53 protein-coding genes (2 of these 53 cut by a window edge) are annotated in these 57,056 nt (G+C 55.4%); 30 read left to right on the forward strand and 23 right to left on the reverse strand.

The features are described 5' to 3' along the window. Positions 1-155 carry the beginning of a mechanosensitive ion channel family protein gene (locus tag E5C26_RS05240; protein ID WP_135315364.1) on the reverse strand. The gene continues 1,111 nt to the left of window position 1, outside the view, so the window shows 155 of its 1,266 coding nt (coding positions 1-155); the start codon lies at positions 153-155; its stop codon lies off the left edge, out of view. Between the two features lie 249 nt (positions 156-404). Between E5C26_RS05240 and malZ the strand changes: the two genes are divergently transcribed. Beyond that, positions 405-2,228, forward strand: a complete 1,824-nt coding sequence (gene malZ / locus E5C26_RS05245) for a maltodextrin glucosidase (protein WP_135315365.1) — start codon at positions 405-407, stop codon at positions 2,226-2,228. Between the two features lie 65 nt (positions 2,229-2,293). Here the strand turns inward: malZ and ggt are convergent, their stop codons facing one another. The 3 genes from ggt to E5C26_RS05260 all read right to left on the reverse strand — a co-directional run bounded on the left by ggt (position 2,294) and on the right by E5C26_RS05260 (position 5,700). After that, on the reverse strand, positions 2,294-4,057 hold the full coding sequence (gene ggt, locus E5C26_RS05250) for a gamma-glutamyltransferase (protein WP_135315366.1): 1,764 nt from the start codon (positions 4,055-4,057) through the stop codon (positions 2,294-2,296). Positions 4,058-4,286: 229 nt separating this feature from the next. Beyond that, a complete protein-coding gene (locus E5C26_RS05255; protein ID WP_012005499.1) occupies positions 4,287-4,889 on the reverse strand; it encodes a peroxiredoxin C in 603 nt (200 codons plus the stop codon). A 229-nt stretch (positions 4,890-5,118) separates the two neighbouring features. Beyond that, positions 5,119-5,700 (reverse strand): ACP phosphodiesterase, encoded by a 582-nt coding sequence (locus E5C26_RS05260; protein ID WP_135315367.1) that lies wholly within the window; start codon positions 5,698-5,700, stop codon positions 5,119-5,121. A 120-nt stretch (positions 5,701-5,820) separates the two neighbouring features. On the opposite strand from E5C26_RS05260, the gene queA reads away from it, so the two are divergent. From queA to secF, 5 genes are all read left to right on the forward strand, one after another. Next, positions 5,821-6,891: a tRNA preQ1(34) S-adenosylmethionine ribosyltransferase-isomerase QueA gene (gene queA / locus E5C26_RS05265; RefSeq protein WP_135315368.1), complete on the forward strand. Its 1,071-nt coding sequence runs from the start codon at positions 5,821-5,823 to the stop codon at positions 6,889-6,891. 77 nt (positions 6,892-6,968) lie between these two features. Then, positions 6,969-8,093: a tRNA guanosine(34) transglycosylase Tgt gene (gene tgt, locus E5C26_RS05270; protein WP_135315369.1), complete on the forward strand. Its 1,125-nt coding sequence runs from the start codon at positions 6,969-6,971 to the stop codon at positions 8,091-8,093. A 33-nt stretch (positions 8,094-8,126) separates the two neighbouring features. Continuing rightward, positions 8,127-8,459, forward strand: a complete 333-nt coding sequence (yajC, locus tag E5C26_RS05275; protein WP_012005503.1) for a preprotein translocase subunit YajC — start codon at positions 8,127-8,129, stop codon at positions 8,457-8,459. A gap of 25 nt (positions 8,460-8,484) precedes the next feature. Then, positions 8,485-10,332: a protein translocase subunit SecD gene (gene secD / locus E5C26_RS05280; protein WP_135315370.1), complete on the forward strand. Its 1,848-nt coding sequence runs from the start codon at positions 8,485-8,487 to the stop codon at positions 10,330-10,332. A 10-nt stretch (positions 10,333-10,342) separates the two neighbouring features. Next, entirely contained in the window at positions 10,343-11,311 is a 969-nt protein-coding gene (gene secF / locus E5C26_RS05285; protein WP_135315371.1) for a protein translocase subunit SecF, read from the forward strand. Positions 11,312-11,395: 84 nt separating this feature from the next. Here secF and E5C26_RS05290 read toward each other — a convergent pair whose 3' ends face one another. Further along, positions 11,396-11,956, reverse strand: a complete 561-nt coding sequence (locus E5C26_RS05290) for a DUF3251 domain-containing protein (protein WP_135315372.1) — start codon at positions 11,954-11,956, stop codon at positions 11,396-11,398. Positions 11,957-12,142: 186 nt separating this feature from the next. Between E5C26_RS05290 and nrdR the strand changes: the two genes are divergently transcribed. From nrdR to pgpA, 6 genes are all read left to right on the forward strand, one after another. After that, entirely contained in the window at positions 12,143-12,592 is a 450-nt protein-coding gene (gene nrdR / locus E5C26_RS05295) for a transcriptional regulator NrdR (protein ID WP_004949256.1), read from the forward strand. A 10-nt stretch (positions 12,593-12,602) separates the two neighbouring features. Next, on the forward strand, positions 12,603-13,712 hold the full coding sequence (gene ribD, locus E5C26_RS05300; RefSeq protein WP_135315373.1) for a bifunctional diaminohydroxyphosphoribosylaminopyrimidine deaminase/5-amino-6-(5-phosphoribosylamino)uracil reductase RibD: 1,110 nt from the start codon (positions 12,603-12,605) through the stop codon (positions 13,710-13,712). Positions 13,713-13,831: 119 nt separating this feature from the next. Continuing rightward, positions 13,832-14,302 (forward strand): 6,7-dimethyl-8-ribityllumazine synthase, encoded by a 471-nt coding sequence (gene ribH, locus E5C26_RS05305; protein ID WP_135315374.1) that lies wholly within the window; start codon positions 13,832-13,834, stop codon positions 14,300-14,302. 20 nt (positions 14,303-14,322) lie between these two features. After that, positions 14,323-14,739 (forward strand): transcription antitermination factor NusB, encoded by a 417-nt coding sequence (gene nusB / locus E5C26_RS05310; RefSeq protein WP_012005514.1) that lies wholly within the window; start codon positions 14,323-14,325, stop codon positions 14,737-14,739. Positions 14,740-14,791: 52 nt separating this feature from the next. Beyond that, positions 14,792-15,775, forward strand: coding sequence for a thiamine-phosphate kinase (thiL, locus tag E5C26_RS05315; RefSeq protein WP_135315375.1), 984 nt, complete (start codon positions 14,792-14,794; stop codon positions 15,773-15,775). Position 15,776: 1 nt separating this feature from the next. Then, positions 15,777-16,271, forward strand: coding sequence for a phosphatidylglycerophosphatase A (gene pgpA, locus E5C26_RS05320; protein ID WP_085115444.1), 495 nt, complete (start codon positions 15,777-15,779; stop codon positions 16,269-16,271). A 44-nt stretch (positions 16,272-16,315) separates the two neighbouring features. Here the strand turns inward: pgpA and E5C26_RS05325 are convergent, their stop codons facing one another. From E5C26_RS05325 to xseB, 4 genes are all read right to left on the reverse strand, one after another. Continuing rightward, positions 16,316-17,290 (reverse strand): aldo/keto reductase, encoded by a 975-nt coding sequence (locus E5C26_RS05325; protein WP_135315376.1) that lies wholly within the window; start codon positions 17,288-17,290, stop codon positions 16,316-16,318. A 107-nt stretch (positions 17,291-17,397) separates the two neighbouring features. After that, positions 17,398-19,263 (reverse strand): 1-deoxy-D-xylulose-5-phosphate synthase, encoded by a 1,866-nt coding sequence (gene dxs / locus E5C26_RS05330; RefSeq protein ID WP_135315377.1) that lies wholly within the window; start codon positions 19,261-19,263, stop codon positions 17,398-17,400. Between the two features lie 34 nt (positions 19,264-19,297). Then, a complete protein-coding gene (gene ispA / locus E5C26_RS05335) occupies positions 19,298-20,218 on the reverse strand; it encodes a (2E,6E)-farnesyl diphosphate synthase (protein WP_135315378.1) in 921 nt (306 codons plus the stop codon). Positions 20,219-20,223: 5 nt separating this feature from the next. Continuing rightward, positions 20,224-20,487, reverse strand: coding sequence for an exodeoxyribonuclease VII small subunit (gene xseB / locus E5C26_RS05340; protein ID WP_012005520.1), 264 nt, complete (start codon positions 20,485-20,487; stop codon positions 20,224-20,226). A gap of 232 nt (positions 20,488-20,719) precedes the next feature. On the opposite strand from xseB, the gene thiI reads away from it, so the two are divergent. Then, positions 20,720-22,168: a tRNA uracil 4-sulfurtransferase ThiI gene (thiI, locus tag E5C26_RS05345; RefSeq protein ID WP_135315379.1), complete on the forward strand. Its 1,449-nt coding sequence runs from the start codon at positions 20,720-20,722 to the stop codon at positions 22,166-22,168. A gap of 34 nt (positions 22,169-22,202) precedes the next feature. Here thiI and yajL read toward each other — a convergent pair whose 3' ends face one another. Together yajL and panE are read right to left on the reverse strand one after the other, a co-directional pair. Beyond that, the gene (yajL, locus tag E5C26_RS05350) at positions 22,203-22,793 is read right to left on the reverse strand and encodes a protein deglycase YajL (protein ID WP_135315380.1); all 591 of its coding nucleotides are present in this window, start codon (positions 22,791-22,793) and stop codon (positions 22,203-22,205) included. Further along, positions 22,756-23,667, reverse strand: a complete 912-nt coding sequence (panE, locus tag E5C26_RS05355) for a 2-dehydropantoate 2-reductase (RefSeq protein WP_135315381.1) — start codon at positions 23,665-23,667, stop codon at positions 22,756-22,758. The genes yajL and panE overlap by 38 nt, the downstream gene beginning before the upstream one ends. A 182-nt stretch (positions 23,668-23,849) precedes the next feature. Here panE and E5C26_RS05360 point away from each other — a divergent pair, with 182 nt between their 5' ends. Beyond that, complete coding sequence (locus E5C26_RS05360) at positions 23,850-24,341, forward strand: YajQ family cyclic di-GMP-binding protein (protein WP_012005524.1); 492 nt, start codon at positions 23,850-23,852, stop codon at positions 24,339-24,341. A 160-nt stretch (positions 24,342-24,501) separates the two neighbouring features. Here the strand turns inward: E5C26_RS05360 and E5C26_RS05365 are convergent, their stop codons facing one another. From E5C26_RS05365 to E5C26_RS05400, 8 genes are all read right to left on the reverse strand, one after another. Further along, a complete protein-coding gene (locus E5C26_RS05365) occupies positions 24,502-25,866 on the reverse strand; it encodes an MFS transporter (protein WP_135315382.1) in 1,365 nt (454 codons plus the stop codon). 349 nt (positions 25,867-26,215) lie between these two features. Next, complete coding sequence (cyoE, locus tag E5C26_RS05370) at positions 26,216-27,106, reverse strand: heme o synthase (RefSeq protein WP_012005526.1); 891 nt, start codon at positions 27,104-27,106, stop codon at positions 26,216-26,218. Between the two features lie 17 nt (positions 27,107-27,123). After that, positions 27,124-27,462: a cytochrome o ubiquinol oxidase subunit IV gene (locus E5C26_RS05375; protein ID WP_012005527.1), complete on the reverse strand. Its 339-nt coding sequence runs from the start codon at positions 27,460-27,462 to the stop codon at positions 27,124-27,126. Beyond that, entirely contained in the window at positions 27,459-28,076 is a 618-nt protein-coding gene (locus E5C26_RS05380) for a cytochrome o ubiquinol oxidase subunit III (protein ID WP_135315383.1), read from the reverse strand. Before E5C26_RS05380 ends, E5C26_RS05375 begins: the two co-directional genes overlap by 4 nt. After that, on the reverse strand, positions 28,066-30,057 hold the full coding sequence (gene cyoB, locus E5C26_RS05385; RefSeq protein ID WP_130379479.1) for a cytochrome o ubiquinol oxidase subunit I: 1,992 nt from the start codon (positions 30,055-30,057) through the stop codon (positions 28,066-28,068). Before cyoB ends, E5C26_RS05380 begins: the two co-directional genes overlap by 11 nt. 3 nt (positions 30,058-30,060) lie before the next feature. Continuing rightward, positions 30,061-31,011 (reverse strand): cytochrome o ubiquinol oxidase subunit II, encoded by a 951-nt coding sequence (gene cyoA / locus E5C26_RS05390; RefSeq protein ID WP_135315384.1) that lies wholly within the window; start codon positions 31,009-31,011, stop codon positions 30,061-30,063. 441 nt (positions 31,012-31,452) lie between these two features. Further along, positions 31,453-32,931, reverse strand: coding sequence for a muropeptide MFS transporter AmpG (gene ampG, locus E5C26_RS05395; protein WP_135315385.1), 1,479 nt, complete (start codon positions 32,929-32,931; stop codon positions 31,453-31,455). 53 nt (positions 32,932-32,984) lie between these two features. Next, positions 32,985-33,563 (reverse strand): lipoprotein, encoded by a 579-nt coding sequence (locus tag E5C26_RS05400; protein WP_135315386.1) that lies wholly within the window; start codon positions 33,561-33,563, stop codon positions 32,985-32,987. A 355-nt stretch (positions 33,564-33,918) separates the two neighbouring features. On the opposite strand from E5C26_RS05400, the gene bolA reads away from it, so the two are divergent. From bolA to E5C26_RS05450, 9 genes are all read left to right on the forward strand, one after another. Then, the gene (gene bolA, locus E5C26_RS05405; RefSeq protein ID WP_012005533.1) at positions 33,919-34,233 is read left to right on the forward strand and encodes a transcriptional regulator BolA; all 315 of its coding nucleotides are present in this window, start codon (positions 33,919-33,921) and stop codon (positions 34,231-34,233) included. Between the two features lie 366 nt (positions 34,234-34,599). After that, positions 34,600-35,904 (forward strand): trigger factor, encoded by a 1,305-nt coding sequence (gene tig, locus E5C26_RS05415; RefSeq protein WP_112347697.1) that lies wholly within the window; start codon positions 34,600-34,602, stop codon positions 35,902-35,904. A 562-nt stretch (positions 35,905-36,466) separates the two neighbouring features. Beyond that, complete coding sequence (gene clpP / locus E5C26_RS05420; RefSeq protein ID WP_012005535.1) at positions 36,467-37,090, forward strand: ATP-dependent Clp endopeptidase proteolytic subunit ClpP; 624 nt, start codon at positions 36,467-36,469, stop codon at positions 37,088-37,090. Positions 37,091-37,252: 162 nt separating this feature from the next. After that, the gene (clpX, locus tag E5C26_RS05425) at positions 37,253-38,524 is read left to right on the forward strand and encodes an ATP-dependent protease ATP-binding subunit ClpX (protein ID WP_135315387.1); all 1,272 of its coding nucleotides are present in this window, start codon (positions 37,253-37,255) and stop codon (positions 38,522-38,524) included. A 195-nt stretch (positions 38,525-38,719) separates the two neighbouring features. Further along, the gene (lon, locus tag E5C26_RS05430) at positions 38,720-41,074 is read left to right on the forward strand and encodes an endopeptidase La (RefSeq protein WP_135315388.1); all 2,355 of its coding nucleotides are present in this window, start codon (positions 38,720-38,722) and stop codon (positions 41,072-41,074) included. Positions 41,075-41,290: 216 nt separating this feature from the next. Continuing rightward, positions 41,291-41,563 (forward strand): nucleoid-associated protein HU-beta, encoded by a 273-nt coding sequence (gene hupB, locus E5C26_RS05435; RefSeq protein WP_017891836.1) that lies wholly within the window; start codon positions 41,291-41,293, stop codon positions 41,561-41,563. Between the two features lie 182 nt (positions 41,564-41,745). After that, positions 41,746-43,632: a peptidylprolyl isomerase gene (ppiD, locus tag E5C26_RS05440; RefSeq protein ID WP_135315389.1), complete on the forward strand. Its 1,887-nt coding sequence runs from the start codon at positions 41,746-41,748 to the stop codon at positions 43,630-43,632. 139 nt (positions 43,633-43,771) lie between these two features. Continuing rightward, positions 43,772-44,161 (forward strand): ComEA family DNA-binding protein, encoded by a 390-nt coding sequence (locus E5C26_RS05445; protein ID WP_135315390.1) that lies wholly within the window; start codon positions 43,772-43,774, stop codon positions 44,159-44,161. 155 nt (positions 44,162-44,316) lie between these two features. Further along, positions 44,317-44,730 (forward strand): acyl-CoA thioesterase, encoded by a 414-nt coding sequence (locus tag E5C26_RS05450; RefSeq protein ID WP_135315391.1) that lies wholly within the window; start codon positions 44,317-44,319, stop codon positions 44,728-44,730. Between the two features lie 35 nt (positions 44,731-44,765). Here E5C26_RS05450 and queC read toward each other — a convergent pair whose 3' ends face one another. Both queC and E5C26_RS05460 read right to left on the reverse strand, forming a co-directional pair. After that, complete coding sequence (gene queC / locus E5C26_RS05455) at positions 44,766-45,464, reverse strand: 7-cyano-7-deazaguanine synthase QueC (protein ID WP_135315392.1); 699 nt, start codon at positions 45,462-45,464, stop codon at positions 44,766-44,768. Positions 45,465-45,582: 118 nt separating this feature from the next. Beyond that, on the reverse strand, positions 45,583-47,310 hold the full coding sequence (locus E5C26_RS05460; protein ID WP_135315393.1) for an SgrR family transcriptional regulator: 1,728 nt from the start codon (positions 47,308-47,310) through the stop codon (positions 45,583-45,585). A 104-nt stretch (positions 47,311-47,414) separates the two neighbouring features. Here E5C26_RS05460 and cof point away from each other — a divergent pair, with 104 nt between their 5' ends. Then, positions 47,415-48,239 carry an HMP-PP phosphatase gene (cof, locus tag E5C26_RS05465; protein WP_135315394.1) on the forward strand — a complete coding sequence of 275 codons (825 nt, stop codon included), beginning with the start codon at positions 47,415-47,417 and terminating at the stop codon, positions 48,237-48,239. A gap of 59 nt (positions 48,240-48,298) precedes the next feature. On the opposite strand, the gene E5C26_RS05470 is transcribed toward cof, so the two are convergent. Further along, entirely contained in the window at positions 48,299-49,339 is a 1,041-nt protein-coding gene (locus E5C26_RS05470) for a PLP-dependent cysteine synthase family protein (RefSeq protein WP_135315395.1), read from the reverse strand. A gap of 122 nt (positions 49,340-49,461) precedes the next feature. Here E5C26_RS05470 and E5C26_RS05475 point away from each other — a divergent pair, with 122 nt between their 5' ends. The 5 genes from E5C26_RS05475 (at position 49,462) to amtB (ending at position 55,517) form a co-directional block, all read left to right on the forward strand. Next, complete coding sequence (locus E5C26_RS05475; protein WP_061806800.1) at positions 49,462-49,923, forward strand: Lrp/AsnC family transcriptional regulator; 462 nt, start codon at positions 49,462-49,464, stop codon at positions 49,921-49,923. A 91-nt stretch (positions 49,924-50,014) separates the two neighbouring features. Further along, on the forward strand, positions 50,015-51,790 hold the full coding sequence (locus E5C26_RS05480) for a SmdA family multidrug ABC transporter permease/ATP-binding protein (RefSeq protein ID WP_135315396.1): 1,776 nt from the start codon (positions 50,015-50,017) through the stop codon (positions 51,788-51,790). Next, the gene (locus E5C26_RS05485; protein WP_135315397.1) at positions 51,783-53,561 is read left to right on the forward strand and encodes a SmdB family multidrug efflux ABC transporter permease/ATP-binding protein; all 1,779 of its coding nucleotides are present in this window, start codon (positions 51,783-51,785) and stop codon (positions 53,559-53,561) included. Before E5C26_RS05480 ends, E5C26_RS05485 begins: the two co-directional genes overlap by 8 nt. A 294-nt stretch (positions 53,562-53,855) precedes the next feature. Continuing rightward, positions 53,856-54,194 (forward strand): P-II family nitrogen regulator, encoded by a 339-nt coding sequence (gene glnK / locus E5C26_RS05490; RefSeq protein ID WP_003850469.1) that lies wholly within the window; start codon positions 53,856-53,858, stop codon positions 54,192-54,194. A 36-nt stretch (positions 54,195-54,230) separates the two neighbouring features. After that, a complete protein-coding gene (gene amtB / locus E5C26_RS05495; protein ID WP_135315398.1) occupies positions 54,231-55,517 on the forward strand; it encodes an ammonium transporter AmtB in 1,287 nt (428 codons plus the stop codon). A 90-nt stretch (positions 55,518-55,607) separates the two neighbouring features. Here amtB and tesB read toward each other — a convergent pair whose 3' ends face one another. Continuing rightward, a complete protein-coding gene (gene tesB, locus E5C26_RS05500; RefSeq protein WP_135315399.1) occupies positions 55,608-56,471 on the reverse strand; it encodes an acyl-CoA thioesterase II in 864 nt (287 codons plus the stop codon). 230 nt (positions 56,472-56,701) lie between these two features. Here tesB and E5C26_RS05505 point away from each other — a divergent pair, with 230 nt between their 5' ends. Then, positions 56,702-57,056: the 5' portion of a YbaY family lipoprotein gene (locus tag E5C26_RS05505; protein WP_135315400.1), read on the forward strand. It continues 137 nt past the right edge of the window; 355 of the gene's 492 nt are visible here — the first part of the coding sequence; the start codon lies at positions 56,702-56,704; its stop codon lies beyond the right edge, outside the window.

A 57,056-nucleotide genomic window follows, 5' to 3' on the forward strand; every position in this document is an offset into this window, starting at 1 on the left:
CCATGACGCTGGATCGTCTTCAGTACCACGCGGTGCAGTACCAGGTGGATCACTACTGAAATCAGGACGATCAGCCCCAGTACCATCAGCAGAGACATCACCCCGCTAAATTCCAGCCCGAACTTCTCCAGCCACAGGCTTATCTGTTGTTGCATTGCCGCTCCTTTAAAAAATGTGCAAAAAATATCCAATATACTCAAAACACGTTAGCCTAATGGCTGCGGGCCGTAATGTGCGTGTTTTTACCCTTTTTTACATAGGGTTGCCGTTGACCGACTCTCTCCACCCCCCGGCTCCTCCCCGAGTTTACCAGCCAGAGAGGAGGGGGACTGGCACTCAACGTGGCATTGTTCGTGGCATTGAATAACGTCGTCGATTTCGTTTTGTACAGCAGGAGGAAAGTCATGCTGAACGCCTGGCATCAACCGGTCCCGCCCTTTGTGGTGAAGAAGGGGCAGCGCCTGGATATCACGCTGTGGTTACAGGGTGATGATTTGCCCGAACGGGTATTTTTACGTGCCGAACCGGATAATGAAGAATGGCTGCTGATCATGAAAGCTCAGCAGGCGGAGGGTTTGCACCGCTATCAGGCCAGTTTGACGCTCAATGAAGGTGAGCCAACCCGTCGTTACTGTTTCAAGCTGGTTTGGGCCGATCGTCAGCAATGGTTCGGCCCTCAGGGCTGGTCAGTGACACCGCCGGGGCAGTTGACACAGTTTGCGGTCGACGTGCCCGATAGCAGCCCGGCCTGGGTGGCGGATCAGATTTTTTATCAAATTTTCCCCGATCGTTTTGCCAGTAGCGGGGGTGAACACGGCATTCAGAGCGGCAGCTATCGCCATCATGCGGCCGGCTGTGATGTGGTGCGCCACGACTGGCAACATCCGCTGGAAGACCGGCATGCGGCCTCTACCTTCTATGGCGGTGACCTGGACGGCATTAGCCAAAAGCTGCCTTATTTACAGACGCTGGGGGTGACGGCGCTGTATTTAAACCCGATTTTCACCGCGCCGAGCGTGCATAAATACGATACCGAGGACTATTACCAGGTCGATCCCTATCTCGGCGGTAACGCCGCCCTGCAGCGTTTGCGAGTGAGCACTCACAAGGTAGGGATGAAACTGGTACTGGACGGGGTGTTTAACCATACCGGCGACTCGCACCCGTGGTTCGATCGTCACCAGCAAGGTGACAGTGGTGCTTGCCATCACCCGGACTCGCCTTACCGCGGCTGGTTCAATTTCTACCCTGATGGCCGCGCGCTTGACTGGAAGGGTAACGCCAGCCTGCCTAAGCTCAATTTCGCTGAGCCGCAGGTGGCAGAGGCGATTTATCGTGGCGACGGTAGTGTGGTACGCCATTGGTTGCGGCCACCCTACAGTATTGATGGCTGGCGGCTGGACGTGGTGCATATGTTGGGGGAGAACGGCGGGGCTACCGGCAACCTGCAGCATTTGGCGGGCATTTATCAGGCGGTGAAACAGGAAAACCCGCAGGCCTATGTGCTGGGCGAGCATTTTGGCGACGCGCGCCGCTGGCTGCATGCCGGTGTGGAAGATGCGGCGATGAACTACATGGGCTTTGCCCTGCCGGTGCGGGGGTTCCTTGCCGGGCTGGACGTGGCGCACCACCCGGTACAAATGGATGCGGCGGAGTGTGCCCAGTGGATGGATGACTACCGGGCCGGGCTGCCGCATGGCAGCCAGTTGATCCAGTTCAACCAGCTCGACAGCCATGATACCGCCCGTTTTCTGACGCTGTTGCAGGGCAACCAGGCGCGGATGCGCATGGCGGCGGTGTGGCTGATGAGCTGGATCGGCGTGCCTTGCCTGTATTATGGCGATGAGATTGGCCTGGATGGCGCCAACGACCCGTTCTGCCGCAAGCCTTTCCCGTGGGACGAAAGCCAGTGGGACCTGAGCTTGTTGGCCCTGTGCCAACGTATGGCGGCACTGCGTAAACAGAGCCTGGCACTGCGTCGTGGCGGTTGTCAGGTACTGCACGCCTGCGGGGAAACACTGGCGTTTGTGCGCATCTATCAACAGGAGCAGGTGCTGGTGGCGTTACAACGCGGAGGCAGTGGCACAGTGACTTTACCGTACAGTCCGCTGCTGGCCGCAGGCCAATGGCAACGGCTGGAAGGGGATGGTGAGTTGCATGATGGGCAGAATGCTGTCTCGCTGCAATTAGGTGAGGAATCAGTGAGTCTTTGGCGACGGGTCGGTTAGTTCTGTAAAGGGGCCAATATACCGGCCCCTTTTGGGGTTAGTGGGCGTTTACACGCTCAGTCAGATCAATAGCCTACGGCTGAACCGGCCGGGCGACGAACGTCGTTGGCACCGTACAGGTAACCTTCGCGTACTTTACCGGAAACCGCTGAGTCGTTACCGGAGTTGGCCGGGCTGACGCCAGCCGCGCCAGGCAGACCGACCAGGATCAATTCAGCGGCACCCCACGGCGTTTGCTCGACCATCTTGTAACCCATACCGCTGAGAATTTTCAGCGTATCGGCAGAAACTCCGCGCTGTTCGTAGTAAACCTCATCCGGCAACCATTGATGATGGATACGCGGCGCATCGACGGCTTCCTGCGGTGCCATACCGTGGTCGATCACGTTCAGCGCAGTCTGCAGCGTGATAGTGATGATGCGCGATCCGCCCGGCGAGCCGAGAACCATAAAGATTTTATTGTCCTTGGTCACCAGCGTTGGGCTCATTGACGATAGTGGGCGCTTACCGGGGGCAATGCTGTTGGCGGTACCTTGCACCAGTCCATACAGGTTTTTCTCCCCGACCTTGACGGTAAAGTCGTCCATTTCATCGTTGAGGAAGAAGCCGGTGCCAGGCGCAATCACCACCGCGCCAAAGCGCCCGTTGACGGTGTAGGTGGTGGAAACGGCGTTACCCTGATGATCGACAATCGAATAGTGGGTGGTTTCCGGTTTTTCGTGGGGTTCCATGCCGGGCTGCACGTTCTCTGACGGTGTGGCTTTGTCCGCGACGATTTTCTTGCGGATCTCCTCGGCATAGCTTTTGCTGACCAGCCTGTCGATCGGGTTTTTGATGAACTCCGGGTCGCCGAGGTAGGTATTACGGTCCATATAGGCGTGGCGCATGGCTTCGGTCATAGTGTGGATGGCTGCCGCCGAATTAAAGCCCATGCTTTTCAGGTCGTAGCCTTCGACCACGTTAAGGATTTCGCACAGCGTGACGCCGCCGGAGCTGGGTGGGGGCGCAGAGACAAATTTATAGCCGCGATAGCTGCAGGTAATCGGCGGGGTTTCGGTAACTTTGTAGTTGGCGAAGTCGGTCGCCGTCAGAATTCCGCCACCCTGTTTGGCTGCCGCCTCGACCGCCTGCGGAATTTTGCCTTTATAGAAGGCATCCGGGCCGTCTTTGGCGATGGCCTCCAGCGTGTTGGCCAGATCGCTTTGCACCAGGCGATCGCCCGGCTGTAACGGCGTGCCGTCAGGGCGCAGGAAAATCCGTGCGGATTCCGGATCCTGTTTAAAGCGTGCGACGGTAGTATCGAGGATATCGGTGTCGGCACGGGTCAGCACAAAGCCCTCACGCGCCAGTTTGATCGCCGGCTCCATCACCTGCTCGCGGCTCAGTTTGCCGTATTTCTTGCGCGCGGTTTCCATGCCCAGCACGGTACCCGGTACCCCTGCGGCCAGATAGCCGTACAGGCTGGCGCCTTTCTTCACGTTGCCTGCGGCATCCAGATACATATTGGCGCTGGCCGCTGCCGGCGCGGTTTCGCGGAAGTTGATAAAGGTGTCGGTGCCATCGGCCAGGTGCACCGTCATAAAGCCGCCGCCGCCGATGTTACCGCAGCACGGGTTAACCACCGCCTGCGCATAACCTACGGCTACGGCTGCATCGATGGCATTGCCGCCCAGTTTCAGGATATCCACGCCGACCTGTGAGGCTAGATGTTGCGATGTCACTACCATGCCATTTTGGGCTTCGACCGCCGGATTGGAGGCGGCATACAGGCTGCTGCTGACCAGCAGCGCCGCCATGGTCAGCGGCTTGCTCCATTTTTGTAAAAACATAGTTATTCCTACCCTGTCAGTTTTCTTATAGTGTTTGGCTTGCCCCTCCTGCTCTGCAAAGAGCGGGCCAGCGTTATTGATACTAGCCAGAGTTAAGGGATTGTGCGGAAAACAGCCGGGTAAATGTGAGCGGAAACAAGGAAATGAAGCACACAATGGAGGCGACTGCCCTAAAAAAGGGCAAAAAAAACCGGCCGCGAGGGCCGGTTGATACACTTGCAGGCTGAAATTACAGCTTGGAAGCGTTCTCGGACAGGTATTTAGCCACGCCATCCGGAGATGCGCCCATACCTGCTTTGCCTTTTTCCCACTGAGCCGGGCACACTTCGCCGTGTTGCTCGTGGAATTGCAGCGCGTCAACGGTACGGATCATTTCGTCGATGTTACGGCCGATTGGCAGGTCGTTAACAACCTGAGCGCGAACCACACCGTCTTTGTCAATCAGGAAAGAACCACGCAGGGCAACGCCTGCTTCTGGGTGCTCGATGCCGTAAGCTTTCTGAATTTCACGCTTAATGTCAGCAACCATTGCGTATTTCACTTCCCCGATGCCGCCATTCTCGACAGGGGTTTTACGCCATGCGTTGTGGACAAACTCTGAGTCGAATGAAACGCCAACCACTTCAACGCCACGCTTCTGGAATTCTTCATAGCGGTGATCGAAAGCGATCAGCTCAGAAGGACATACGAAGGTGAAGTCCATCGGCCAGAAGAACAGTACGGCTGGTTTGCCGTTCAGGTGCTTCTTGAAGTTGAAGTTTTCAACGATTTCGCCACTACCCAGAACGGCAGCTGCGGTGAAGTCAGGGGCTTGACGAGTTACCAGGACCATAATTACTCCTGTAAAAAGTGTTAAGGGGTTGATGTAAAAGCAAGGGCCAGTATAGGGGCCACGACTTGGTGAATAAAGGGTAAAAGACCAATCAATGAGATAGCTTTCACCTATTAAAGTCGGTGATTAAATTTAGCAGGTTTTAAAAATAACCTTTTCCCATAAAAGGGCAAGGGTTAAAAAGCAATTTCTCGTAAAGCATCGCATTTTCAAAGCGTTTGATTTGACCTTACAATTTTTTGTCTTTTGCCTGCTGCATCATCTGTGGGTAAAACTGCCAGAATTGTGTTTCAAGCTGATGATAGTTGCGCTCCACATCGCTGAAGGAGCCGGCCAGTGCGGCCAGGCGCGGACGGCGGCTGGCCATGCCCGCCAGCACGTTGCCGATAAACGGCAGTTCGGCATAGCGCTCCAGCCAGCGTTCCGGCCATAAATAGCCGTTTAAATTCTGAAAGCGGGGCGGTGTCAGCGGCAAATGCGGCAGGATTTGGCCCTGGGCTTGCTGGATAAACCCCTGCAGGTTGAGGGAGGGTTCCAGCTGTTGCCAGTGACGCGCCAGGAAGTGATCCCACACTACGTCGAGCGTGATGGGGGCCACGCGCCGGTGTTCTTCCGTGAAATAAGCGCGGCAGGCCTTTACCTGCGGCAGGCTGTCGGTCAGCACATCGACGCGACGATGCATCATAATGCCGGCCACCACGGCGGGATCGTACTCGCCGGCAGGGTTGCCGCGCACGAAGTCGGCCAACAGATTACCCAGCAACGAGCTTTCCGCCAGTGAGGCTAAATGGAGATGAGCGAGATAATTCATCCGGCAACTATAACGCAACTCATGCAAATCCTCCTTATTTCTTGCCGCTGACCGCCCGCAGCTTTAGACTAGGCCGCCTGTTTTTTAATGACCAATCCCATATTGAAGAAGTGAATAGCCATGCGCGTCGCCGATTTTTCGTTTGAACTTCCCGAGTCCCTGATTGCCCACTATCCCCAGCCTGAACGCAGCGGTTGCCGTTTGCTGCAGTTGGACGGGCCGAGCGGGGAGCTTAAGCATGGCGTATTCACCGATCTGCTGGATAACCTGGAGGCCGGCGATCTGCTGGTGTTCAATAATACCCGGGTGATCCCGGCACGCATGTTTGGCCGCAAGGTCAGCGGCGGCAAGATTGAAGTTCTGGTCGAGCGCGTGCTGGACGACCATCGGGTGCTGGCGCACGTTCGCGCCTCCAAGGCCCCCAAGCCGGGCACCGATCTGCTGCTGGGTGACGATGAAAGCATCGCCGCCACTATGGTCGCGCGCCACGATACGCTGTTCGAACTGCGCTTCAACGACGAGCGAGACGTGTTCACTATCCTGAATGCCGTCGGCCATATGCCGCTGCCGCCGTATATCGATCGTCCGGACGAAGACGCCGACCGCGAGCTTTATCAGACAGTCTACAGCGAAAAACCGGGTGCTGTAGCCGCACCGACCGCCGGGCTGCATTTCGACGAGCCGTTGTTGGCCGCGCTGCGCGAGAAGGGCATCGAGATGGCGTTTGTCACCCTGCACGTGGGCGCGGGTACCTTCCAGCCAGTGCGGGTGGAAACCATCGAAGAACACGTCATGCATGCCGAATACGCAGAGGTGCCGCAGGAGGTGGTTGACGCCGTATTGGCCTGCAAAGCGCGCGGCAAGCGCGTGGTGGCAGTTGGTACCACTTCGGTACGTTCGCTGGAGAGCGCCGCCAACGCCAGCAAAGAGGCATTGATTGCGCCGTTCTTCGACGACACCAGCATCTTTATCTTCCCGGGTTACCACTATCAGGTGGTTGACGCACTGGTGACCAATTTCCACCTGCCGGAGTCGACGCTGATTATGCTGGTTTCCGCCTTTGCCGGTTATAAAAACACCATGCATGCCTATCAGCAGGCGGTAGCCGAGCAGTACCGTTTCTTCAGCTACGGCGATGCGATGTTCATCAGCCGTAACCCGCAGGCGGAGCAAGAGTCCGTCGGCGAATAAATAAATTCCCTGAGTCGCGCCACTGGCGTGGCTCGATGTTAATCACGCCAGACTGTTTCTCTGGCGCTGGAGGCTTTGTGAAGTACGAATTAGACACAACCGATGGCCGCGCTCGCCGTGGCCGCCTGATCTTTGAACGTGGCGTGGTGGAAACCCCAGCCTTTATGCCGGTCGGCACCTACGGCACGGTAAAGGGCATGACGCCGGAAGAAGTGAAAGACACCGGCGCACAGATCCTGCTGGGTAACACCTTCCACCTGTGGCTGCGCCCAGGGCAGGAGATCATGAAGCTGCATGGCGATCTGCATGATTTCATGCAGTGGCATGGCCCGATCCTCACCGATTCCGGCGGTTTCCAGGTGTTCAGCCTGGGCGCGATGCGCAAAATCAAAGAAGAAGGCGTACATTTCCGTAACCCGATTAACGGCGATAAAGTCTTCCTCAGCCCGGAAAAATCGATGGAAATCCAGTATGACCTGGGTTCCGACATCGTGATGATCTTCGACGAATGTACACCGTACCCGGCAGACTGGGACTACGCCAAGAGTTCGATGGAAATGTCTCTGCGCTGGGCGCAGCGTAGCCGTCAGCGTTTTGACGAACTGAATAACAAGAACGCTTTATTCGGCATTATTCAGGGCGGTGTTTACGAAGATTTACGTGATGTATCAGTAAAAGGGCTGGTGGAGATCGGTTTTGATGGTTACGCTGTGGGCGGCCTGGCAGTCGGTGAGCCAAAAGAGGATATGCATCGCATTCTCGAACATGTTTGCCCGCAAATTCCGGAAGATAAGCCACGTTACCTGATGGGCGTTGGCAAACCGGAAGATCTGGTAGAAGGCGTGCGTCGCGGTATCGATATGTTCGACTGCGTGATGCCAACGCGTAATGCCCGTAACGGCCATCTGTTCGTGACTGACGGTGTGGTAAAAATCCGTAATGCCAAGCACAAGGATGATACTTCTCCGCTGGATAAAGACTGTGATTGCTACACGTGTCGCAATTACAGCCGCGCCTACTTGCATCATCTCGATCGTTGCAACGAAATACTGGGTGCCCGATTGAACACCATTCATAACCTGCGTCACTACCAACGCCTGATGGCGGGTTTACGCGAGGCTATTGAACAGGGTAAATTAGAGCTGTTTGTTGCGGATTTCTACGGTCGGATCGGTAAACCGGTTCCACCTTTAAACGCTTGAATTAATAATTGATAACTTAATGAGGGAATTTCAATGAGCTTTTTCATTTCTGACGCCGTCGCATCCGCAGGAGCTCCGTCTCAGGGAAGCCCGTACTCTCTGATCATTATGCTGGTGGTTTTTGGCCTGATTTTCTATTTCATGATCCTGCGTCCACAGCAGAAACGCGCTAAAGAGCACAAGAAACTGATGGACTCGATCGGCAAGGGTGATGAAGTGCTGACCACCGGTGGCCTGATTGGTCGCGTGACCAAAGTGGCTGACACCGGCATCATCGCTATTGCGCTCAACGACACCACGGAAGTGATGATCAAGCGTGACTTCGTGGCGGCCGTTCTGCCGAAAGGTACCATGAAGGCCCTGTAATTTTGTTTTCCCGAAGGGAATTGCCGTGCTAAACCGTTATCCTTTGTGGAAGTATCTGATGCTGATCGTAGTGATCATCGTCGGTCTGCTTTATGCGCTTCCCAACCTCTATGGTGAGGATCCGGCTGTACAAATCACTGGCGCGCGCGGTGTCGCCGCCAGTGAAACTACGCTGGACCAAGTCCGTACCGTATTAGAAAAAGACAAGATCGCGAGCAAGTCGATTGCGCTGGAAAATGGCGCCATCCTGGCTCGCTTTAGCAATCCTGATATTCAGCTGCGCGCGCGTGAAGCCTTAATGGCGGAGCTGGGCGACAAGTTTGTTGTGGCACTGAACCTGGCTCCGGCAACGCCGGCTTGGTTGGCCATGCTGGGCGCCGAACCGATGAAACTCGGTCTGGACCTGCGTGGCGGTGTGCACTTCCTGATGGAAGTGGACATGGACACGGCGCTGAGCAAGTTGCAGGAACAGACCATGGACACCCTGCGCAGCGAGCTGCGTGAAAAGGGCATTCCTTATGCGTCTATCCGCAAGCTGGACAACAACGGCGTGGAAGTGCGTTTCCGTGACGATGCTGCCCGCGATCAGGCCATCAGCTACCTTGGCCCGCGCCAACGTGACATGGTGTTCTCTGCCAACGGCACCAACACCCTGAAAGCCAACTTGACGGATGCGCGCCTGAGCGAAGCGCGTGAATATGCGGTGCAGCAAAACATCACTATCCTGCGTAACCGTGTTAACCAGCTCGGCGTTGCCGAACCGCTGGTACAACGCCAGGGTTCTGACCGCATCGTGGTCGAACTGCCGGGTATTCAGGACACCGCTCGCGCCAAAGAAATCCTGGGTGCGACTGCGACACTGGAATTCCGTCTGGTTAACACCAATGCGGATACCACCGCGGCAGCCAACGGTCGCGTGCCGGGTGACTCCGAGGTGAAAGACACCCGTGATGGTCAGCCGGTTGTGCTGTACAAGCGTGTGATCCTGACCGGTGATCACATCACCGACTCCACCTCCAGCACCGACGAATACAACCAACCGCAGGTTAATATCTCGCTGGACAGTGCCGGTGGTACTGCCATGTCCAACTTCACCAAGGACAACATCGGCAAGCCGATGGCGACCCTGTTTGTGGAGTACAAGGACAGCGGCAAGAAAGACGCCAACGGTCGTGCAGTTCTGGTGAAACAGGAAGAAGTGATCAACGTGGCGAACATTCAGTCGCGTCTGGGCAACAGCTTCCGTATTACCGGTATCGGTAACCCGAACGAAGCACGTCAGCTCTCGCTGCTGCTGCGCGCCGGTGCGCTGATTGCGCCTATCCAGATCGTGGAAGAGCGTACAATCGGTCCAACCCTGGGACAACAGAACATCACCCAGGGCCTGGAAGCCTGCTTGTGGGGCCTGGTGGCATCCATCGTGTTTATGGTGGTTTGGTACCGTAAGTTCGGCATGATCGCGACCACGGCGCTGGTCGCCAACCTGGTGCTGATTGTCGGCGTGATGTCCCTGTTGCCGGGGGCGACGCTGACCATGCCGGGTATTGCCGGTATCGTGCTGACGCTGGCGGTGGCGGTCGACGCCAACGTACTGATTAACGAACGTATCAAGGAAGAGCTGAAGAACGGACGTTCCGTTCAGCAGGCGATCCATGAGGGCTATAAAGGCGCGTTCTCCAGTATCGTTGATGCCAACATCACCACCCTGATCACCGCGATCATTCTGTACGCAGTGGGCACCGGTTCGATCAAAGGCTTTGCGATTACCACCGCAATCGGTGTGGCGACGTCCATGTTCACCGCGATTGTCGGTACCCGTGCCATCGTCAACCTGCTTTACGGCGGCAAACGCATTAACAAGCTGTCTATCTGAGGAGTGCGTTGTGGCACAGGATTATACTGTTGAACAACTCAACTACGGCCGTAAAGTCTATGACTTTATGCGCTGGGATTACGTGGCCTTCGGCATCTCGCTGGTGCTGCTGATCGCGTCAATCGCCATTATGTCGGTGCGTGGTTTTAACTGGGGTCTGGATTTCACTGGCGGTACCGTCATTGAAATCAGCCTGGAACAACCGGCCAACCTCGACCTGATGCGCGATACGCTGGAAAAAGCCGGGTTCCAGGACCCGGTTATTCAGAACTTTGGCAGCAGCCGTGACGTGATGGTGCGTATGCCACCGGCGATCGGCACCGCAGGCCAGGAACTGGGTAACAAAGTCATCAGCGTGATTAACGACTCGGTCGATAAAAACGCCACGGTGAAGAGGATTGAGTTCGTCGGCCCGAGCGTGGGCACCGAACTGGCGCAAAACGGCGGCATGGCGCTGCTGGTGGCGCTGATCTGTATTCTGATCTACGTCGGTTTCCGCTTCGAATGGCGCCTGGCGCTGGGGGCGGTTATCGCGTTGGCGCACGACGTGGTCATCACCCTGGGCGTGCTGTCGTTGTTCCGTATCGAGATTGACCTGACCATCGTTGCATCATTGATGTCGGTTATCGGTTACTCGTTGAACGACAGCATCGTGGTTTCCGACCGTATTCGTGAGAACTTCCGCAAGATCCGCCGCGGTACGCCTTACGAAATCATGAACGTGTCGTTGACCCAAACGCTGAGCCGTACCTTGATGACTTCCGGTACCACCCTGATGGTGGTTCTGATGCTGTACATCTTTGGCGGCGCGATGCTGCACGGCTTCTCTCTGGCTATGCTGATTGGTGTGTCTATCGGTACCATATCCTCTATCTACGTGGCGTCCGCGCTGGCGTTGAAACTGGGTATGAAACGCGAACACATGCTGCAGCAGAAAGTGGAAAAAGAGGGCGCCGATCAGCCTTCGATTATGCCGTAATTCACTGTGTTTTCAGTGAAGTGAAAAAGAGCGCCGGTTGGCGCTCTTTTTTTTTGCCTGGAGCCTGGAGAAAGACCTGATGGATCAATGTTGCTGGACCACCGCCGGCTGGGCCGTTGGGACAACGCTGTGCAGTCGCACAAAGCCCAGTTGATCCGGTGTCAGGCCGCTGAAACGCAGCTCAAAACTGTATTCCGTTTTGGGCAGTAGTGAGTCCGCACTGGCGATGGGCTGCGAAAGCGCGTCTGCCGTCAGCGGCTTGCCGGTCGTCGCATCCAATGAACCCCATTCTACTATGGCCTTGAACGCCGGCAGGGACGCCTGCGAAAGTGTGCGAACGTGCAGCATGGCCTGGGTACCGCTAGCCTCGGTTTTCACGTGGCTGAGTGAAACGCTCAATTCGCCGAGGCTGCTGTGCAGGCGAGCGCCGTTATTGGCCGCCGGCAGCAGATAGACGCCGCCGCTGGAGTTTTGATTCAGCTGGTTTTGCTGTTCCAGCGCCGTGGCCTGGTTAGTCAGAATGGTTAATTTTTGATTCAGTTCAACCACCTGATTGCGCAACTTGGGCACTTCGCGAGTTTGCGCGCAGCCTGCCAACAGCACCAGTGTGCTGAGCAGGAAAATCTTGGGGTAACGGGTTGTCATGGCGGGATTTCCTATTCAACTTCTCCTGTTATCAGCTTAGCCCGCCTGGTGGGGAAAGTCATGTTCGCCGCCCTTCCGGGGCGTTGTTCAGAGGGGCGGTTCGCAACAAATAGCCGACGGCCTTTGTTGTAACCGCACTTCGGGGTAAACTGTTCTTAACTATGAAAACGTTTATCAGGACGTGTTATGCATTGCCCTTTCTGCGCCGCCGTTGATACCAAAGTCATTGATTCCCGCCTGGTGGGTGATGGTTCGCAGGTGCGCCGTCGCCGCCAATGTTTGGTTTGTAATGAACGTTTCACCACCTTTGAAGTGGCTGAACTGGTGATGCCACGGGTGATAAAAAGCGATGAAGTCCGTGAGCCATTCAACGAAGACAAGCTGCGTCGCGGCATGCTGAAGGCGTTGGAAAAACGCCCGGTCAGCTCTGACGACGTGGAAAACGCGATCAACCACATTAAATCCCAGCTGCGTGCCACCGGCGAGCGTGAAGTACCGACTAAACTGGTCGGTAACCTGGTGATGGACGCGCTGAAAAAGTTGGATAAAGTGGCCTATATTCGTTTTGCCTCGGTTTATCGCAGCTTTGAAGATATCCGCGAATTCGGCGAAGAGATCGCCCGTCTGCAGGACTAAAGGGGCTTTGATGCATAACGACGAATTTTATATGGCTCGCGCCTTTGAGCTGGCGCGACTGGGGCGTTTTACTACCGCCCCTAACCCCAATGTTGGCTGCGTCATTGTGCGCGACGGCGAAATCGTCGGCGAGGGTTACCATCTGCGCGCCGGTGAACCGCATGCGGAAGTCCATGCACTGCGCATGGCGGGTGAAAAGGCGCGTGGTGCCACCGCTTATGTCACGCTGGAACCCTGTAGCCATCACGGCCGTACGCCGCCCTGTGCCGATGCGCTGGTCGCTGCCGGCGTAGCCCGTGTGGTTGCGGCGATGCAGGATCCCAACCCTGAGGTCGCCGGTCGCGGGCTGTACAAACTGCAGCAGGCGGGATTGGATGTACGCCATGGTTTGATGTTGGCGGAGGCCGAAGCGGTGAATCTGGGCTTCCTCAAGCGGATGCGCACCGGCTTCCCCTACCTACAACTGAAACTGGGTGCGTCACTCGATGGCCGCACGGCGATGGCTTCTGGCGAAAGCCAATGGATCACGTCACCCGAGGCGCGTCAGGATGTTCAGCGTCTGCGGGCGCAAAGTGCGGCTATCCTCAGCACCAGTGCCACTGTGGTGGCTGACGACCCGTCATTGACGGTGCGCTGGGATGAACTGGACGCCGAGACGCAAAGCATTTACCCGCGTGAAAACCTGCGTCAACCGTTGCGCATTATTCTGGATAGCCAAAATCGCGTCACCCCACAGCATCGGGTGGTACAACAGCCGGGGCAAACCTGGTTGGCGCGCCTGCAGCCGGATGAGCAGGTTTGGCCGCAGGATGTCGAGCAACTGACCTTCCCGGCGCACGGCGGCGGGGTTGATCTGGTGGTGATGATGATGCAACTGGCGAAACGCCAGGTGAACTCTATCTGGGTCGAGGCTGGCGCGCAGTTGGCCGGTGCCTTGTTGCAGGCCGGGCTGGTCGATGAGCTCATTTTGTACATCGCGCCAAAACTGTTGGGTGATAATGGCCGCGGTTTGTGCCATTTGCCGGGCCTTGAACACCTGGCCAATGCACCGGAATTCGTCTTTAGCGAAGTGCGGCAAATCGGCCCTGACTTGCGGCTGCGACTGAAAGCAAAATACTGATTTTAAAACCTGCGTGCCGGGTCGGTTGTCGTTTTACAAAACCGCCCGCGCAGGCAGATAAAGAATGTGATAGAATCCGCCCCCCTGCGGGGTATTGAACCCATTTTTAAGGAAAGCCCATGAAAGTTATCGAAGGTGTTGTTGCTACTCCAAATGCCCGTGTGGCGATTGCAATTGCACGTTTTAACAATTTCATCAATGACAGCCTGCTGCAAGGTGCTATCGACGCACTCAAGCGCATTGGCCAGGTTGCTGACGACAACATCACCGTTGTCTGGGTCCCGGGCGCTTACGAATTGCCGCTGACTGCACGCGTGCTGGCTAACACCGGCAAATACGATGCAGTGATCGCACTGGGCACCGTTATCCGTGGGGGCACCGCGCACTTCGAATATGTCGCGGGCGAAGCCAGCTCCGGCCTGGGCAGTGTTTCAATGCACACTGAAATCCCGGTTGCCTTTGGCGTGCTGACGACCGAAAGCATCGAACAGGCTATCGAGCGTGCCGGCACCAAAGCGGGCAACAAGGGCGCTGAAGCGGCTCTGACCGCACTTGAAATGATTAATGTTATCAAAGCTATTAAAGCCTGAATTTAGTTAAGGGGAATTCCGTGAAACCTGCTGCTCGTCGCCGCGCTCGTGAGTGCGCTGTTCAAGCGCTTTACTCTTGGCAGTTGTCTAAAAATGACATTGCCGATGTTGAACACCAGTTCCTGTCGGAGCAAGATGTCAAAGATGTAGACATCGTCTATTTTCGGGAGCTGCTGTCCGGCGTGGCGGTGAATGCAGGTCTGCTGGATAGCCTGATGGCACCTGTCCTGTCGCGTCAGCTCGAAGAGCTGGGCCAGGTAGAAAGAGCCGTTCTGCGTATTGCGCTGTATGAGCTGAAAATGCGTGAGGATGTGCCTTACAAGGTGGCAATCAACGAGGCGATCGAGTTGGCGAAAACCTTCGGCGCTGAAGACAGCCACAAGTTTGTGAATGGCGTGCTGGATAAAGTGGCACCAAGCATTCGCAAGAAAAAATAAAAAATTAAGGCCGGTATCCCCGGCCTTAATTTCTTCTATTGGAATATCGACCATGGCATGTGGCGAATTTGACCTCATTGCCCGCTATTTTGACCGGTTTAAGAGTCTGCGCCGGGATGTACAGTTGGGCATTGGAGATGACTGCGCACTTCTGACAGTGGCAGAAAAACAGCTTTTGGCCGTCAGTACCGACACTCTCGTTTCGGGCGTTCACTTCCTGGCGGATATCGATCCCGCCGATCTCGGCTACAAAGCACTGGCAGTTAACCTGAGCGACCTGGCGGCCATGGGCGCCGACCCCGCCTGGCTTTCACTGGCGTTAACCCTGCCGGATGTGAATGAACCCTGGCTGAAGGCGTTCAGCGATAGCCTGTTCGAACAACTTAATTATTACGGTATGCAGTTGATTGGCGGCGATACCACACGCGGCCCGTTAAGCATGACGTTAACCATTCACGGCCTGATCCCGGCCGGGCGGGCATTAACCCGCAGCGGTGCGCGTATCGGTGACTGGATCTACACCACGGGTACGCTGGGTGACAGCGCCGCCGGTCTGGCTGTGCTGCAGGAACGCTTGCAGGTGGCAGACGCCGAGGCACGCAATTATCTGGTTGGCCGTCATCTGCGGCCTCAGCCACGAGTATTGCAAGGCCAGGCACTGCGCGATCTGGCCAGTTCGGCGATTGATCTTTCCGACGGCCTGATTTCCGATCTCAAGCATGTGCTGAAAGCCTCTGAGTGCGGTGCGCGAATCAATCTCGATGAGTTGCCGCTGTCGCAGGCGTTGAGCAGCCATACGGATGCCGATCAGGCACTGCGCTGGGCGTTGACCGGCGGTGAGGATTACGAACTCTGCTTCACCGTACCGGAAATCAACCGTGGGGCACTGGAGGTGGCGTTAAGCCATCTGGGCGCTGACTATACCTGTATTGGTCAGATTGGCCCGCTTTCCGAAGGCATCAAGTTCTACCGCAACGATGAAGTGGTGGAACTGCCGTGGCGCGGTTTCGACCATTTCAGCGAAGGGCAGGCGTAACATGGATGAAGCGAAGCGCCGTTTGCGGATGAGCAATCCGTGGCACCTGCTGGCCACCGGCTTCGGTAGCGGTCTGTCGCCGGTGATGCCGGGCACTATGGGGTCACTGGCGGCGATCCCATTCTGGCTGCTGTTGATCCAACTGCCATGGCAACTGTATTCGCTGTTGGTGATGTTCAGCATTTGTATTGGCGTCTACCTGTGTCATCAGACCGCCAAAGATATGAAGGTGCACGACCACGGCAGCATTGTCTGGGACGAGTTTGTCGGCATGTGGATCACGCTGATGGCACTGCCGGTCAACGACTGGCAGTGGGTTGCGGCAGGTTTCGTGATTTTCCGTATTTTGGATATCTGGAAGCCATGGCCGATCCGCTGGTTTGATCGCAATGTGCACGGCGGCATGGGGATCATGGTTGACGATATCGTCGCCGGGGTCTTTTCCGCCGGTATCATCTACCTGATTGGCCACCACTGGCCGCTTGGGCTGTTCTGATTTTGAGGGCGCAGTTTAATGCCTGCGCCCTTGAACCCTCCTGGTTATTCAAATCCTGTCACGTGGTGTGGTACGTAGGCCGTCTCCAGTTCGGCAATCTCTTCTGGGGTTAGCTCGAGATCGACGGCGGCGACGGCGTCTTCCAGATGGTCATGGCGTGATGCACCGATAATCGGCGCGCTAACGACTGGCTTGCTCAACAGCCACGCCAGTGCGATTTGCGCACGGGGCACACCACGTTCTTCGGCAATAGTGGCCACGCGTTCGGCAATGATGGCGTCGATGCCTTCGGTTTCATCGTACAGATTTTTACCGACCTGATCGGAGACCAGACGCGCGGTGGTTTCCCCCCAGGGGCGGGTTAAGCGACCCCGTGCCAACGGGCTCCACGGCAGCACTGCAATGCCTTCGGCAGCGCACAGCGGCAACATCTCACGCTCTTCTTCACGCTGGATCAGGTTGTACTGGTTCTGCATGCTGACGAAGCGCGTCCAGCCGTGCAGATCGGCGGTATACAGTGCCTTGGCAAACTGCCAGGCGTACATTGACGATGCGCCGATATAGCGTGCCTTACCGGCTTTCACTACATCGTGCAGTGCTTCAAGCGTTTCTTCCAGTGGCGTTTCATAATCCCAGCGATGGATCTGCAACAGATCAACGTAGTCGGTGCCCAGCCGCTTGAGGCTGTCGTCGATGGATTGCATGATTTTGGCGCGCGACAGGCCGCGTTCCAGGTTGCTCAGGGGGAAATAGACTTTGGTGGCGATCACTACCTGGTCACGGCGGGCATAATCGCGCAGTGCCTGGCCGACGATCTCCTCACTGCTGCCGTCTGAGTAGCTGTTGGCGGTGTCAAAGAAGTTGATGCCGGCATCCAGCGCCTGTTTCAGCAGCGGTCGGCTGCTTTCCTCCGGTAACGTCCAGGCATGGTTGCCACGGCTGGGTTCGCCGTAGGTCATGCAGCCAAGACAGATACGTGAGACGTTCAGGTCGGTGTTACCCAGTTTCAGATACTTCATGCTTGCCTCCCGGTGTCAGCACAGAACTTTAACTGTAGCGGATTTTCGGGCGGCAGAAATAAAAACGCCCCCGCAAAGCGGAGGCGTCGAGTGAGCAGAGGCGAGGATTATTGCGCCAGCCAGACCTCAATTTGCCGCTGTATACCGGCGGCGTCCAGACCCAGATCGACACGGACTTCTTCCTGACTCCCCTGGGAGACAAAGAAGTCCGGCAGGCCGATATTCAGCACCGGTACCATGCGGCGCTTGGCCATCAGCAACTCGTTCACGCCGCTGCCGGCACCGCCCATAATGGCGTTTTCTTCCAGCGTGACCAGCGCGTCGTGGCTGGCTGCCAGTTCCAGTATCAGCTGTTCGTCCAGTGGCTTCACAAAGCGCATATCCACCAGCGTCGCGTTGAGCGTTTCTGCTACCTGTGCGGCTTCCGGCAGTAATGTGCCGAAATTCAGGATCGCCAGCTTTTCACCTTCACGACGGACAACGCCTTTGCCGATCGGCAGAGAGTTGAGAGGTTCCAGTGGTGCGCCGGTACCGTTGCCACGCGGATAACGCACGGCGCTTGGGCCTTCGTTATAGTGATAACCGGTGTACAACATTTGGCGGCACTCGTTTTCATCACTTGGCGTCATGATCACCATGGTCGGGATGCAACGCATAAATGACAGATCAAAGGCCCCTTGGTGAGTCTGACCGTCGGCACCGACAATACCGCCGCGATCGATGGCAAACATCACCGGCAGTTTTTGGATGGCGACGTCGTGGATCAACTGATCGTAGGCACGCTGCAGGAAGGTGGAATAAATCGCTACCACCGGCTTATAGCCGCCAATGGCCAAACCGGCGGCGAAGGTCACCGCATGCTGTTCGGCAATCGCCACGTCAAAATATTGCTGCGGATAGTCGCGGGAGAACTGCACCATGCCCGACCCTTCACGCATGGCCGGGGTGATGGCCATCAGCGAGCTGTCTTTGGCAGCTGTTTCGCACAGCCAGTCACCAAAAACTTTTGAATAGGTCGGCAAGCCGCCGGCGCTTTTCGGCAGGGTACCGCTGGCCGGATCGAATTTTGGCACCGCGTGGAAACTGATCGGATCTTTTTCCGCCGGGGCGTAACCACGGCCTTTTTTGGTCATGATGTGCAGCAGCTGCGGGCCTTTCAGGTCACGCATGTTTTTCAGCGTGGCAACCAAGCCCTGGACATCGTGGCCGTCGACCGGGCCAATATAGTTAAAGCCCAGCTCTTCGAACAGCGTGCCCGGAACCACCATGCCTTTCAGGTGTTCTTCGGTGCGCTTGACCAGCTCTTTAATCGGCGGCAGGCCGGACAGCACTTTTTTACCGCCTTCACGCAGGGTGGAGTAAAGCTTGCCGGACAGCAGCTGTGCCAGATGGTTGTTCAGCGCGCCGACGTTTTCCGAAATCGACATTTCGTTATCGTTCAGCACCACCAGCATATCCGGGTCGATGTCACCGGCGTGGTTCATGGCTTCAAACGCCATGCCGGCGGTGATCGCGCCATCGCCGATCACGCAGACCGTACGGCGATTTTTGCCTTCACGCGCAGCGGCTACTGCCATGCCGAGACCGGCACTGATCGAGGTGGAAGAATGACCGACCGACAGTACGTCGTATTCGCTTTCTGCCCGCCACGGGAAAGGGTGCAGGCCATTTTTCTGGCGAATGGTGGCGATTTTATCGCGGCGACCGGTCAGAATTTTATGCGGGTAGGCCTGGTGGCCAACGTCCCATACCAGATGATCGAAGGGGGTCTGGTACACATAGTGCAATGCCACCGTCAGTTCGACGGTACCCAGCCCGGAGGCAAAGTGGCCACTGGAGCGGCTGACGCTGTCCAGCAGGTATTGCCGAAGTTCGTCACACAGCTTCGGTAGGCTCTCTTTTGGCAGCGAACGGAGTTCATCCGGATTTTCCGCTAGCGCCAAGGTCGGGTATTTGGCTATATCAAGACTCATTCGATACTCATATCAGAGGAGTTAACGTCACACGTTAATTGTCGCGTTCAATAATGAAGCTGGCTAACGCTCGCAATGGCGCTGTGTTATAAGATTGTGCTGCCAAAGTGTCTAATGCAGCTAAAGCTTCCTGATAGAGATCCCACGCTTTTGCTTTCGCGCTGTCAAGCCCGAGCAAAGCTGGATAGGTACTCTTTCCGTGTTGCTGGTCCGCCCCCTGGCGTTTACCGATTTTTTCGGTTTCGCCGACCACGTCCAAAATATCATCCTGCACCTGGAACGCCAGGCCAATCGCGGCGGCGTAGCGGTCAAGCTGCACCACTGCGGCACGGCCAGGTTCACCGGCGGCTAAGGCCCCCAGACGAACGGCTGCGCGAATCAATGCGCCGGTTTTGTGACGATGGATTTGCTCCAGCGCTTCCAGACCAATTTGCCGGTCTTCGGCTTCCAGATCCAACGACTGGCCGCCACACATGCCGGCAACGCCGCTGGCGGTTGCCAGTTCGGAGACCATTGCCAGCCGGTCGCGCAGCGCCACGTCGGGCATCTCGGCATCGGCCAGAATGGAAAATGCCAGCGTCTGCAGGGCATCGCCGGCCAAAATGGCGTTGGCCTCACCAAATTTGATGTGGCAGGTCGGCTGACCGCGACGCAGATCGTCGTCGTCCATCGCCGGCAGATCGTCATGGATCAGTGAATAGGCGTGAATGCATTCTACCGCAGCCGCGGGCGCATCCAAATTATTCAGTGATACGCCAAACATCTGTCCGGTGGTGTACACCAGGAACGGACGCAGGCGTTTACCGCCCAGCAGCGCGCCGTGACGCATTGCCGCCACCATGTTGCCATCATTGAACGGCAGCGGCGCGATAAAATCCAGCAGCGTGCGGTCGGCTCGCTGGCGTAAAGCTTGCAACTGGTCAGAAAAAGCGGTCTGTTGGACAGTCTCGGACATGGTGATTACTCGGCATCCGGTGTGAAAGGCGTCAGCGCGGCATCATCGGCGCTGTCGTTAAGCAAAATCTGTACGCGTTGCTCCGCCTGCTGCAGTTTCTGCTGGCCCTGGCGTGCCAACTGTACGCCGCGTTCGAATTCATTGAGCGCGTCTTCCAGCGGTAACTCACCCGATTCCAGACGCGTGACGATGCTTTCCAACTCGCTGAGGGAGCTTTCAAAGCTGACGCTTTGCTCTGTACTGTCTGATTGTGCAGGTTTTTTTGGCATAATTTTCTTTTTACATCATCATGTGAACAGTGGCGCCAGAGCCTATCTTAGCGGGTCTTGATTGGCAAATCATGGCGCACATGTGTGGTTTTGTGCACCGAGCCCCACCAGATAGTGGTATACTCAGCGCCGCAAATGCGATTGATAAAACATTCGGCAGCCCCGTTGGTTTTATCAATCGCATATACATTGTAAATCCTTTTCCCTCGTAATTCTGACAATAAAGACCGCCATGAAGTTTATCATTAAATTGTTCCCGGAAATCACCATCAAGAGCCAATCTGTGCGCTTGCGCTTTATCAAGATCCTCTCGACCAGTATTCGCAACGTCCTGAAGCAGTATGATGAAACACTGGCGGTTGTCCGTCACTGGGATCATATCGAAGTTCGCGCCAAAGATGAAAACCAGCGGCCGGTGATTGCCGACGCGCTGACGCGCATTCCCGGTATCCACCACATTCTGGAAGTGGAAGACCGCGACTATACCGATATCCACCACATTTTCGAGCAGACGCTGGAAGCCTACCGCGAGCAGCTGGAAGGCAAGACCTTCTGCGTGCGCGTTAAGCGCCGCGGCAAGCAGGACTTCAATTCGCAGGACGTGGAGCGTTACGTCGGTGGCGGTCTGAATCAGCATATCGAAAGCGCGCGCGTTAAGTTGTCGCATCCGCAGGTGACGGTCAACCTGGAAATTGAAGACGACAAGCTGATGCTGGTGAAAGCGCGCCGTGAAGGCATCGGCGGCTACCCGGTCGGCACTCAGGAAGACGTGCTGTCGCTGATTTCCGGTGGTTTCGACTCGGGTGTTTCCAGCTATATGCTGATGCGCCGTGGTTGCCGCGTGCATTATTGCTTCTTCAATCTGGGCGGCGCGGCGCATGAAATTGGCGTGCGCCAGGTAGCTCACTACCTGTGGAACCGCTTTGCCAGTTCGCACAAGGTGCGCTTTATCGCCATCGATTTTGAACCTGTGGTTGGCGAGATCCTGGAAAAGGTCGAAGACGGCCAAATGGGCGTGGTACTCAAGCGCATGATGGTGCGTGCCGCTTCGCAGATTGCCGAACGTTATGGCGTGCAGGCACTGGTGACCGGTGAAGCGCTGGGACAGGTTTCCAGCCAGACGCTGACTAACCTGCGCCTGATCGACAACGCGTCCGATACGCTGATCCTGCGTCCGCTGATCTCCCACGACAAAGAGCACATCATCAAAGTGGCGCGTGAGATTGGTACCGAGGACTTCGCCAAGACCATGCCGGAGTACTGCGGTGTGATCTCGAAAAGCCCGACGGTGAAGGCGATTAAAGCCAAGATCGAAGAGGAAGAAGGGCACTTTGACTTCAGCATTCTTGACCGCGTGGTTAGCGAAGCCAAGAACGTGGATATTCGCACCATCGCCGAGCAGACTCAGGAGCAGGTTACCGAAGTCGAAACCGTGGCGGAGTTCGATGCTGACCAGGTGATTCTGGATATTCGTTCTAACGACGAGCAGGAAGACAAACCGCTGAAGCTGGATCAGGTTGAGGTGAAACCGCTGCCTTTCTACAAACTCAGCACCCAGTTTGGCGACCTGGATCAGAGCAAAACCTACCTGCTGTACTGTGAGCGTGGCGTAATGAGCCGCCTGCAGGCGCTATATTTGCTGGAGCAGGGCTTCACCAACGTGAAGGTTTACCGCCCGTAAGTCATTCAGGGGGCGCATCTGCCGCCCCCGTGATTTAATCGCGGAAATCGTACATTCCAGGTATCAATACCAGCTGAGCGGCGATCTCCGCCGCTTTGGCTTTCCCCAGCAGTAAATCAATCAGCTTCAGCGCAAACTCCATTGAAGTTCCCGGCCCCTGGCTGGTGAGCAGGTTAACGCGCGGATCGAACACCACACGTTTTTCTATCCATTTGTCGGCCGGGATCCGTTCTTTCAGCCCCGGGAACCCGGTCATATTGCCGATGGGGAACAAATCGTGGTGTTGCAGCACCAGTGCCGGTGCTGCGCAGATGGCGGCGACGATATTGCCCTGCAGGTGCATCTGACGCACTTTCTCCACCAGCAGCGGGCTGTCGCGGAAGCACTCGGCACCTTTCAGGCCACCGGGCAGCACAATGGCGTCGAAAGGCTCGTCCACAATCGACACCAGCGGCGCATCGGCCAGCAGTTTTACCCCGCGTGAACAGACAATAGTCAGGTCGCCATCGCCGGCTACGCTTGCGGTGGTCACTTTAATGCCCGCCCGCACCAGCAAATCTATAGTGGTGACGGCTTCGATTTCTTCGCTACCAGGTGCCAGGCAGACCAGCGCCGATACGCTCATATTCATTTTCCTTTCGCTTAATCAATTCAAACAGGCGTGCGTTCTCTGGCAGAGTCACGCCGTGGCTGCGCGCGCGGCGCAGCAGGTAGCCGGTAATGTAGTCGATTTCAGTATGTCGCTGGGTGCGGATATCCTGCAGCATCGAAGAGACGTTGTCCGCGGTGCTTTGGATCACCTCCATGACGTACTGCTGCAAACCCTCGCATGAGGTGTGGTAGCCCTCCATTTCCATTACGCTGGAGACCTCGCGGCAGATGAGCTCGATTTGTTCGGGATAGCGTTGCAGGTCGCCATTACGGCAATTATACAGCGCCGTTAGCGGGTTGATCACGCAGTTGACCGCCAGCTTGCGCCAGTTCGCCGAGGCGATATTATTGTGCCAGGCGACGTCAGGCAGGGCCTGGTGCAGCACTTCTGCCAGATGGCTCAGTGACTGCGCCGCCGGTGAAGTCGGGCCGATATGGGTGATGCCGCCGGCGACATGGATAATAGTGCTGCCATCATGACGCGCTGCATGGGTGGTGGTGCCCTGCAATATCGGTTGGTTGTTCGCCGGCAGTTCGTCCTGGGTGCCCATGCCGTTATGCAGCAGCAGGATGGCACAGCGCGGGTTCAACTTTGACAGCAGCGCGCTGACCGCACTCGATACCTGCCAGGCTTTCAAGGTGACCAGCAGCAGTTCGCTCTGGGATAAATGTTCGGGATCGTTGGTGGGCAAATTACGGTTGAACGAGGCGCCTTCCGGCTCAATCACGTTCACTGCGCAGAAGGGCTGTGGCACCCGCAACCATCCCTGTACATCGTGACCCTGCTGATACAGTCGGGAGAGCCACAGTTGTCCGAGCGCGCCGCAACCAAGAATAGTTATTTTCATCCAGACTCCTTGGGGTAACGGGAATATCGCTCAATGACTGTCTTATAATTATAGACTTTTCTGCTGTTTGACGGCTTATCCGCCGCTAGCTTCAGCAGATTTTGTCTGAGGCGCTAAAGCGGTTATCATGCTCGGCATCGAAATCGCCTATCGCATTAGGCTCTCATTCAGGAGGAAGAAGTATGCCATCTTTCGACATTGTTTCCGAAATTGATATGCAGGAAGTGCGTAACGCCGTCGAGAACGCCACGCGCGATCTGGGCACCCGTTGGGATTTCCGCAACGTGCCGGCCAGCTTTGAGCTGAACGAAAAAGACGAAAGCATTAAAGTCGCCAGTGAGTCTGATTTCCAGGTGCAGCAGTTGCTCGATATTCTGCGTGAAAAGCTCAGTAAACGTAGCATCGAAGGCAGCGCACTCGAGATCCCGGAAGAAATGACTCACAGCGGTAAAACCTACAGTGTGGATGCCAAGCTGAAGCAGGGGATTGAAAGCGCCCAGGCGAAGAAGCTCGTCAAGCTGATCAAAGACAGCAAGCTGAAGGTCCAGGTACAGATCCAGGGTGATGAAGTGCGGGTAACCGGTAAATCACGCGACGATCTGCAGGGCGTGATGGCGCTGGTACGCGGCGCCGATCTGGGGCAGCCTTTCCAGTTCAAGAACTTCCGCGATTAATCTTTCATTAGCACCGACAAAGCCAGTTATTAGGGAGAGCGTGCCGAAGGGGTCGTAGCAGCCTTGGCTGCCGGAGCGCCCCTCGGTGCGCTAGGCCCGGGTATCTCGGGCTAAAAACACCTTTATTATCAAACGTGGGCCAGCTTGCTGGCCCTTTTCTTTACAGTGAATTCACCAGCGCTTCCAGTTGGCCGCGGTTGGTCTGTTTGGTATCGACCTTCACGTAGGCACTGCGCTCTTCCGGCACCACTATCGCTTCCGCTACGCCCGGTTGGGCTTTCAGACGGCTTTCCAACGCTGAATCCTTCACCGCCAGTTCCGACAGCGTAATACGCAGGCTGCTGACGTAAGGCGGTTCTTGCATGGTGCTACTGACCAAAAACCAGACTGCCGCCAACACCGCCCCGGCGATAAACACCAGTCCCGCCCCCTGCAGGCCATACAGCAAGCCGCCCAGGCTGCCGCCGATCGCCACGCCGATAAACTGGCTGGTGGAGTAAACCCCCATCGCTGTCCCTTTATAGCCGGCCGGAGATTCTTTGCTGATCAGCGAAGGCAAAATGGCTTCCATCACGTTAAACGCCATAAAGAACAGCTGCACGCCGGCAATGATGCCCCACAGGTGCGCGCCGGACAGCCACAGCAGCACTTCCGCGCAGAACAACACCGCTACGCAACCCATGAAGACTTGCTTCATGCGGCGCTTCTTCTCGGCATAAATGATAAATGGCACTACGGCGGCAAAAGAAACCAGCATGGTGACCAGGTAGACAATCCAGTGTTGGCTCGGTGCCAGGCCGGCTTTTTCCATCGCCAGTGGCAGCGCCACGAAGCTGGACATCAGCAGGATATGCAGACACATGATGCCGAAATTGAGCTTCAACAGCCGGGAGTTACTCAGCACCTTGCTGAAGCTGCCGCGTACGATGCTCGATTCCCGGTTCAACACGTGGTGGCTGGCGGAAGGGACCACTGCCAGAGTGATTACGATACCGGCCAATGCCAGCACGGCAATCATCCAGAACAGCGCATGCAGGCCAAAGGCGTGGGTGACGATCGGGCCAACCACCATCGCAATAGCGAAGGTAATACCGAAGCTGACACCGATAAATGCCATTGCCTTGGTGCGGTTCTGTTCCCGGGTCAGGTCAGACAGCAGTGCCATCACTGCGGCGGCGATAGCGCCGGAGCCCTGTAATGCCCGGCCGAGGATCACCCCCCAGATGGAGTCGGTCGCGGCGGCAATGACGCTGCCCAGCGCAAAGATCAGCAGCCCGCCGACAATCAGCGGTTTGCGGCCGATACGATCGGAGATCAGGCCGAAGGGGATCTGAAACACCGCCTGCGCCAGGCCATAAATACCGATGGCGATACCGATCAGCGTTTCGCTGGCGCCGTTCAACGCCATACCGTAGGTGGTCAGTACCGGCAACACCATAAACATGCCGAGCATGCGCAGTGAAAATACGGTTCCTAATCCCCAGGTCGCTCGTCGTTCCAGCGGGGTCATTGCATTATCGTTCATTAAAACCTCATTAAAAGCCATTCCGTCAGGCTATCGGTGATAACGCCTGAGGGGATAGCTTCTGTGAAAGAAGCGTCATTTTAGTGTGAAGGGCAGGGGGGGTAAATCTAATGTTGTTTAGCAGATATTACAGTTCATCGGCTTTTTGGCGAGACAAATAAAATGGGCCGCTAAAGCGGCCCACAAAACAGCTAACAAAGTCTCTGCAACTAGAAGTAATGAATTCAGTACTAATAGAAATAGAGGATTATGTCTACTGCCTTACCCAAACATCCGAAAACCACGTTTTTCGGGTGTTTGTCACCAATTTAATGGGCCGCTAAAGCGGCCCATTCACAGACGGTTTGGCTTACCAGACGTACGTCATCAGCGCTTCCGGCGCGGCTGTCGCGCTGAAGTCGATAGACATCATTACGCTCAGCGAAGTGATGGCAACAATCGAGAACACAAACAGCTTGCGTGCCCAAACGCTGTCATTTTCGGTTTTGTAACCACGCAGTGCCATGCCCAGCCACCATACGCTTACCGCCGCAGCGACGATCAGGTATTTGTAGCCGGCGTAGCCGCCCAGGGTCAACATCAGGGTGGCAATCATAAACGCCACAATGTAGACCGTGATGTGGTTCTTCGCCACCGAAATGCCTTTCACGACCGGCAGAACCGGAATGTTGGCTGCCTGGTAATCTTTAAAGCGGAAGATGGCAATCGCATAGGAATGCGGCATCTGCCACAGGCTAAAGATAGCCAGCAGGATCAACGCACCGGCATCGAACTCGTTGGTGACTGCGCAATAACCGATAACCGGTGGCGCAGCGCCCGACAAGCTGCCGATCAGTGTGCCGTATACCGAGTGGCGTTTCATGTACAGGCTATAAACGCCGACATAAACCACGAAGCCCATCACCGCCAGCCACATGGCCAGCGGGTTGGCACCGATATACAGCAACGCAAAGCCCGCAATACCCAGAGCGGTAGCATAAACCAGGCTTACACTCGGCGCGATCAGGCCCTTAACCAGCACCCGATTCTTCGTTCTCTCCATTTTCTTGTCGATGTCGCGGTCAATGTAGTTGTTAAATACACAGCCCGAAGCGACAACCAACGAGACCCCCACCAGGGTGGCGAGAAACAGGGGATAGTCGATGCTCCCTTTAGAGGCGAGCAGGAATCCCCCGACGACAGAAATTAAATTGCCGAAAATAATTCCTGGTTTGGTTACTTGCAGGTATTGCTTAATCATCACGTCCAGCTCTGCTCTTAATCGACCATCATATTGATGTTGAGGTTGTACATAATCCAGAGTGAACCCACAACAACGATACCGATGATCATAGCGGTGAACAGCAATGCCACCAGGTTCCAGCGCTCTTCCGATGAGGTATTCATGTGCAGGAAGTAAATCAGATGAACAACCACCTGAATCACCGCCATGCCGACTACAACCGCCAGGATGGTGGAGTGAGAGGCGGTGCCGCTCATCACCATCGCAAATGGAATCACCGTCAGGATGATCGACAGAATAAAGCCGATCAGATAGGTCTTAACGCTACCGTGGCTTGCGCCGCCGTGAGAAGTTTCATGGGATGAATGACTCATGACATAACCCCCAGCAGGTAAACAACGGTGAATACGCAGATCCAAACCACATCCAGGAAGTGCCAGAACAGACTCAGGCACATCAGACGGGTCTTGTTGGTTGACGTCAGGCCGCGCTTGCTGACCTGAATCATCATGATAACGATCCAAACCAGGCCGGTAGACACGTGCAGACCGTGGGTAGCAACCAGTGCGAAGAAGCCGGACAGGAACGCACTGCGATCCGGACCATAGCCTTCAACGATCAGGTGATGGAACTCATAGATTTCCATCGCTACGAAGCCCAGACCAAACAGGAAGGTCAGGAACAGCCAGGTATTAACGCTGCCAACCTTGCCTTTGTTCATGCCGATCATCGCCATACCGTAGGTGATGGAGCTGAACAACAGCAGGAAGGTCTCAACCAGAACAAACTTCAGATCGAAGATGTCTTTGCCAGAGGGACCGCCAGCGGTCCCGTTCACCAGTACTGCATAAGTCGCGAACAAGCTCGCAAACAAAATACAGTCGCTCATCAGGTAGATCCAGAATCCGAAGACTTTGGTCTCTCCTGCGTCGTGGTGCCCATGCTCTGCATGGGCTGCGTCATGGTTAGTCAGAGTATCAGTTGACATGTTTCACGCCTGCTTTGCTGATTTGTTCATAGTGTTGGTTTTCAATGCGCTCGATTTCATCAACCTGCACATAGTAATCAACATCTTCATCGAAGCTCTTGGCAATCCAGGTCACGATCATACCTACGAAGGCTGCGATCGCCATCCACCAGATGTCCCAGATCATCGCGAAACCAAATACCAGGCTGAAGCCAGCAATAATCACACCGGCGCCGGTATTTTTCGGCATATGAATCGGTTCGTATTTCGCCGGTTTCTTATAAGCGTTGCCTTTTTCTTTCATGTCCCAGAATTCATCACGGTCATGAATCTGCGGCACTACGGCAAAGTTATAGAACGGCGGTGGAGACGAAGTGGACCACTCCAGCGTACGAGCGCCCCATGGGTCACCGGTCAGATCACGGTTCTGCTCACGGTCACGCACACTGACGTAGATCTGAATCAGTTGGCACAGGATACCGCAGGCAATCAGAGCTGCGCCGCACGCCGCTACCAGCAGCAGTGGGTGGAACTCTGGGTTGATGTTCTGGCTGATACGACGAGTCATACCCATAAAGCCCAGAGCATACAGTGGCATAAAGGCCACGAAGAAACCGATGATCCAGAACCAGAACGCACGGATACCCCAGGTCTCGTTCAGCGTGAAGCCGAAGGATTTAGGGAACCAGTAGGTCAGGCCGGCGAAGCAACCAAACACCACACCACCGATAATCACGTTATGGAAGTGGGCAATCAGGAACAGACTGTTGTGCAGCACGAAGTTCGCGCCCGGTACTGCCAGCAGAACGCCGGTCATCCCACCCACGGAGAAGGTGATGATGAAGCCGATGGTCCACAGCATTGCGGAGTTGAGCTGAATGCGGCCCTGGTACATGGTGAACAGCCAGTTGAAGATTTTCACCCCGGTAGGGATGGAAATGATCATGGTGGCGATACCGAAGAAGGCGTTAACGTTCGCGCCGGACCCCATGGTAAAGAAGTGGTGCAGCCATACGATGAACGACAGAACGGTAATCGCGATGGTTGCCCATACCAGTGAGGTATAGCCGAACAGGCGTTTTCTTGAGAAGGTCGCGGTGACTTCAGAGAACACACCAAACACTGGCAGAACCAGGATATACACCTCTGGGTGACCCCAGGCCCAAATCAGGTTGATGTACATCATCATGTTGCCGCCCATATCATTGGTAAAGAAATGGAAGCCCAGGTAGCGATCCAGGGTCAGCAACGCGATGGTAACAGTCAGAATTGGGAAAGAAACGATGATCAGGACGTTAGTACACAGCGCCGCCCAGGTGAACACCGGCATCTTCATCAGAGGCATGCCAGGGGCACGCATCTTCATGATGGTGGCGAAGAAGTTCACACCGGTCAACAGGGTACCCAGACCGGAAATCTGCAGACTCCAGATCCAGTAATCGACCCCAACGCCAGGACTGTATTCCTTACCCGACAGCGGCGGATACGCCAGCCAACCGGTCTGCGCAAACTCACCCACACCCAGAGAGATGTTGATCAGGACGACACCCACCACGAAGAACCAGAAGCTCAGGGAGTTCAGGAACGGGAAGGCAACGTCGCGCGCACCGATTTGCAAGGGTACAACCACGTTCATCAGGCCGACCACGAAAGGCATCGCCATGAAGAAGATCATGATTACGCCGTGGGCGGTAAAGATCTGGTCGTAGTGGTGCGGTGGCAGGAATCCGGCCTCGCCGGCGGACGCAAGCGCCTGCTGGCTACGCATCATGATGGCATCGGCAAAACCACGCAGCAACATAACCATTGCCACGATGATGTACATGATACCAATTTTTTTATGGTCGACCGAAGTCAGCCAATCGCTCCATAGCCATTTCCACTTGCCGAAATAGGTTATCAGCGCCAGCAGAGCCAGCCCCCCGATAACAATTGCAGCAACGGTGACCATGATGATCGGTTCGTGGTACGGAACCGCATCAATCGTTAATTTTCCCAACATCAGTTATTCCTCGGCTCCGGCGTGAGCAGCATGTTCACCCATGTCCATACCCTGGCTCATGTCCATACCTTCGTGCGTGGTAGCGCCCTTGTGCATGTTCATATCACCCATAAATTTGCCAATAGTTTCTTTGAACAAATTCGGTTTGACACTGGAGAAGTACTCAACCGGGTTATTTTCACTCGGCTCTGCCAGTTTGTTAAAGTCGCTGGTGGCGTTAAGGTTAGTCGGCGATGCTTTCACCTTGGCAACCCACTGATCGAAGTCGCCTTCGGTTGGGGTGACAATGGCGGTGAACTTCATGCCGGAGAACCCGCGACCGCTGAAGCTGCTGGAAATACCGTCGTATTTGCCTGCTTCATTGCCGATCAGGTGCAGTTTGGTCTGCATCCCGGCCATCGCATAAATCTGCCCACCTAACTGAGGGATAAAGAACGAGTTCATTACCGAGTTAGAGGTGATTTTGAATTCAACTGGAACGTCTTTCGGGAAAGCCAGTTCATTAACCGTTGCGATGCCTTGTTCCGGGTAGATGAACAGCCATTTCCAGTCGAGCGACACCACTTCGATAGTCATCGGCTTTTTGTCAGTGACAATCGGCTTGAACGGATCGAGTTCGTGGGTAGTCTTCCAGGTAATGGTGCCAAGGATGGCGATGATAATGATAGGAATGGTCCAGACGACCGCTTCGATTTTGTTGGAATGTGACCAGTTCGGACTGTATTTGGCATCTTTGTTGGAAGCACGGTACTTCCAGGCAAAGGCGAACGCCATAAAGATAACTGGTACCACCACGATCAACATTAATGCGATTGCAGTGATAATCAGTGTCCGTTGCTCAACACCAATTGCTCCTTTGGGATTCATCAATACCATATTGCAACCGCTGAGCATTACAGTGGAAGCAATTAATGACAACATCCCAATACTTTTATTGTATTTCTTAAGTCTCATCTAACGACCTCAATTACAAAGGCTCTATTGTCGTTTCATGTGTGCGGGCATTTTACGGGAAGGTTGCAGTACTGTAAACATGCTTAAGGGAGTGTCAGCGCCTTGTTGACACTTTCTGTTAAGGGGGTCACAGATGTCACGTTGCGTGACAATTTACTAATGGCAACAAAGCGTTGGCACGCTGAATCGTGCCGGGCAAATCGTATGTTAAGGAAAACTAAAGGTATGATGAATTCAACAGGTAAAAACGCTTTTTTGAAATACGAATGAAAGGTTTATTTAATGTAAAATAATTGTGTATTTAAAGTGAATTTAATTTTATTTCCGAGCGATTTAGTCAGGTAAAAAAATAATTCTTCCGCCATTTATGTTCTTTTATTCGAAATAAACTCATCACGCTGATGCATTTTTGCCGACCGGTGCCAACACCGGCCGGCGATATCAGGCCAGCCGGGTGCGACGCAGTGCCAGATAGTCCAACAGACTGCCCATCGCAATGCCCACCAGACTCAGTGCGGCACCGATCTGCAGTAACCGATCGGCCAGATTTGGCAAGGCGGTCCAGTCGAGTGCGTTGGTGATAAGTAAAATCAACCACAGCCCCAGCAATGAGCAACCCAGAGTCAGCATGCGCAACGCCCAGCGATAAAACTGACGGAATTCGGTGCGTGGCATGAAGTTATCCGTACGCTGGGTATATTCCAGCGTCTGTCGACACAGGCGCAGCAGCAACAGGCCGGGCAGGGCCGCGGCAATCGAGAATAAATAGAACAGCGGCCAGCCATGCGCTTCGACAAACCAGCCGGCAATCGGGCCAACATAGACGCGGCCGACGGCGGATAACGCCGAAAGCAGGGCAAACTGGGTCGCGGAAAACGACTTGTTGCACAGCGTCATCAGCAGCGCAACGAAGGCGGCGGTACCCATGCCGCCGCACAGGTTCTCCAGGAAGATAGCGCTACCCATCGTCATGATGTTTTTATCGGTAACCGCCAATATCCAGTAACCGAGATTAGAGACCGCCTGCAGGATGCCGAACAGCATCAGGGCGCGGAACAGGCTGAGACGTTGCATCAGCACGCCACCAAACAGCGCCCCGACGATAGTGGCAAACAGGCCGAGAGTTTTGTTCACCAGCCCAACTTCCCCGGCATCGAACCCTACGCCACGGATCAGGAAAGTGGTACTCAGGCTGCCGGCAAAGGCATCGCCCATTTTGTACATCACGATCAGCAGTAAAATCAGCCAGGCATTGTTACGTGCGAAGAAATCGCGCAACGGAGCGACTACCGCTTCCTCCATGGTGCGCGGCGCAGGAATGCTGTTGTCCGGTTCCGGTGCCAGCAAAGTTGCGACGATGCCGATCAGCATCAATCCTGCCATCAGCCAGTAAGTTGACTGCCAGCCGAAGTAACGATCCGCCAGCCACAGCGCCAGCCCGCCGGATACCAGCATCGCCAGCCGGTAACCCAGCACCGAAACCGCCGCGCCGGCTCCGCGTTCTTCCGCGCTCAGCAGATCGGTTTTATAGGCGTCAAAAACAATATCCTGCGACGCAGAGCAGAACGCCACCAGTACCGCCAAAGCTGCCAGCCACCACAGATGCTGCGCCGGTTGCATAAAGCCCATCGCCACAATCGAGACTACCAGCAGCAGTTGGCTGATCAGCAACCAACCGCGTCGGCGGCCGAGAAATGGCGGGGTGTAGCGGTCCATAAAGGGGGACCACAGGAATTTGAACACGTAGGCCTGACCGACCAGCGAGAAAATGCCGATGGTTTTCAGATCGATGCCTTCGACGGTCATCCAGGCTTGCAGCGTGCCGGAGGTCAGCGCCAGTGGCAGACCCGAAGCAAAACCCAGCAACAGCAGGATCGCGGAGTTACGCTGGGTGAAGAGATTTAGATAGTTTTTCGACATGAGTTCCCTGTCTGCACCGCCCGACTATCCGGGCAGTGCAAGGCGTTCGCGGCTTAACGCGCGTTTTGCTTGATAAAGTCGTTGACGCTGGTGTCCTGCGCCATATCGGCAATAACGTCACCCAACACGCTATTGACCGCGTTAGTGATTTTCTCGTTGGTTGCCGTGAAGGCGCCCTGGACGTTATAGGTTGAACGGTAGTTTTTCACCTGCTTGTTGCCGTTTTTCGCCTGGGCGATGATCGAAATATCGGCCTTGGTGGTGATGTTGTAGCGCAGGTTGCCTTCAGAGACGTCTGCATACAGGTTATTGACCACGATTTGCAGATCAACGGCACCGTCGGCACCGATCATATAGCCGCGCGCGCCCATTTGTTTCTCCAGCACCTCTTGCAGTAAGAAGCGCAGGTCGCGTGATGGTGTCAGCGTTACCAGTTGGCCGTCACGATTGACCTTCGCCAGAGCCTGATCTTTGCGCTGATCCGCGCCGTTAATGCTGATGGTGACGCCTTGCAGAGTTGGGTCCTGCTGCGGCAGTACGATTTTTGGTGTCACGTTCAGGGTGTTGCTGCTGGTAGCACAGCCGGCCAGCATCAGTGCGGCCAACAGTGGAAGGCAAAGTTTTTTCAACATAGTTACTGTCTCATTCTCGATGGATTTTAAGCTGCCCAAAATAGCGAGGCTGGTCTGAGCAAGCTTTCTGTAATAATCAGAGCGGGATAGCCAACAACAAATTGTCGACATCATAGCATCGCCGCCGGCCGGAGGAAGCGCAGAACGCACCGGAGTGACAAATTTTTACCTGCCGTTGATAAAAACATGCTTTTTTGGCCGTCTCAATCAGAAAAACCTCAAGCGGCGGCGGATGTTGGCCGTTTTTTGTCCGCAAAGAAGAGAAATTTACCTGCGTAATGGTCTAAAAGGGGAGAAAGAGGCTAATATTGAAATAGATGGGGGCGGTCCTCTGCCGGTGTAGTAAGGAGATCCTATGATTCGCGAGCAAATAGAAGCAAAGTTAAGGGCGGCATTTGAGCCCGCGTATCTGGAAGTCGTTGATGAAAGCTATCGTCATAACGTTCCGGCGGGTTCAGAAAGTCATTTCAAAGTGGTGTTGGTCAGCGATCGCTTCGTCGGCGAACGTTTCCTGACGCGGCATCGCTCGATTTACGGCGTCCTGTCGGAAGAGCTATCCGATGGTGTACATGCGCTGGCGTTGCACACTTATACCCTGAAAGAGTGGGAAGGGCTGCAGGATACCGTGCCGGCCTCTCCCCCTTGTCGTGGTGCCGGAACCTTGGCCTGACGGCTAAATTTGCGGTATCAGTGGAACTTTGACCACGATTTGGGGTATTACTACAGACGAATTTTGGAACGGCCTGCGGGCCGTTTCTGTTTTTGACGACGACACAGCCGATGCGCAATGCAGCCAAGGCCGGGTCGGCTTCGGCGGCCTTTTGGCGATCAAATCGGCAAAAGTGTGAGTTTTAGCGCGCCGCCGCTGCCTTGCTTTCCTCGACTCGCTCCGCTTGCGCCGCTATAATGTCGCGTCTTATTTTTCCGGAATGGTTTCGGGACACTTCTGTCATCAGGAAACTCGGTTCTGTAATGTAGCCGTCCTGGTTCTTCGAACGGAGTTGACCGAGCACTGTGATTTTTTTGAGGTAACAAGATGCAAGTTTCAGTAGAAACCACTCAAGGCCTTGGGCGCCGTCTCTCTATTACTGTACCCGCTGATACAATCAAGCAGGCTATTAAAAAAGAGCTGATCAACGCTGCAAAAAGCGTTCGTATCGATGGCTTCCGTAAAGGCCATGTACCGATGAACATTGTTGAGCAACGTTATGGCGCTTCCGTTCGTCAAGACGTACTGGGCGATGCGATGCAACGCAGCTTCGTTGATGCGATCATCAAAGAAAAGATCAATCCGGCTGGCGCGCCAAACTACGTGCCGGGCGAGTACAAAGAAGGTGAAGATTTCACTTTCGCCGTTGAGTTCGAAGTGTATCCAGAAGTTGAGCTGAAAGGCCTGGATGGCATCGAAGTTGAGAAGCCAGTGGTTGAAGTTAACGACGCTGACGTTGACACCATGCTGGACACCCTGCGCAAGCAGCAGGCGACCTGGAAAGAGACCGATCGCGCAGCTCAGGCTGAAGACCGTGTGACCGTTGACTTCTCTGGTTCTATCGACGGTGAAGAATTCGAAGGCGGTAAAGCCTCTGATTTCGTACTGGCCATGGGCCAGGGCCGCATGATCCCAGGCTTCGAAGAAGGTCTGGTCGGTCATAAAGCCGGTGAAGAATTCGCCATCGACGTTAATTTCCCAGAAGATTACCACGCTGAAAATCTGAAGGGCAAAGCGGCCAAGTTCGACATCGTTCTGAAGAAAGTAGAAGAGCGTGAACTGCCAGAGCTGACTGAAGAATTCATCAAACGTTTCGGCGTGGCTGATGGTTCTACCGAAGGCCTGCGTGCTGAAGTGCGTAAAAACATGGAGCGCGAGCTGAAAGGCGCTGTGCGTAACCGCATCAAGACTCAGGCAATCGACGGCCTGGTCAGCGCTAACGAAATCGACGTTCCTGCTGCGCTGATCGACGGCGAAGTTGACGTTCTGCGCCGTCAGGCTGCACAACGTTTCGGCGGCAACGAGAAGCAAGCGCTGGAACTGCCACGCGAACTGTTCGAAGAGCAGGCCAAGCGTCGCGTAGTTGTCGGTCTGCTGCTGGGCGAAGTGATCAGCACCAACGATCTGAAAGCTGACGAAGATCGCGTTAAAACGCTGATCGAAGAAATGGCTTCCGCTTACGAAGATCCAAGTGAGGTTGTTGAGTTCTACAGCAAAAACAAAGAGCTGATGAACAACATGCGCAACGTTGCTCTGGAAGAACAAGCGGTTGAAGCCCTGCTGGCAAAAGCGAAAGTGACTGAGAAAGCCACTACCTTCAGCGAGCTGATGAACCAGACTCAACAGGCGTAATGTCTGTACGCCAGGGCGCAACTTGTTGCGCTCTCAGGGCCGGCTTGCCGGCCCTGGCGTTAAAAAAGCCCGTAACCTTCGGTTGCGGGCTTTTCTTTTTGCCACGTTGCTGATTAATCTCAGGTTAAGCGTGACAATATGCACTATATTTACACTGTTGATCTTGGCACAGTCTGGCATGATGGTTGCCACCTGCAGCCCGGGTGTGCAGGATTACCGCTAAAAATACTCTGCCGGGCTTGAAATTCTGACTGTGGCCCCAATCTGTAAAAAGTATATGTATACCCTATAGCTTTCAAGTTGCAGCTAGGCGGCCAGCTCACTCATCCCCAGGCGCTTACTCGAGTAAGTTACTGGGGATGAGCGAGTGCAGGTAACAACGCTGTGACTTGAAAGATGACGGGTATAGGCTGTTTGCCAGAGTGCGCGGGATACAAAAACCGTCGGGTACGTGTGGCGTGGGTCGAATGCTTGAGCATAGTCATCATGACCGTTCTCAAGTAGAATCGGTGTAATAGGGTGTAACCCTGGCCGCCAAGGCAATTTCTATTAGGAGACGGTAATGTCATACAGTGGCGAACGAGATCAATTTGCACCTAACATGGCCCTGGTGCCGATGGTGGTAGAGCAGACTTCACGCGGGGAGCGTTCTTACGACATCTATTCCCGCCTGCTGAAAGAGCGCATTATTTTCCTGACCGGCCAGGTCGAAGATCACATGGCCAACCTGATTGTGGCGCAGATGCTGTTCCTCGAAGCAGAAAGCCCGGAAAAAGACATTTTCCTCTACATTAACTCCCCGGGTGGCGTGATCACCGCAGGCATGTCAATCTATGACACCATGAAGTTCATCAAGCCAGACGTCAGCACCATTTGTATGGGCCAGGCGTGCTCGATGGGCTCCTTCCTGCTGACCGCGGGTGCCAAGGGCAAACGTTTCTGTCTGCCGAATTCACGCGTGATGATCCACCAGCCGCTGGGCGGCTATCAGGGCCAGGCGACGGATATCGAAATCCATGCGCGTGAAATCCTGAAGGTGAAGGCGCGTATGAATGAGCTGATGGCAGAACACACCGGCCAGACACTGGAGCAGATCGAACGCGATACCGAGCGCGATCGCTTTATGACCGCGGAAGAAGCGGTAGAATACGGTCTGGTTGACGGCATTCTGACGCACCGCAAGTAACACCACGCGGCTGGCGAGGTAATTGTGCGAGCCGATAGACTATAGTAATCAGAGCGGGCGTGGCTCGCTCTGGTGAGCATTATCGGCATTCCCGGTATGAATTTGGGGCGCACGGCCGCCGTGATTTTCCTGCGGGACAAAGACTAAAGAAGAGGTTTACTGATGACAGATAAGCGCAAAGACGGTTCAGGAAAGCTGCTGTACTGCTCTTTCTGCGGCAAAAGCCAGCATGAAGTGCGTAAGCTGATTGCCGGTCCGTCAGTGTATATCTGCGATGAATGTGTTGACCTGTGTAACGACATTATTCGCGAAGAGATTAAAGAAGTTTCACCGCATCGTGAGCGCAGCGCGCTGCCGACGCCGCATGAGATCCGCCACCACCTGGATGACTACGTCATCGGTCAGGAACCGGCGAAGAAAGTGCTGGCGGTAGCGGTGTATAACCACTACAAACGCCTGCGCAACGGCGATACCAGCAACGGTATCGAGTTGGGCAAAAGCAACATTCTGCTGATTGGTCCTACCGGTAGCGGTAAAACCTTGCTGGCAGAAACGCTGGCACGCTTCCTGGATGTGCCTTTCACCATGGCCGATGCCACCACGCTGACCGAAGCCGGTTATGTGGGTGAGGACGTGGAGAATATTATCCAGAAGCTGCTGCAGAAATGTGACTACGACGTGCAGAAAGCCCAGCGCGGCATCGTCTACATCGATGAAATCGATAAGATTTCTCGTAAGTCAGACAACCCGTCCATTACCCGTGACGTTTCGGGTGAGGGCGTGCAGCAGGCGCTGTTGAAGCTGATTGAAGGCACTATTGCTGCCGTTCCGCCTCAGGGTGGCCGTAAGCATCCGCAGCAGGAATTCCTGCAGGTTGACACCTCGAAAATCCTGTTTATCTGCGGCGGCGCATTTGCCGGCCTGGATAAAGTGATCGGTCAGCGCGTTAATACCGGTTCCGGTATTGGTTTTGGCGCCACCGTGAAGGGTGAGTCTGAGAAAGCGACCGAAGGCGAACTGCTGTTGCAGGCTGAACCGGAAGATCTGATCAAGTTTGGCCTGATCCCTGAGTTCATCGGCCGTCTGCCGGTGGTGGCCACGCTGAGTGAGCTGAGCGAAGATGCGCTGATCCAGATCCTGAAAGAGCCGAAAAATGCCCTGACCAAACAGTATCAGGCATTGTTCAATCTGGAAGGTGTGGAGCTGGAGTTCCGTGAAGAAGCATTGAACGCCATCGCCAGAAAGGCGATGAAACGTAAAACCGGTGCACGTGGCCTGCGTTCTATCGTGGAAGCCGCGCTGCTGGATACCATGTATGACCTGCCTTCAATGGAAAGCGTCGACAAAGTGGTGATCGACGAGTCGGTCATCGCCGGTCAGTCCAAACCGCTGTTGATTTACGGCAAACCGGAAGCACAGGCTTCAGGCGAATAATTCGCCAGTCAAACCAGAAAGTTAATGTCAAAATGGGGGATTTTATCCCCCATTTTTATTTCCTGCATTCTTGCCGTTGAATGTAAGAGATTCATCCCCATATACTCATTAACCAGATTTTATGAAACGTTTGATGCTTGCGTCTCATGAGATTCCCCCTCAACCTGGCGGAAGTTAAACTTAAGAGAGAGCTCTATGAACCCTGAGCGTTCCGAACGCATTGAAATCCCCGTGTTGCCGTTGCGCGACGTGGTGGTTTATCCGCACATGGTGATCCCGTTATTTGTTGGCCGGGAAAAATCGATTCGGTGCCTCGAAGCAGCAATGGATCACGATAAAAAGATCATGCTGGTGGCACAGAAAGAGGCCTCAACGGATGAACCTGGCATTAATGATTTATTCTCAGTCGGCACGGTAGCGTCGATCCTGCAAATGCTGAAATTGCCTGATGGCACGGTAAAAGTGCTGGTCGAAGGCCTGCAGCGGGCGCGTATTACTACGCTTTCCGACAGCGGCGAGCATTTTGCTGCCCAGGCAGAATATCTTGAGTCACCCGCGATTGACGAGCGTGAACAAGAAGTGCTGGTACGCACTGCAATCAATCAGTTTGAAGGCTACATCAAACTGAACAAGAAAATTCCACCGGAGGTGCTGACGTCATTGAACAGCATCGACGATGCTGCGCGCCTGGCGGATACCATCGCCGCGCACATGCCGCTGAAGCTCAGCGACAAGCAGTCGGTACTGGAGATGTTCGATATCACCGAGCGTCTTGAATACCTGATGGCGATGATGGAGTCGGAAATCGACCTGCTGCAGGTTGAGAAACGCATCCGTAATCGCGTCAAAAAACAGATGGAAAAAAGTCAGCGCGAGTACTATCTGAATGAGCAGATGAAGGCGATTCAGAAAGAACTGGGCGAGATGGACGATGCGCCGGACGAGCATGAAGCGCTGAAGCGCAAGATCGAAGCGGCGAAAATGCCGAAAGACGCGCGTGAAAAAACCGAAGCGGAACTGCAAAAGCTGAAAATGATGTCGCCAATGTCTGCGGAAGCCACCGTGGTGCGCGGCTACATCGATTGGATGCTACAGGTGCCGTGGAATGCGCGCAGCAAGGTTAAAAAAGACCTGCTCAAGGCGCAGGAAGTGCTCGATATCGATCACTACGGTCTGGAACGCGTCAAAGACCGTATTCTTGAGTATCTCGCAGTACAGAGCCGCGTAAGCAAAATCAAAGGGCCGATCCTGTGTTTGGTTGGGCCTCCTGGCGTGGGTAAAACCTCGTTGGGTCAGTCGATCGCTAAAGCGACCGGCCGCCAGTACGTGCGTATGGCGTTGGGTGGCGTGCGTGACGAAGCGGAAATCCGCGGTCACCGCCGTACCTATATCGGTTCCATGCCGGGCAAACTGATCCAGAAAATGGCCAAGGTTGGGGTGAAAAACCCGCTGTTCCTGCTCGATGAGATCGACAAGATGTCTTCCGACATGCGTGGCGATCCGGCTTCTGCACTGCTTGAGGTGCTGGATCCGGAACAGAACGTGGCGTTTAACGATCACTATCTGGAAGTGGATTACGATCTGTCCGACGTGATGTTCGTGGCGACCTCGAACTCGATGAACATTCCTGCGCCGTTGCTGGATCGTATGGAAGTGATCCGCCTGTCCGGCTATACCGAGGACGAGAAACTCAATATTGCCAAGCAGCATCTGTTGCCGAAGCAGCTTGAGCGTAACGCCCTGAAAAAAGGTGAGCTGACGGTCGACGACAGCGCCATTACCGGCATTATCCGCTTTTACACCCGCGAGGCTGGGGTGCGTAGCCTGGAGCGTGAAATCTCCAAGCTGTGCCGTAAAGCGGTGAAAACGCTGCTGATGGACAAGAAGCTCAAGCATATCGAGATCAACGGCGACAACCTGAAAGATTACCTGGGCGTACAGCGTGTTGACTACGGCCGTGCGGATACCGAAAACCGGGTGGGTGAAGTTACCGGCCTGGCGTGGACGGAAGTGGGTGGCGATCTGCTGACCATTGAAACCGCCTGCGTACCGGGCAAGGGTAAGCTGACCTACACCGGCTCGCTCGGTGAAGTGATGCAGGAATCTATCCAGGCTGCACTGACCGTGGTGCGTGCGCGCGCGGATAAATTGGGCATTAACCCTGATTTTTACGAGAAGCGTGACATCCACGTGCACGTGCCGGAAGGCGCTACACCTAAGGATGGCCCAAGCGCCGGTATTGCGATGTGCACCGCGCTGGTTTCCTGCCTGACGGGCAACCCGGTTCGTGCCGATGTGGCGATGACCGGCGAGATCACGCTGCGTGGTCAGGTTCTGCCAATTGGTGGCCTGAAAGAGAAGCTGCTGGCAGCACATCGTGGCGGCATCAAAACTGTGCTGATCCCGTATGAAAACAAGCGCGATCTGGAAGAGATCCCGGCGAACGTTATTGCCGATTTGGATATTCATCCGGTGCAGCGAATTGATGAAGTTTTGGACCTTGCGTTGCTCAATCCGGCCTTCGGCGCATTGCCGGTCGCGGCAAAATAGTGATGTATCGCAAAAACCATTGATAAAACTTATGCTGGCAAGTCATTTCGGACTTGCCAGTCTTTTTTTGTACCGCTAAGTTAGACAGCTGTCGGCCCGCGTTTTGTCACGCTTTCGGTGGCTTGCCAAGGCACGATGGGATTGATATAACAGCTGCGCTGTCGCAACCGTAGGGATTTTTCGGTGCGACGTTTGAATTCTAGAGGGGATGATAGAGTGAATAAGTCACAACTGATCGACAAAATTGCCGCAGGTGCTGATATTTCCAAAGCGGCAGCTGGACGTGCTTTAGATGCAGTGATTGCATCCGTTACTGATTCCTTGAAGGAAGGGGATGACGTGGCCCTGGTGGGTTTCGGTTCCTTCACCGTGCGTGAACGTTCGGCCCGTACCGGTCGTAACCCGCAAACCGGTAAAGAGATCAAAATCGCGGCAGCCAAAGTTCCGGCCTTCCGTGCAGGGAAAGCGCTGAAAGACGCAGTAAACTGATTGTTTGCGTCTAACCGTTTAGCGTTACAGGGCTTTGTAATAAACAATCACCTGACGCAACGGTGCTGGTAAGGTAAGATATAAGGCGCATCAGATTGATGCGCTTTTTTTATTTTTGTCGCAGGGAACGCGCCTGCGCAAGGGTGTTTTTAATCCACATCACAGCGGAGTGTTGTCACACTATGATGGACAATTTACGCGCGGCAGCTAATAACGTCGTGCTCAAAATCATCCTGGCCCTGATCATCTTGTCATTTATTTTGACCGGGGTGGGTAACTACCTGATCGGCGGTTCCGGCGATTATGCAGCGAAAGTAAATGGTCAGGTGATCGAGCGCGCTCAGCTGGAACAGGCTTTCCAAAGCGAACGCAGCCGCATGCAGCAACAGCTGGGTGACCAGTTCTCCGCACTGGCGGGCAACGAAGGTTATATGCAGCAGATGCGCCATCAGGCGTTGTCTCAGTTGATCGACAACATGCTGCTGGACCAATATGCCAAGAAATTAGGCCTGAGCGTCAGCGACGATCAGGTAAAAGACGCCATCCGCAAGGCGCCTTACTTCCAGACTGACGGCCAGTTCGATAACGCCAAATATCTCGATCTGATTAGCCGCATGGGTTACACCGCCGATAACTTTGCACAGTCAATGCGTCAGCAACTGGTTAACCAGCAGGTGATCCAGGCCTTTGGCGGTTCGGGCTTCATTCTGCCTGCCGAAGCTCAGGATATGACGGCACTGGTGCTGCAACAGCGCGATGTGCGCTTGGCTACGCTGGATCTGAAAGCGTTGCAGGCCAAGCAGACCGTGACCGACGACGAGTTGAAAGACTACTACAGCCAGAACAAGAACAGCTTCATTGCGCCAGAACAGGTCAAAGTAAGCTACATCCCAATGGACGCCGCGGCTATGCAAGACAAGGTCACGGTAGCCGACGCGGATATCAGCGCCTATTACGACCAGCACAAAAGCAGCTACGGCCAGCCTGAGCGCAAGAACTACAGCGTGATCCAGTTGAAAACCGAGGCGGAAGCCAACGCGGTACTGGATGAGCTGAAGAAAGGCGGCGATTTTGCCACCCTGGCGAAAGACAAATCCACCGACATCATTTCACGCCGTACCGGCGGTGAGCTGGGTTGGTTGGAGCCGGACACCACTGCAGACGAACTCAAGCAGGCGAACCTGACCGAAAAAGGCCAGCTTTCCGGCGTCGTGAAGTCTTCGGTAGGTTATCTGGTGATCCGTCTGAACGACATCGAGCCGGAAAAAGTGAAACCCTTGAGCGAAGTGCGTGACGCTATCGCCAAGCAGGTTAAGCAGGAGAAAGCGGTAGACGCTTATTACGCGCTGCAACAGAAAGTGAGTGAAGCGGCTACCAGCGATAACGAGTCTCTGGCATCGGCCGAAGAGGCCGCAGGCGTGAAAGCGCAGCAGACCGACTGGTTTACCCGCGACAACATCCCGGCAGCGCTGAACTTCAAACCGGTCATTCAGTCGATTTTCGACGGTTCACTGATTGGTGAAGGCGGCTCTCCGGGCAGCAACTCCGACGTGATCACCGTTGATGGCGACCGTGCCTTCGTGATCCGCGTGTCTGGCCACAAGCCAGAGGGCATTGAACCGTTCGACCAGGTGAAAGATCGCGTGGCGGAACTGGTCAAGCGCAATAAAGCGGAACAGGAAGCGAAACTGCAGGGCGAGAAGCTGCTGGTTGAGCTGAAACAGGGTAAGGGCGACGAGGCGATGAAAGCCGCTGGCCTGAGCTTTGGCAGCGTGCAGAAGATGGCGCGTGCGCCGGAAGACAGCCAACTGGTGCAGAGCGTGTTCGCGCTGCCGCATCCGCAAGAAGGCAAGCCGGTTTATGGCATGTCGCAGGACCGTCAGGACAACGTGGTACTGATTGCGCTGGATGCCGTGAAACCAGGCACCTTGCCGGCTGAGGAAATGAAAACCTTCGTCAGCAAGATGGAAGAAGGTGCGACGGGCGTGTCCTTTGACTCTCTGCTGGCCAGCCTGCGCAAAGAAGCCAAGATCACCATGGGTGCCGCTGAGCAGCAGCAACCTCAGTAAAGCGCCGCAGTTTTCTGCAACGCAATGCAATCCTCAAAGGCCGCTTTCGCGGCCTTTTCCATATCTGAAATCCGCCGATTGCTGAAGTTTCTTCGCTGCGGCAAGGTGAGCTTGCTGTTACACACAAGGAGGATACAGCATGCAACCTACAGAAATAAAAGCGGTAAATCAGAGTGGTTTTAGCTTCAAAGCCTTGCTGACCGTAGCATTGCTTTGCCTGACGGGGCCAGCATTGGCCGCGGAAGAAAAAGCGGTTTCCGGGCAACCGGTGCTCTCCGTGCCGGCGGCTAATGCAGGGCAGGGCGCAGAGGCCGGGGCGGCTGTCAATGATGAGGCATCGGTCAGCATCAATCAGGCCGATGCCGAACAACTGGCCAGCATACTCAAGGGAGTTGGATTGAAAAAAGCGGAGAGCATTGTGCGCTACCGCGAGCAGAATGGCCCCTTTACGCAGATTGAGCAGCTTCAGGAGGTTCCGGGCATTGGGCCTGCACTGTTTGAAAGGAATCGCGCGCGGCTCAAAATGTGATTTCGATCACGGCTGCGTGGCAAAGTGATAATGCAGCCCTTTTTCCTCTGCTACATTTTACAGGTCTTACCAGTTTGGCACCTTGACCAAATGGGTGAAGGAGTCGCTTGCGGCTCCTTCTTTCTGTAATCACCAGGCAGGAGTGGTTGTTACCTATGCACCAGACCTTTATCAAAGTCCGTGGTTATCATCTTGATGTTTATCAGCACGTGAACAACGCCCGCTATCTGGAGTTTTTGGAGGAGGCGCGCTGGGATTGGCTGGAGAACCAGGAAGGCTTCCGCTGGATGACGGAAAACAACATCGCCTTTATCGTGGTGAACATCAACATTAACTATCGCACCCCGGCGGTATTGGGTGACAAGCTACGCATTGACAGCCAGATGGTGCAGCTTAACGGCAAAAGCGGCGTGTTGAGCCAGAAGGTCTCGCAGGATGCCAGCGGGGCTCCGGTAGCGGATGCGTTGCTGACCTTTGTTTGTGTCGATCTGAAAACCCAGCGGGCATTGCCGATTGAGGGGGCACTGCGCGAACACCTGCAGGTGCTCACGCCGCTGGAAGATAGCTAAAACAACGAGCGGCAACTTGTGCCGCCGTTATTCAATCAGGCCAGACCGGTCTTCTGCTTCAGGCTCGCCATCACTTCGGCCTTGTTGATTTGGTACTGCTGCAGGCCGTTGGCGCGCAGATGGCAGGCCGCACATTCACCGCAGCCATTGCCTTTGATACCGTTGTAGCAGGTCAGGGTGTCCTGCTGCACCAGCGCCAATTGATGGTAGTAATCTGCCAGTGCCCAGGTTTCTGCCTTGTTCAGCCACATCAAAGGCGTTTCAAAGCGGATATCACGGGCGATGCCCAGTACTATCGCCTGGTTCAGCGCTTTGACAAACTCGTCGCGACAGTCCGGGTAACCGGAGAAGTCGGTTTCACACACGCCGGTGATCACCGCTTCAGCTTCCACCTGATAGGCATAAATCGCCGCCAGCGTCAGGAACAGAATGTTGCGGCCCGGTACAAAGGTGCTCGGTAACCCATTGCTCTGCGTGCTGTCGTAGGCGGGAACCGGAATGTTGTCACGGGTCAGGCTACTGATCGCCAGCTCATTGAGCAGACCTACGTCCAGCAGCTTATGCGCCTTGGCCCCCAGGGCCACCGACAGTTCCTGAGCCACTTCAATCTCGGCGCGATGACGCTGGCCGTAGTCAAAGGTGACGCAATGAACTTCATCATACTGTTTCAATGCCTGAATCAAGCAGGTCGTGGAATCTTGTCCACCGCTGAAAACGACAACCGCGCGCTTCATAAAATAACCTCAATTTATTGCTGAGACCCTACCCGATACACATTCGGGCGGTAAGATAAAAATGCGTTGCGGCAGCAATGGTAGCAGAAATGGTGGCATACCGCTGGGCTGGGCAAATTCAGTCGGTTGATGGCGACGTGGTATTTTCCACCGGCGGTGGCAGCCAGGCCTGACAGAAATCGAACCAACCGTGGGCCGTCAGGGTGACGCCATGAATGCGCGGCGGCGCGCTGATTTGATACTGATAGTGGAACAGCGGGGTGATAATCGCCGCCGCCATAAGCTGCTGATAATAGTCTTTCAATTGCTGGTAACGTGCTTGCTGTGCCGGGAGCTGCTGAGTCTGTTGCAACGTTTGTTGCTGGTGCTGCCAGCGAGCGTCGGGCAGGATACCGCGCCACAGCGTATCTTGCCTCAGCCAGCTTTCCAGCGTGGCCTCAGGTGACTCGCCAATCAGGTTATCCGCCAGCAGCAGGTCGGCCTGTTCGATTTGTTCGGCGCTTTGCCAGCGTTTACCCGCGTAGTAGCGCAGTTCCAGCTCGCAGCCGTGTTGCGCCAACAGTTGCTGCAAGGCCACAGTGACCGTCTCCAGCTCCACCGGTGGCCGATACAACAGCGTCAATTTGGCGGGCAGGGCAATATCCTCGTCGGCCTGATGCTGTGGAATTGCCCAGCCGGGCAGCATCTCACGGCTGGGGGTGATGACGCTGTTGGGCACCGGCAGAGTGGCCAACAGGCCGGATTGCTGGATCAGCATCAGCAGTTTTTTTCCCTGAGCTTCGCTGAGCACGCCGTGCTTCAAATTCACCGCCAGATAGCACCAACCCAGGCTCATGCTCCTTTGTACCGGCCGTGCCAAAGCCATCTCTTCCTGCTGACCGAGGGTTATACGTACCGGATGCTGGCAACTGGTATAAGCATCACCGGTGTTCAGCTCGGGGGTGATCCAATACTCGATGCTCTCAAGAAAAGGATGCTGCAAATGATAAAACGGGTGTTGCTCCAGCCGAACCAGGTGCGGTTGGTTCAGCGTCAGCTTAAACGGGCCGGCCCCCATGCCCGAAGTCTCCGGATGGGTCAGCAGGCAAGGCAACTCCGCCAGCCGATGTGCCAACCAATAATCTGGATGCTGCAATTCAAACTGCAGACACAGCGCATGGGGAAGACTGATAGCGGCAACGTTGGCCAGGCTTGGTTGGCTACGAGGATGTTGCTGCAGTTTTTCCAGCGTTTGCAGCAGCTGCTGGCCGGTCAGTGGCTCACCGTTGTGCCAGCGCAATTGGCTGCGTAGAAAGAACTGCCAGCGCAGGCCGTCATGGCTGATTTGCCAATGGTGGGCCAGATCGGATTGCGGCTCGGGATTACCGGTAATAAACCGCGTCAGGCCGGCATGCAGGGTGGCGACCAAATGCTGTTCGGCGCGGCCGGTCAGGGTCAGCGGATCCAGCGATTCGAGCGTGCGGTAGTAGGGGATACGCAGCGTTGGGCTGCCGGCTTGCCATTGCCCACCGAGATGTGGGCTGAGCAGTTCCTGTAAATGTTGCGGATCCAACTGCGCCATTTCCAGCGCCCCCTGATGATCGCCATCCTTCAGCAACCTTTGAAGATGGGCAGCGCGTAGCTCATCCGGCGTTTTCAGGCAGTGCAGGTGTGCACGTTTACCGCGTCCGGGCTGTGACTGCCAGCTCAGCCAGCCTTGATCCTGCAGCTGTTGCACCAGAGTGCGGGCGTGGCGTTCGCTGCAATAGAACATCGCCGCCAGTTCGCCGACGGTAATGGTGACCGGTGTGCCACCGAGCTGCTGGTACAGGCGTTGGTACTGGCTGAGGCGGTGTGTCAGACGCATGAGGGGAAATCCGGAACAGTTTTCCAGAATTGTTCACTATTACTTCCGTAAATACCATCCCATACTGCAGGGACTGTAATCGCGTTCACATTCATGGGGTTTTTATGTATCGCCTGGCGGCTTTTGATATGGATGGCACTTTGTTGACACCGGATCACCGGGTCGGGCCGGAGACTCTGGCGGTGCTAAAACAACTTCTTGAACGTGAGATGGTGGTGACTTTCGCCACCGGGCGCCACTACCTTGATGCGCAGCCGATCATGGCGCAGTTAGGCCTGCAGGGTTATCTGATTACCGGCAACGGCACGCGGGTCTATGACAATCAGGGGCTGCAACTGCAGGCTACCGATTTGCCGGCCGATATTGCCGAAGAGGTACTGCATACCCATTGGCGTACCGACGCCAGCATGCACGTCTTCCGTGATGAAGGCTGGATGACCGAGTTTGCGCTACCGGAGGACATGTTGCAGGCCCACCACCTTAGCGGCTTCCATTATCAGCTTACCGAACTGCGGCGTTTACCGGCGTTCGGTAACAGCAAGGTTTGTTTTGTTGGGCCGCATGAGGAACTGTTGAAACTTCAGGTACAACTGCGCCAGCACTTTGCTGCGCGGGTTGATCTCTGTTTCTCGGCTTATGAATGCCTGGAAGTCTTGCCACTGGGCTGCAACAAGGGCTCGGCGCTGGATATGCTAAGCCGCCATCTGGGGCTGAAGATGGCGGACTGCATGGCATTTGGTGATGCAATGAACGACAAGGAAATGCTGGCGACGGTAGGGCACGGGGTGGTGATGGGCAATGCCTTGCCACAGTTGAAGTTGCTATTGCCACAGCTACCGGTTATCGGCCACTGCGAACAGCAGGCGGTAGCCCACTATTTGCAACATTGGCTGCGTTCACCCTACCTCACCTATTCCCCCGAATTATGAGGCTTTATTGGCAGCCGGCCGGGTAGACTTACCCGGCTTTTTTTCGTCTGTTTTACTGATTACAAATCCGCTAATTGCGCCAGATAAGGCGTCAGATCACCGATATTGCTGCTCACCCATTCCGGGTTGTAATAGGTGTCCAGGTAGCGCTCACCGCTGTCGCACAGCAGTGTCACGATTGAACCCTGCTCACCGTTTTCCCGCATTTGTTTAGCCAACTGCAGCGCACCCCACACGTTGGTACCGGTAGAGGCCCCAACCTTGCGTCCCAGAACCGTTTCCAGCCAGTGGATAGTGGCGATGCTGGCGGCATCCGGCACGCGGATCATGCTGTCGACTACCGACGGAATAAAGGATGGCTCTGCGCGTGGGCGGCCTATGCCTTCTATCCGGCTGCCGCAACTGCCGATCAGGGTGCGGTCACGCTGGTGGAAGCAATCGTAGAATACCGAGTTTTCCGGATCGACCACCGTCAGGCGGGTATCGTGCCCCTGATAGCGGATATAGCGCCCCAGGGTGGCGGAGGTGCCGCCGGTACCGGCGCTCATCACGATATGTTTGGGGACCGGGAAAGGTTCACGCGCCATCTGGCGGAAGATGCTGTCGGCGATGTTGTTGTTGCCGCGCCAGTCGGTGGCCCGTTCGGCGTAGGTGAACTGATCCATATAGTGACCATTCAGCTCTTGCGCCAACTGCTCGGAGACAGCGTAAATCTGCGCCGCATGGTCGACGAAATGGCAACGACCGCCGTAGAACGCGATCTGCTCCACTTTGCGGCGTGCGGTACAGGAAGGCATGACGGCAATAAACGGCAGGCCAATCAGCCGGGCGAAGTAAGCCTCGGACACCGCCGTACTGCCGGATGAGGCCTCGATAATGGTGGTGTTTTCAGTGATCCAACCGTTACACAGGCCATACAGGAACAGTGAACGCGCCAGCCGGTGTTTCAGGCTACCGGTCGGGTGAGTGCTTTCATCTTTCAGATACAGGCAGATACCGGGGAATTCCGGCAGGTTCAGGCGGATCAGGTGGGTGTCGGCGGAGCGTTGGAAATCCGCTTCTATTTCACCGATAGCATATTTTACCCAAGAAGTTGTCATTATCCGGTCTCAGCATAGGGGGCTTATTTACTGCATAATATAGCCTGCCGCTGGGAAAAAAGGATTGCCATTTTCCCTGTTTAATCGCCTAATGGGAGAAAATTATTCTCCTGGTTGGCGCTATGTTAGATAAAACAGACCGTAAATTACTGTGCATGCTGCAACAGGATTGCACGCAACCGCTGCAGGCGCTGGCCGACGCGGTCAATCTGACATCGACCCCGTGCTGGAAAAGACTCAAACGGCTGGAAGAAGAAGGCTACATTCGTGGTCGGGTTGCGCTGCTGGATAACGAAAAGCTCGGCCTGGGCCTGACGGCATTCGTGCTGATCAAAACCCAGCAGCACAGCAGCGAGTGGTATCAGCAGTTCGTGCAACTGACCAAGCAGATGCCGGAGGTGCTGGCGTTCTACCGCATGGCGGGAGAGTACGATTACCTGATGCAGGTGGAAGTGGCGGATATGAAGAGCTACGACAGCTTTTACAAGCGCCTGGTGAACGGTGTTCCGGGGCTGATCGACGTCACTTCCAGCTTCGCGATGGAAAAAATCAAATACACCACGGCACTGCCGGTTCCTGAGTGAAAAGTTCACCAAACTGGCAAAGTAACAGTGGTATCCTACTCTGCTGAGGCAGAATGAGAGATAAAAACATTACATCCTGGAATAAAACCGCGTGAGATTATTTGCTCAAATCGGCTGGTATTTCCGCCGCGAGTGGCGTCGCTACCTCGGTGCGGTGGTGCTGCTTGTCATCATTGCCATACTGCAACTGTTGCCGCCCAAGCTGGTGGGGATCATTGTGGATGGCGTCACCGAAAAACAGATGTCCGGCGGCGTATTAATGGCATGGCTGGGGCTGATGCTCGGCACCGCCGTGGTGGTCTACCTGCTGCGCTACGTGTGGCGGGTGCTGCTGTTTGGGGCGTCCTATCAGCTTGCCGTGGAGCTGCGTGAAAACTTCTACCGCCAGCTTAGTCGTCAGAACCCAGCCTTCTATCTGCGTCATCGCACCGGTGATTTGATGGCGCGCGCTACCAATGACGTCGACCGGGTGGTTTTCGCCGCCGGTGAAGGAGTGCTGACGCTGGTGGATTCGCTGGTGATGGGGTTGGCGGTGCTGGTGGTGATGAGCACTCAAATCAGCTGGCAGCTCACTCTGTTGTCGCTGATCCCGATGCCAATCATGGCGATCGTCATCAAGTACTACGGCGACCAGTTGCACCAGCGTTTTAAATCAGCGCAGGCGGCATTTTCCAGCCTGAACGATCAGGCGCAGGAAAGCATGACGAGTATTCGCATGATCAAGGCGTTTGGCCTGGAAGATCATCAGTCCAATCAGTTTGCTGAAGTGGCCGCCCAGACCGGCGCCAAGAATATGCACGTGGCGCGAGTGGATGCCCGTTTCGATCCGACGATTTATATCGCCATCGGTACCGCCAATCTGCTGGCTATCGGCGGCGGCAGCTGGATGGTGGTAAACGGTACCCTGACGCTGGGCCAACTGACCAGCTTTGTGATGTACCTCGGTCTGATGATTTGGCCGATGCTGGCGCTGGCCTGGATGTTTAACATTGTTGAACGCGGCAGCGCGGCCTATAGCCGTATCCGCAGCCTGCTGGATGAAGCACCGGCAGTGACGGACGGCGAGCAAGCGTTGCCGGCTGGGCGTGGCAATCTGGCAATCGACATTCGCGCATTTCACTATCCGGGAAATACCCAACCGACGCTGCACGATGTGGTGCTGAAACTCGAGCCAGGGCAAATGCTCGGCCTGTGTGGCCCGACCGGTGCCGGTAAATCGACGTTGCTGTCACTGATCCAGCGTCAGTTTGATGTTGATGACGGCCAGATTAGTTATCAGGGGTTGCCGCTAACCCAGGTGAAACTCGACGATTGGCGTTCGCGGTTGTCCGTGGTCAGCCAGACGCCGTTTTTGTTCTCGGACAGCGTGGCGAACAATATCGCGCTCGGTAACCCAGGGGCGACGCAGGAACAAATTGAGCATGCAGCCCGCCTGGCCAGCGTGCATGAAGATATTTTGCGCCTGCCGCAAGGCTATGAAACCGAGGTGGGGGAGCGTGGGGTGATGCTTTCCGGTGGCCAGAAGCAACGTATTTCCATTGCTCGCGCCCTGTTGCTGGACGCGGAAATCCTGATCCTCGACGACGCGTTGTCGGCGGTGGATGGCCGGACCGAGCACCAGATCCTGCACAATCTGCGCAGTTGGGGGCAAAACCGCACGGTGATTATCAGCGCGCACCGGCTTTCGGCATTGACCGAAGCCAGCGAAATTCTGGTCATTCAGCACGGCGGCGTGGCACAGCGTGGTCAGCATGCTTCCCTGGCGGCTCAACCCGGTTGGTATCGCGAGATGTATCGCTATCAGCAACTGGAGGCGGCATTGGATGAGGCTCCGGAAAGTGGCGAGGAGAGTGAAGCCAATGAATAAGATGCAAAAGCTGTGGCCGACGCTGAAACGGTTGCTGGCTTATGGCTCGCCGTATCGCAAACCGTTGGGGCTGGCGGTGTTGATGTTGTGGGTCGCTGCGGCGGCGGAAGTCGCCGGGCCGATCCTGGTCAGTTACTTTATCGATAACTATGTCGCCAAGGGCCAGTTGCCGCTGACTATCGTCTGTGGGCTGGCGGCAGCCTATATTCTGCTGGAGTTGTTGGCGGCGGCGTTGCACTATTTTCAGGCGTTGCTGTTTAACCAGGCGGCTGTCGGGGTAGTTCAACGGCTGCGAACTGACGTGATGGATGCCGCATTGCGCCAACCGTTGAGCGCTTTTGATACTCAGCCAGTCGGGCAGTTGATCTCGCGGGTGACCAATGACACCGAGGTGATCAAGGATCTGTACGTGATGGTGGTGTCCACGGTGCTGAAAAGCGCGGCACTGATTGGTGCCATGCTGGTGGCGATGTTCAGCCTCGACTGGCGTATGGCGCTGGTCGCTATCTGTATTTTCCCGGCGGTATTTGTGGTGATGGGCATTTATCAGTACTACAGCATTCCGATTGTGCGCCGGGTACGTAGCTATCTGGCGGATATCAACGACGGTTTTAACGAAGTGATTAACGGCATGGGCGTGATCCAGCAGTTCCGCCAGCAGATCCGCTTCGGGGAACGCATGAGTGCCGCCAGCCGTTCGCACTATACTGCGCGTATGCAAACGCTGCGCCTGGACGGTTTCCTGCTACGGCCGTTGCTCAGCCTGTTTTCGGCGCTGGTGTTGTGCGGCTTGCTGATGTTGTTCGGCTTCAGCGGTGAGGGGGCTGTCGGTGTTGGTGTGCTGTATGCCTTTATCAACTATCTGGGGCGTCTGAATGAGCCGTTGATTGAGCTGACGTCGCAGCAGTCGATTCTGCAGCAGGCGGTGGTGGCTGGTGAGCGTATTTTCGAACTGATGGATCGCGACCAGCAGAGTTACGGTACGGATGATCGTCCGCTGGAGAGCGGCCGTATTGATATTGACGACCTGAGCTTTTCCTACCGCGATGACAAAAAGGTGCTGCAGCATATTTCGCTGTCGGTGCCTTCACGCGGTTTCGTGGCGCTGGTCGGCCATACCGGCAGCGGCAAGAGCACGCTGGCTAACCTGCTGATGGGCTATTACCCGGTCGATCATGGGGAAGTGCGTCTCGACGGACGGCCTTTGGCCAGTCTTTCCCACTCTACCTTGCGCCAGGGCGTCGCCATGGTGCAGCAGGATCCGGTGGTGATCGCCGAATCGGTGCTGGCCAACGTGACGCTGGGGCGCAATATCAGCGAAGAGGCGGTCTGGCAGGCGCTGGAAAGGGTGCAACTGGCTGAGTTGGTTCGCTCTTTCCCTGAAGGTATTCACACCCGGTTGGGCGAGCAGGGTAATAACCTGTCGGTGGGCCAGAAACAGCTATTGGCAATGGCCAGGGTGCTGGTGCAGGCACCGCAGATCCTGATCCTCGACGAGGCCACCGCTAATATTGACTCGGGTACGGAACAAGCGATCCAGCGGGCGCTGCGTTTGATCCGCGAGCACACTACGCTGGTGGTGATCGCTCACCGCTTGTCGACCATTGTTGATGCCGATTCGATTTTGGTGTTGCACCGCGGTCAGGCCGTCGAGCAGGGGAATCATCAGCAACTGCTGGCGCAGCAGGGGCGTTACTACCAGATGTATCAACTGCAACTGGTTGGCGAAGAGCTGGCAGCCGCCAACCGCGAAGAAACTCAAACTGCATGATCTATGAGGCCGCTTTCGCGGCCTCTTTCTTTTCCAACCACGCACCACAAACAGGCATCGCTGCGTTTTAAATCCCTTTCTCTGCACTCTTTCGACGCGTCACGCACCAAAATAGTGCGCAATATTTAATCAATTCTCTGTGCGATAGCCTGCCATCGGTTAGCGGCGTTGCATTACACACCAGCCTGGCCGGTTAATTTGCTGAATCAGCGGACAAATCCATTTATGGCATAGCCTTTGCTTTATAAGACTCGTACCAGGGGTGAGTTTGGGCTTAATTCGTGGAGGGGCAATATGAAGCTGGTGACCGTGGTGATTAAACCATTCAAGCTGGAGGACGTGCGTGAAGCCCTATCCTCTATAGGTATTCAGGGGCTGACCGTAAGCGAAGTAAAAGGCTTTGGTCGCCAGAAGGGGCATGCTGAGCTCTATCGTGGAGCCGAATACAGCGTCAACTTCTTACCTAAGGTAAAAATCGACATCGCTATCGCTGACGATCAGTTGGATGAAGTGGTTGATGTCATTAGTAAAGCGGCCTACACCGGCAAAATCGGTGACGGCAAAATTTTCGTTGCCGAATTGCAACGTGTCATTCGTATTCGCACCGGCGAGACAGACGAAGCAGCACTGTAACCACAGGCTCAGTTAAGTAATGGGGATGGATTGATAATGAAAAAACTTTTATCCATGTTGGGCCTGAGTACGGTAACCATGGTTCCTTCTTTGGCCCTGGCCGCTCCGGCGGTCGCAGACAAGGCGGATAACGCCTTCATGATGATTTGCACCGCTTTGGTGCTGTTCATGACCCTGCCGGGTGTCGCTCTGTTTTACGGTGGTTTGCTGCGTTCCAAAAACGTGCTCTCCATGTTGACCCAGGTCACCGTCACCTTTGCTCTGGTGTGCGTACTGTGGGTACTTTATGGCTACAGCCTGGCTTTCAGCGAAGGTAACGCCTTCTTTGGCGGTTTCCAGACGGCGATGCTGAAAGGCATTGGCATCGACAGCGTCACCGGGACCTTTAGCCAGATGATCCACGTGGTGTTCCAGTGTTCGTTCGCCTGTATTACCGTTGCGCTGGTGGTGGGCGGTTTTGCCGAACGCATCCGCTTCTCTGCGGTGGTGATCTTCGCGGCTATCTGGTTCACCATTTCTTACCTGCCGATTGCCCACATGGTGTGGGGCGGCGGTTTCCTGGCCGCTGACGGCGCGCTGGACTTTGCCGGCGGTACCGTGGTGCACATCAATGCCGCCAGTGCCGGTCTGATTGGCGCTTATCTGTTGGGCAAGCGTGCCGGTTTCGGTAAGGAAGCCTTCAAACCGCACAACCTGCCAATGGTGTTTACCGGGGCTTCGATCCTGTACATCGGCTGGTTCGGCTTTAATGCCGGTTCTGCCAGTGCGGCGAACGGCATTGCGGCATTGGCGTTCCTCAATACCGTGGTGGCCACTGCCGGCGCTATCCTTTCCTGGACCTTTGCCGAGTGGATTGTTCGCGGCAAGCCTTCACTGTTGGGCGCCTGTTCCGGCATGATCGCCGGGCTGGTTGCCATCACGCCGGCTGCGGGCACCGTGGGCGTTGGCGGGGCGTTGATTATCGGCCTGATTGGCGGCATTGCCGGTCTGTGGGGGGTGGTCACGCTGAAGAAATGGCTGAAGGTCGATGACACCTGCGATGTGTTCGGTGTGCATGGCGTGTGCGGTATTGTCGGTTGCCTGCTGACCGGGGTATTCACCTCGGCCTCGCTGGGCGGCACCGGCTACGCGGAAGGCGTCACCATGGGCCATCAGGTGTGGATCCAGTTGTTGAGCGTGGTGATCACGCTGGTGTGGTCTGGCGTGGCGGCCTTTATCGCCTTTAAAGTGGCGGGGGCCATCGTCGGTCTGCGCGTCCCGGAAGAGCAGGAACGCGAAGGTCTGGACGTCAACAGCCATGGCGAGAGTGCCTATAACCAATAAGCCTTGAAGAAGGGCAGTGCGCTAAATAACTAGAAAAATAATGATGATAGAAAGGGCGATGGAGACATCGCCCTTTTCTTTGGCCTGCGTTTAGGCTTCGCGCTGGCGGATCACGCCTTCCTGTACGGTGGTGGCTACCAATACGCCGTCACGGGTATAGAATTGGCCGCGTACAAATCCACGGGCGCCGGAGGCGGAAGTGCTTTCCACCACGTACAGCAGCCAGTCATCCAGGCGGAACGGACGGTGGAACCACATTGAGTGATCGATGGTCGCCACCTGCATGCCCGGCTCCAGGAAACCGACGCCGTGTGGCTGCAGCGCGGTTGGCAGGAAGTTGAAGTCGGACGCATAGCCCAGCAGGTACTGATGGATACGCAGGTCGTCCGGCATGGTGCCGTTGGCGCGGAACCATACGTAGCGGTGCGGATCCTCCACGCTGCCTTTCAGCGGATTGTGGAATTTGACCGGACGCATCTCAATCGGTTTCTGACCGATAAATTTCTCACGCACCTTGTCCGGCAGCATATGCGACAGCTTTTGGGCAATCTCTGACTCAGACATCAGCCCTTCTGGCGGTGGCACATCGGGCATAGTGTTCTGGTGTTCAAAGCCTTCTTCCGGACTTTGGAAAGAGGCGGTCATGTAGAAGATCGGTTTGCCGTGCTGAATGGCGCTGACGCGGCGGGCGCTGAAACTGTTGCCGTCGCGCAGAGTTTCCACGTCATAAATAATGGGCTTACTGCTGTCGCCCGGACGCAGGAAATAGCTGTGGAACGAGTGGACGCTGCGCTCCGCAGGCACCGTTTGCTTGGCGGCGTACAGTGCCTGGCCCACCACCTGGCCGCCGAAAACCTGGCGTAACCCCAGATCTTCACTTTGGCCGCGGAACAGCTCTTCTTCAATTTTCTCCAGATCCAGCAGATCGAGGAGGTTTTGCAGTGCCTGGCTCATAAAATTACTACCCTTTTAATAATCATTTTGCGCAGTGTGCGGAATATCACGGTAAGACGTCAATATATTGCGTTATGGCACAGAGAAAATTGACTGAATGCTGAGCGTTATTAGAGGGCTAAGTGATTAATAGGCAGGACTAAATGGATTTTTCAGTGTTTTGTGCTAAGTTTAATAGGTGCGGTGGTGAAAGCCACTAACATGTTGATAATAAAAAAGGAGAGCGATCCATGAAACTCTGGCAAATCGTAGGTGGAGCAGCAGCATTGACCATCACCCTGGCGGGCTGTGCCCAAAAGAGTGCGAATGTGCCTGTACCAACAGCGGGAAACCCGGCGATTGCGCAAACGCAGATTCAGGGCCCGGCGGTGACTGGCTCGGTTAACATTCGCCAGCGTATTGCGCTGCCGCCGGATGCAGTACTGACCGTCACGCTCTCTGATGCCTCGCTGGCGGATGCTCCGTCTAAAGTCATAGCCCAGCGTGCGGTTCGCACCGAGGGTAAACAGGCACCGTTTAATTTTGTTCTGCCGTACAACCCGGCCGATATTCAGCCTAATGCACGCATCATCCTGAGTGCGGCAA

The sequence above is a fragment of the Serratia proteamaculans genome, from assembly GCF_004684015.1.
In the GTDB taxonomy this organism is placed as follows: Bacteria; Pseudomonadota; Gammaproteobacteria; order Enterobacterales; family Enterobacteriaceae; genus Serratia; species Serratia proteamaculans_F.

What these genes read in the sequence shown, in the direction of transcription:
- tig (WP_112347697.1), top strand. Translation starts at nt 34,600, where the DNA reads ATGCAAGTTTCAGTAGAAACCACTCAAGGCCTTGGGCGCCGTCTCTCT.
- E5C26_RS05365 (WP_135315382.1), bottom strand. Translation starts at nt 25,866, where the DNA reads ATGAACGATAATGCAATGACCCCGCTGGAACGACGAGCGACCTGGGGA.
- glnK (WP_003850469.1), top strand. Translation starts at nt 53,856, where the DNA reads ATGAAGCTGGTGACCGTGGTGATTAAACCATTCAAGCTGGAGGACGTG.
- E5C26_RS05450 (WP_135315391.1), top strand. Translation starts at nt 44,317, where the DNA reads ATGCACCAGACCTTTATCAAAGTCCGTGGTTATCATCTTGATGTTTAT.
- ggt (WP_135315366.1), bottom strand. Translation starts at nt 4,057, where the DNA reads ATGTTTTTACAAAAATGGAGCAAGCCGCTGACCATGGCGGCGCTGCTG.
- E5C26_RS05325 (WP_135315376.1), bottom strand. Translation starts at nt 17,290, where the DNA reads ATGAAGTATCTGAAACTGGGTAACACCGACCTGAACGTCTCACGTATC.
- E5C26_RS05260 (WP_135315367.1), bottom strand. Translation starts at nt 5,700, where the DNA reads ATGAATTATCTCGCTCATCTCCATTTAGCCTCACTGGCGGAAAGCTCG.
- E5C26_RS05475 (WP_061806800.1), top strand. Translation starts at nt 49,462, where the DNA reads ATGTTAGATAAAACAGACCGTAAATTACTGTGCATGCTGCAACAGGAT.
- cyoB (WP_130379479.1), bottom strand. Translation starts at nt 30,057, where the DNA reads ATGTTGGGAAAATTAACGATTGATGCGGTTCCGTACCACGAACCGATC.
- E5C26_RS05360 (WP_012005524.1), top strand. Translation starts at nt 23,850, where the DNA reads ATGCCATCTTTCGACATTGTTTCCGAAATTGATATGCAGGAAGTGCGT.
- E5C26_RS05470 (WP_135315395.1), bottom strand. Translation starts at nt 49,339, where the DNA reads ATGACAACTTCTTGGGTAAAATATGCTATCGGTGAAATAGAAGCGGAT.
- lon (WP_135315388.1), top strand. Translation starts at nt 38,720, where the DNA reads ATGAACCCTGAGCGTTCCGAACGCATTGAAATCCCCGTGTTGCCGTTG.
- dxs (WP_135315377.1), bottom strand. Translation starts at nt 19,263, where the DNA reads ATGAGTCTTGATATAGCCAAATACCCGACCTTGGCGCTAGCGGAAAAT.
- tesB (WP_135315399.1), bottom strand. Translation starts at nt 56,471, where the DNA reads ATGAGCCAGGCACTGCAAAACCTCCTCGATCTGCTGGATCTGGAGAAA.
- thiI (WP_135315379.1), top strand. Translation starts at nt 20,720, where the DNA reads ATGAAGTTTATCATTAAATTGTTCCCGGAAATCACCATCAAGAGCCAA.
- cof (WP_135315394.1), top strand. Translation starts at nt 47,415, where the DNA reads ATGTATCGCCTGGCGGCTTTTGATATGGATGGCACTTTGTTGACACCG.
- cyoE (WP_012005526.1), bottom strand. Translation starts at nt 27,106, where the DNA reads ATGATTAAGCAATACCTGCAAGTAACCAAACCAGGAATTATTTTCGGC.
- yajL (WP_135315380.1), bottom strand. Translation starts at nt 22,793, where the DNA reads ATGAGCGTATCGGCGCTGGTCTGCCTGGCACCTGGTAGCGAAGAAATC.
- ispA (WP_135315378.1), bottom strand. Translation starts at nt 20,218, where the DNA reads ATGTCCGAGACTGTCCAACAGACCGCTTTTTCTGACCAGTTGCAAGCT.
- ampG (WP_135315385.1), bottom strand. Translation starts at nt 32,931, where the DNA reads ATGTCGAAAAACTATCTAAATCTCTTCACCCAGCGTAACTCCGCGATC.
- E5C26_RS05255 (WP_012005499.1), bottom strand. Translation starts at nt 4,889, where the DNA reads ATGGTCCTGGTAACTCGTCAAGCCCCTGACTTCACCGCAGCTGCCGTT.
- clpP (WP_012005535.1), top strand. Translation starts at nt 36,467, where the DNA reads ATGTCATACAGTGGCGAACGAGATCAATTTGCACCTAACATGGCCCTG.
- cyoA (WP_135315384.1), bottom strand. Translation starts at nt 31,011, where the DNA reads ATGAGACTTAAGAAATACAATAAAAGTATTGGGATGTTGTCATTAATT.
- E5C26_RS05485 (WP_135315397.1), top strand. Translation starts at nt 51,783, where the DNA reads ATGAATAAGATGCAAAAGCTGTGGCCGACGCTGAAACGGTTGCTGGCT.
- E5C26_RS05380 (WP_135315383.1), bottom strand. Translation starts at nt 28,076, where the DNA reads ATGTCAACTGATACTCTGACTAACCATGACGCAGCCCATGCAGAGCAT.
- nrdR (WP_004949256.1), top strand. Translation starts at nt 12,143, where the DNA reads ATGCATTGCCCTTTCTGCGCCGCCGTTGATACCAAAGTCATTGATTCC.
- yajC (WP_012005503.1), top strand. Translation starts at nt 8,127, where the DNA reads ATGAGCTTTTTCATTTCTGACGCCGTCGCATCCGCAGGAGCTCCGTCT.
- clpX (WP_135315387.1), top strand. Translation starts at nt 37,253, where the DNA reads ATGACAGATAAGCGCAAAGACGGTTCAGGAAAGCTGCTGTACTGCTCT.
- queA (WP_135315368.1), top strand. Translation starts at nt 5,821, where the DNA reads ATGCGCGTCGCCGATTTTTCGTTTGAACTTCCCGAGTCCCTGATTGCC.
- E5C26_RS05375 (WP_012005527.1), bottom strand. Translation starts at nt 27,462, where the DNA reads ATGAGTCATTCATCCCATGAAACTTCTCACGGCGGCGCAAGCCACGGT.
- pgpA (WP_085115444.1), top strand. Translation starts at nt 15,777, where the DNA reads ATGGATGAAGCGAAGCGCCGTTTGCGGATGAGCAATCCGTGGCACCTG.
- amtB (WP_135315398.1), top strand. Translation starts at nt 54,231, where the DNA reads ATGAAAAAACTTTTATCCATGTTGGGCCTGAGTACGGTAACCATGGTT.
- queC (WP_135315392.1), bottom strand. Translation starts at nt 45,464, where the DNA reads ATGAAGCGCGCGGTTGTCGTTTTCAGCGGTGGACAAGATTCCACGACC.
- E5C26_RS05400 (WP_135315386.1), bottom strand. Translation starts at nt 33,563, where the DNA reads ATGTTGAAAAAACTTTGCCTTCCACTGTTGGCCGCACTGATGCTGGCC.
- ppiD (WP_135315389.1), top strand. Translation starts at nt 41,746, where the DNA reads ATGATGGACAATTTACGCGCGGCAGCTAATAACGTCGTGCTCAAAATC.
- ribD (WP_135315373.1), top strand. Translation starts at nt 12,603, where the DNA reads ATGCATAACGACGAATTTTATATGGCTCGCGCCTTTGAGCTGGCGCGA.
- bolA (WP_012005533.1), top strand. Translation starts at nt 33,919, where the DNA reads ATGATTCGCGAGCAAATAGAAGCAAAGTTAAGGGCGGCATTTGAGCCC.
- E5C26_RS05445 (WP_135315390.1), top strand. Translation starts at nt 43,772, where the DNA reads ATGCAACCTACAGAAATAAAAGCGGTAAATCAGAGTGGTTTTAGCTTC.
- ribH (WP_135315374.1), top strand. Translation starts at nt 13,832, where the DNA reads ATGAAAGTTATCGAAGGTGTTGTTGCTACTCCAAATGCCCGTGTGGCG.
- E5C26_RS05460 (WP_135315393.1), bottom strand. Translation starts at nt 47,310, where the DNA reads ATGCGTCTGACACACCGCCTCAGCCAGTACCAACGCCTGTACCAGCAG.
- thiL (WP_135315375.1), top strand. Translation starts at nt 14,792, where the DNA reads ATGGCATGTGGCGAATTTGACCTCATTGCCCGCTATTTTGACCGGTTT.
- E5C26_RS05290 (WP_135315372.1), bottom strand. Translation starts at nt 11,956, where the DNA reads ATGACAACCCGTTACCCCAAGATTTTCCTGCTCAGCACACTGGTGCTG.
- malZ (WP_135315365.1), top strand. Translation starts at nt 405, where the DNA reads ATGCTGAACGCCTGGCATCAACCGGTCCCGCCCTTTGTGGTGAAGAAG.
- panE (WP_135315381.1), bottom strand. Translation starts at nt 23,667, where the DNA reads ATGAAAATAACTATTCTTGGTTGCGGCGCGCTCGGACAACTGTGGCTC.
- xseB (WP_012005520.1), bottom strand. Translation starts at nt 20,487, where the DNA reads ATGCCAAAAAAACCTGCACAATCAGACAGTACAGAGCAAAGCGTCAGC.